At 53.2% G+C, this 56,483-nt stretch carries 59 protein-coding genes, 3 tRNA genes, 2 rRNA genes and 1 pseudogene (1 of these 65 running past the window's edge); 13 read left to right on the top strand and 52 right to left on the bottom strand.

Annotated elements, in window-relative coordinates:
- From BJ885_RS00320 to BJ885_RS00305, 4 genes are all read left to right on the top strand, one after another.
- Positions 1–143 carry the 3' portion of an MFS transporter gene (locus tag BJ885_RS00320; protein ID WP_183128598.1) on the top strand. 1,039 nt of this gene lie to the left of the window's left edge, so 143 of the gene's 1,182 nt are visible here — the last part of the coding sequence; its start codon lies beyond the left edge, outside the window; its stop codon occupies positions 141–143.
- Positions 133–1,248, top strand: coding sequence for a nucleotidyltransferase family protein (locus BJ885_RS00315; RefSeq protein ID WP_121930938.1), 1,116 nt, complete (start codon positions 133–135; stop codon positions 1,246–1,248). Before BJ885_RS00320 ends, BJ885_RS00315 begins: the two co-directional genes overlap by 11 nt.
- Before the next feature lie 187 nt (positions 1,249–1,435).
- Complete coding sequence (locus BJ885_RS00310) at positions 1,436–2,785, top strand: iron-containing redox enzyme family protein (RefSeq protein WP_121930937.1); 1,350 nt, start codon at positions 1,436–1,438, stop codon at positions 2,783–2,785.
- Positions 2,786–2,791: 6 nt separating this feature from the next.
- Entirely contained in the window at positions 2,792–3,418 is a 627-nt protein-coding gene (locus BJ885_RS00305; RefSeq protein ID WP_029739708.1) for a histidine phosphatase family protein, read from the top strand.
- Positions 3,419–4,099: 681 nt separating this feature from the next.
- On the opposite strand, the gene BJ885_RS00300 is transcribed toward BJ885_RS00305, so the two are convergent.
- The 22 genes and pseudogenes from BJ885_RS00300 to proB all read right to left on the bottom strand — a co-directional run bounded on the left by BJ885_RS00300 (position 4,100) and on the right by proB (position 19,537).
- Positions 4,100–5,020, bottom strand: a complete 921-nt coding sequence (locus BJ885_RS00300) for a hypothetical protein (RefSeq protein WP_121930936.1) — start codon at positions 5,018–5,020, stop codon at positions 4,100–4,102.
- Positions 5,021–5,133: 113 nt separating this feature from the next.
- Positions 5,134–5,442, bottom strand: a complete 309-nt coding sequence (locus BJ885_RS00295) for a hypothetical protein (RefSeq protein ID WP_121930935.1) — start codon at positions 5,440–5,442, stop codon at positions 5,134–5,136.
- Positions 5,435–6,070 carry a nucleotidyltransferase domain-containing protein gene (locus tag BJ885_RS00290; protein ID WP_121930934.1) on the bottom strand — a complete coding sequence of 212 codons (636 nt, stop codon included), beginning with the start codon at positions 6,068–6,070 and terminating at the stop codon, positions 5,435–5,437. The genes BJ885_RS00295 and BJ885_RS00290 overlap by 8 nt, the downstream gene beginning before the upstream one ends.
- 2 nt (positions 6,071–6,072) lie before the next feature.
- Positions 6,073–6,879, bottom strand: coding sequence for a pentapeptide repeat-containing protein (locus BJ885_RS00285; RefSeq protein ID WP_121930933.1), 807 nt, complete (start codon positions 6,877–6,879; stop codon positions 6,073–6,075).
- Positions 6,880–7,390: 511 nt separating this feature from the next.
- Positions 7,391–7,717 carry a hypothetical protein gene (locus BJ885_RS23400; RefSeq protein ID WP_121930932.1) on the bottom strand — a complete coding sequence of 109 codons (327 nt, stop codon included), beginning with the start codon at positions 7,715–7,717 and terminating at the stop codon, positions 7,391–7,393.
- Positions 7,714–7,848 (bottom strand): hypothetical protein, encoded by a 135-nt coding sequence (locus BJ885_RS23395; protein WP_259467182.1) that lies wholly within the window; start codon positions 7,846–7,848, stop codon positions 7,714–7,716. Before BJ885_RS23395 ends, BJ885_RS23400 begins: the two co-directional genes overlap by 4 nt.
- 141 nt (positions 7,849–7,989) lie before the next feature.
- Entirely contained in the window at positions 7,990–8,775 is a 786-nt protein-coding gene (locus BJ885_RS00275; RefSeq protein WP_048973615.1) for a hypothetical protein, read from the bottom strand.
- Positions 8,772–8,945 carry a hypothetical protein gene (locus tag BJ885_RS23220; RefSeq protein WP_183128596.1) on the bottom strand — a complete coding sequence of 58 codons (174 nt, stop codon included), beginning with the start codon at positions 8,943–8,945 and terminating at the stop codon, positions 8,772–8,774. Before BJ885_RS23220 ends, BJ885_RS00275 begins: the two co-directional genes overlap by 4 nt.
- Before the next feature lie 412 nt (positions 8,946–9,357).
- Entirely contained in the window at positions 9,358–11,121 is a 1,764-nt protein-coding gene (locus tag BJ885_RS00265) for a primase-like DNA-binding domain-containing protein (RefSeq protein ID WP_048973617.1), read from the bottom strand.
- Complete coding sequence (locus BJ885_RS00260; RefSeq protein WP_121930931.1) at positions 11,118–11,432, bottom strand: DUF4222 domain-containing protein; 315 nt, start codon at positions 11,430–11,432, stop codon at positions 11,118–11,120. The genes BJ885_RS00265 and BJ885_RS00260 overlap by 4 nt, the downstream gene beginning before the upstream one ends.
- A gap of 11 nt (positions 11,433–11,443) precedes the next feature.
- The gene (locus tag BJ885_RS00255) at positions 11,444–11,647 is read right to left on the bottom strand and encodes a hypothetical protein (protein ID WP_014830796.1); all 204 of its coding nucleotides are present in this window, start codon (positions 11,645–11,647) and stop codon (positions 11,444–11,446) included.
- 115 nt (positions 11,648–11,762) lie between these two features.
- A complete protein-coding gene (locus tag BJ885_RS00250) occupies positions 11,763–12,638 on the bottom strand; it encodes a tyrosine-type recombinase/integrase (protein WP_121931776.1) in 876 nt (291 codons plus the stop codon).
- The gene (locus tag BJ885_RS00245) at positions 12,631–12,876 is read right to left on the bottom strand and encodes a host cell division inhibitor Icd-like protein (RefSeq protein WP_089591343.1); all 246 of its coding nucleotides are present in this window, start codon (positions 12,874–12,876) and stop codon (positions 12,631–12,633) included. The genes BJ885_RS00250 and BJ885_RS00245 overlap by 8 nt, the downstream gene beginning before the upstream one ends.
- A 47-nt stretch (positions 12,877–12,923) precedes the next feature.
- Positions 12,924–13,112, bottom strand: a pseudogene (locus BJ885_RS23390) (ash family protein); the annotation flags it as partial.
- Positions 13,113–13,339: 227 nt separating this feature from the next.
- Positions 13,340–13,951 (bottom strand): BRO family protein, encoded by a 612-nt coding sequence (locus BJ885_RS00235; protein WP_121930930.1) that lies wholly within the window; start codon positions 13,949–13,951, stop codon positions 13,340–13,342.
- Positions 13,952–13,972: 21 nt separating this feature from the next.
- Entirely contained in the window at positions 13,973–14,185 is a 213-nt protein-coding gene (locus tag BJ885_RS00230) for an AlpA family transcriptional regulator (protein WP_074143186.1), read from the bottom strand.
- A gap of 209 nt (positions 14,186–14,394) precedes the next feature.
- Entirely contained in the window at positions 14,395–15,078 is a 684-nt protein-coding gene (locus BJ885_RS23385; RefSeq protein WP_224787900.1) for a hypothetical protein, read from the bottom strand.
- 9 nt (positions 15,079–15,087) lie between these two features.
- The gene (locus tag BJ885_RS00220; RefSeq protein WP_006809974.1) at positions 15,088–15,459 is read right to left on the bottom strand and encodes a hypothetical protein; all 372 of its coding nucleotides are present in this window, start codon (positions 15,457–15,459) and stop codon (positions 15,088–15,090) included.
- Between the two features lie 141 nt (positions 15,460–15,600).
- Positions 15,601–16,815, bottom strand: coding sequence for a phage integrase central domain-containing protein (locus tag BJ885_RS00215; protein WP_121930929.1), 1,215 nt, complete (start codon positions 16,813–16,815; stop codon positions 15,601–15,603).
- A gap of 166 nt (positions 16,816–16,981) precedes the next feature.
- Positions 16,982–17,057 (bottom strand) — tRNA-Thr (locus BJ885_RS00210).
- Positions 17,058–17,168: 111 nt separating this feature from the next.
- On the bottom strand, positions 17,169–18,422 hold the full coding sequence (proA, locus tag BJ885_RS00205) for a glutamate-5-semialdehyde dehydrogenase (protein WP_121930928.1): 1,254 nt from the start codon (positions 18,420–18,422) through the stop codon (positions 17,169–17,171).
- An 11-nt stretch (positions 18,423–18,433) separates the two neighbouring features.
- Positions 18,434–19,537 carry a glutamate 5-kinase gene (gene proB / locus BJ885_RS00200; RefSeq protein ID WP_008501877.1) on the bottom strand — a complete coding sequence of 368 codons (1,104 nt, stop codon included), beginning with the start codon at positions 19,535–19,537 and terminating at the stop codon, positions 18,434–18,436.
- Positions 19,538–19,841: 304 nt separating this feature from the next.
- Between proB and phoE the strand changes: the two genes are divergently transcribed.
- Positions 19,842–20,894: a phosphoporin PhoE gene (phoE, locus tag BJ885_RS00195; protein WP_121930927.1), complete on the top strand. Its 1,053-nt coding sequence runs from the start codon at positions 19,842–19,844 to the stop codon at positions 20,892–20,894.
- Positions 20,895–21,003: 109 nt separating this feature from the next.
- Here the strand turns inward: phoE and crl are convergent, their stop codons facing one another.
- From crl to gpt, 3 genes are all read right to left on the bottom strand, one after another.
- Complete coding sequence (gene crl, locus BJ885_RS00190) at positions 21,004–21,405, bottom strand: sigma factor-binding protein Crl (protein WP_023310506.1); 402 nt, start codon at positions 21,403–21,405, stop codon at positions 21,004–21,006.
- A gap of 57 nt (positions 21,406–21,462) precedes the next feature.
- Complete coding sequence (gene frsA / locus BJ885_RS00185; RefSeq protein ID WP_054829891.1) at positions 21,463–22,707, bottom strand: esterase FrsA; 1,245 nt, start codon at positions 22,705–22,707, stop codon at positions 21,463–21,465.
- 106 nt (positions 22,708–22,813) lie between these two features.
- Positions 22,814–23,272 (bottom strand): xanthine phosphoribosyltransferase, encoded by a 459-nt coding sequence (gpt, locus tag BJ885_RS00180; protein WP_010427903.1) that lies wholly within the window; start codon positions 23,270–23,272, stop codon positions 22,814–22,816.
- A gap of 260 nt (positions 23,273–23,532) precedes the next feature.
- Here gpt and pepD point away from each other — a divergent pair, with 260 nt between their 5' ends.
- Positions 23,533–24,990, top strand: a complete 1,458-nt coding sequence (gene pepD, locus BJ885_RS00175) for a cytosol nonspecific dipeptidase (protein WP_029739704.1) — start codon at positions 23,533–23,535, stop codon at positions 24,988–24,990.
- A 76-nt stretch (positions 24,991–25,066) separates the two neighbouring features.
- Here the strand turns inward: pepD and dinB are convergent, their stop codons facing one another.
- The 8 genes from dinB to BJ885_RS00135 form a co-directional block, all read right to left on the bottom strand.
- Entirely contained in the window at positions 25,067–26,125 is a 1,059-nt protein-coding gene (gene dinB / locus BJ885_RS00170; RefSeq protein WP_121930926.1) for a DNA polymerase IV, read from the bottom strand.
- A gap of 107 nt (positions 26,126–26,232) precedes the next feature.
- Positions 26,233–26,436 carry a (Na+)-NQR maturation NqrM gene (nqrM, locus tag BJ885_RS00165; protein ID WP_023615899.1) on the bottom strand — a complete coding sequence of 68 codons (204 nt, stop codon included), beginning with the start codon at positions 26,434–26,436 and terminating at the stop codon, positions 26,233–26,235.
- Entirely contained in the window at positions 26,436–27,659 is a 1,224-nt protein-coding gene (nqrF, locus tag BJ885_RS00160; RefSeq protein WP_121930925.1) for an NADH:ubiquinone reductase (Na(+)-transporting) subunit F, read from the bottom strand. The genes nqrM and nqrF overlap by 1 nt, the downstream gene beginning before the upstream one ends.
- A 10-nt stretch (positions 27,660–27,669) precedes the next feature.
- Positions 27,670–28,266, bottom strand: coding sequence for an NADH:ubiquinone reductase (Na(+)-transporting) subunit E (gene nqrE, locus BJ885_RS00155; RefSeq protein ID WP_008500255.1), 597 nt, complete (start codon positions 28,264–28,266; stop codon positions 27,670–27,672).
- 6 nt (positions 28,267–28,272) lie between these two features.
- Positions 28,273–28,911 (bottom strand): NADH:ubiquinone reductase (Na(+)-transporting) subunit D, encoded by a 639-nt coding sequence (locus tag BJ885_RS00150; protein WP_121930924.1) that lies wholly within the window; start codon positions 28,909–28,911, stop codon positions 28,273–28,275.
- Positions 28,904–29,698, bottom strand: coding sequence for a Na(+)-translocating NADH-quinone reductase subunit C (locus BJ885_RS00145; protein WP_023310500.1), 795 nt, complete (start codon positions 29,696–29,698; stop codon positions 28,904–28,906). The genes BJ885_RS00150 and BJ885_RS00145 overlap by 8 nt, the downstream gene beginning before the upstream one ends.
- On the bottom strand, positions 29,691–30,926 hold the full coding sequence (locus tag BJ885_RS00140; RefSeq protein WP_121930923.1) for an NADH:ubiquinone reductase (Na(+)-transporting) subunit B: 1,236 nt from the start codon (positions 30,924–30,926) through the stop codon (positions 29,691–29,693). Before BJ885_RS00140 ends, BJ885_RS00145 begins: the two co-directional genes overlap by 8 nt.
- A gap of 3 nt (positions 30,927–30,929) precedes the next feature.
- A complete protein-coding gene (locus tag BJ885_RS00135; RefSeq protein ID WP_121930922.1) occupies positions 30,930–32,273 on the bottom strand; it encodes a Na(+)-translocating NADH-quinone reductase subunit A in 1,344 nt (447 codons plus the stop codon).
- A 298-nt stretch (positions 32,274–32,571) separates the two neighbouring features.
- On the opposite strand from BJ885_RS00135, the gene dpaA reads away from it, so the two are divergent.
- Positions 32,572–33,312, top strand: coding sequence for a peptidoglycan meso-diaminopimelic acid protein amidase (dpaA, locus tag BJ885_RS00130; protein ID WP_029739699.1), 741 nt, complete (start codon positions 32,572–32,574; stop codon positions 33,310–33,312).
- On the opposite strand, the gene BJ885_RS00125 is transcribed toward dpaA, so the two are convergent.
- Both BJ885_RS00125 and lpcA read right to left on the bottom strand, forming a co-directional pair.
- Positions 33,283–34,050 (bottom strand): class II glutamine amidotransferase, encoded by a 768-nt coding sequence (locus BJ885_RS00125; protein ID WP_010427885.1) that lies wholly within the window; start codon positions 34,048–34,050, stop codon positions 33,283–33,285. The genes dpaA and BJ885_RS00125 overlap by 30 nt on opposite strands.
- A gap of 48 nt (positions 34,051–34,098) precedes the next feature.
- Positions 34,099–34,677 (bottom strand): D-sedoheptulose 7-phosphate isomerase, encoded by a 579-nt coding sequence (lpcA, locus tag BJ885_RS00120; RefSeq protein ID WP_010427884.1) that lies wholly within the window; start codon positions 34,675–34,677, stop codon positions 34,099–34,101.
- Positions 34,678–34,916: 239 nt separating this feature from the next.
- Between lpcA and fadE the strand changes: the two genes are divergently transcribed.
- Both fadE and BJ885_RS00110 read left to right on the top strand, forming a co-directional pair.
- Positions 34,917–37,361 (top strand): acyl-CoA dehydrogenase FadE, encoded by a 2,445-nt coding sequence (gene fadE / locus BJ885_RS00115; RefSeq protein WP_029739697.1) that lies wholly within the window; start codon positions 34,917–34,919, stop codon positions 37,359–37,361.
- Between the two features lie 108 nt (positions 37,362–37,469).
- Positions 37,470–38,240, top strand: a complete 771-nt coding sequence (locus BJ885_RS00110; protein ID WP_121930921.1) for an amidohydrolase — start codon at positions 37,470–37,472, stop codon at positions 38,238–38,240.
- A 51-nt stretch (positions 38,241–38,291) separates the two neighbouring features.
- On the opposite strand, the gene BJ885_RS00105 is transcribed toward BJ885_RS00110, so the two are convergent.
- From BJ885_RS00105 to dnaQ, 9 genes are all read right to left on the bottom strand, one after another.
- Complete coding sequence (locus BJ885_RS00105; RefSeq protein ID WP_121930920.1) at positions 38,292–39,893, bottom strand: gamma-glutamyltransferase family protein; 1,602 nt, start codon at positions 39,891–39,893, stop codon at positions 38,292–38,294.
- A gap of 9 nt (positions 39,894–39,902) precedes the next feature.
- On the bottom strand, positions 39,903–40,778 hold the full coding sequence (locus tag BJ885_RS00100) for an ABC transporter permease (RefSeq protein ID WP_121930919.1): 876 nt from the start codon (positions 40,776–40,778) through the stop codon (positions 39,903–39,905).
- A 2-nt stretch (positions 40,779–40,780) separates the two neighbouring features.
- Positions 40,781–41,722 carry an ABC transporter permease gene (locus BJ885_RS00095; protein WP_121930918.1) on the bottom strand — a complete coding sequence of 314 codons (942 nt, stop codon included), beginning with the start codon at positions 41,720–41,722 and terminating at the stop codon, positions 40,781–40,783.
- A gap of 18 nt (positions 41,723–41,740) precedes the next feature.
- Complete coding sequence (locus tag BJ885_RS00090) at positions 41,741–43,255, bottom strand: ABC transporter substrate-binding protein (protein ID WP_183128595.1); 1,515 nt, start codon at positions 43,253–43,255, stop codon at positions 41,741–41,743.
- A 2-nt stretch (positions 43,256–43,257) separates the two neighbouring features.
- Positions 43,258–44,340 (bottom strand): ABC transporter ATP-binding protein, encoded by a 1,083-nt coding sequence (locus BJ885_RS00085; RefSeq protein ID WP_059347781.1) that lies wholly within the window; start codon positions 44,338–44,340, stop codon positions 43,258–43,260.
- Positions 44,337–45,350 carry an ABC transporter ATP-binding protein gene (locus tag BJ885_RS00080; protein ID WP_121930916.1) on the bottom strand — a complete coding sequence of 338 codons (1,014 nt, stop codon included), beginning with the start codon at positions 45,348–45,350 and terminating at the stop codon, positions 44,337–44,339. The genes BJ885_RS00085 and BJ885_RS00080 overlap by 4 nt, the downstream gene beginning before the upstream one ends.
- Positions 45,347–46,066: a FadR/GntR family transcriptional regulator gene (locus BJ885_RS00075; RefSeq protein WP_121930915.1), complete on the bottom strand. Its 720-nt coding sequence runs from the start codon at positions 46,064–46,066 to the stop codon at positions 45,347–45,349. The genes BJ885_RS00080 and BJ885_RS00075 overlap by 4 nt, the downstream gene beginning before the upstream one ends.
- Positions 46,067–46,445: 379 nt before the next feature.
- Positions 46,446–46,522, bottom strand: a tRNA-Asp gene (locus BJ885_RS00070).
- A 132-nt stretch (positions 46,523–46,654) separates the two neighbouring features.
- Complete coding sequence (gene dnaQ, locus BJ885_RS00065) at positions 46,655–47,386, bottom strand: DNA polymerase III subunit epsilon (RefSeq protein WP_029739690.1); 732 nt, start codon at positions 47,384–47,386, stop codon at positions 46,655–46,657.
- Between the two features lie 64 nt (positions 47,387–47,450).
- Between dnaQ and rnhA the strand changes: the two genes are divergently transcribed.
- On the top strand, positions 47,451–47,918 hold the full coding sequence (rnhA, locus tag BJ885_RS00060; protein ID WP_023334599.1) for a ribonuclease HI: 468 nt from the start codon (positions 47,451–47,453) through the stop codon (positions 47,916–47,918).
- On the opposite strand, the gene BJ885_RS00055 is transcribed toward rnhA, so the two are convergent.
- Positions 47,915–48,634, bottom strand: coding sequence for a class I SAM-dependent methyltransferase (locus tag BJ885_RS00055; RefSeq protein ID WP_023310484.1), 720 nt, complete (start codon positions 48,632–48,634; stop codon positions 47,915–47,917). The genes rnhA and BJ885_RS00055 overlap by 4 nt on opposite strands.
- A gap of 32 nt (positions 48,635–48,666) precedes the next feature.
- On the opposite strand from BJ885_RS00055, the gene gloB reads away from it, so the two are divergent.
- Together gloB and mltD are read left to right on the top strand one after the other, a co-directional pair.
- A complete protein-coding gene (gloB, locus tag BJ885_RS00050; protein WP_121930914.1) occupies positions 48,667–49,425 on the top strand; it encodes a hydroxyacylglutathione hydrolase in 759 nt (252 codons plus the stop codon).
- A 68-nt stretch (positions 49,426–49,493) separates the two neighbouring features.
- Positions 49,494–50,858 carry a murein transglycosylase D gene (mltD, locus tag BJ885_RS00045; RefSeq protein ID WP_032661729.1) on the top strand — a complete coding sequence of 455 codons (1,365 nt, stop codon included), beginning with the start codon at positions 49,494–49,496 and terminating at the stop codon, positions 50,856–50,858.
- A gap of 52 nt (positions 50,859–50,910) precedes the next feature.
- Here the strand turns inward: mltD and BJ885_RS00040 are convergent, their stop codons facing one another.
- From BJ885_RS00040 to BJ885_RS00030, 3 genes are all read right to left on the bottom strand, one after another.
- Positions 50,911–51,684, bottom strand: a complete 774-nt coding sequence (locus BJ885_RS00040) for a class I SAM-dependent methyltransferase (protein ID WP_029739686.1) — start codon at positions 51,682–51,684, stop codon at positions 50,911–50,913.
- Between the two features lie 76 nt (positions 51,685–51,760).
- Positions 51,761–52,561 (bottom strand): endonuclease/exonuclease/phosphatase family protein, encoded by an 801-nt coding sequence (locus tag BJ885_RS00035; protein ID WP_024909448.1) that lies wholly within the window; start codon positions 52,559–52,561, stop codon positions 51,761–51,763.
- 136 nt (positions 52,562–52,697) lie between these two features.
- Positions 52,698–53,873 carry an MFS transporter gene (locus BJ885_RS00030; protein WP_121930913.1) on the bottom strand — a complete coding sequence of 392 codons (1,176 nt, stop codon included), beginning with the start codon at positions 53,871–53,873 and terminating at the stop codon, positions 52,698–52,700.
- Positions 53,874–53,977: 104 nt separating this feature from the next.
- On the opposite strand from BJ885_RS00030, the gene yafC reads away from it, so the two are divergent.
- Complete coding sequence (gene yafC / locus BJ885_RS00025; RefSeq protein ID WP_029739684.1) at positions 53,978–54,883, top strand: DNA-binding transcriptional regulator YafC; 906 nt, start codon at positions 53,978–53,980, stop codon at positions 54,881–54,883.
- Positions 54,884–54,912: 29 nt separating this feature from the next.
- On the opposite strand, the gene dkgB is transcribed toward yafC, so the two are convergent.
- The 4 genes from dkgB to BJ885_RS00005 form a co-directional block, all read right to left on the bottom strand.
- Complete coding sequence (gene dkgB, locus BJ885_RS00020) at positions 54,913–55,716, bottom strand: 2,5-didehydrogluconate reductase DkgB (RefSeq protein WP_029739683.1); 804 nt, start codon at positions 55,714–55,716, stop codon at positions 54,913–54,915.
- 160 nt (positions 55,717–55,876) lie between these two features.
- A tRNA-Asp gene (locus BJ885_RS00015) sits at positions 55,877–55,953 on the bottom strand.
- A gap of 55 nt (positions 55,954–56,008) precedes the next feature.
- A 5S ribosomal RNA gene (gene rrf, locus BJ885_RS00010) occupies positions 56,009–56,124 on the bottom strand.
- Positions 56,125–56,195: 71 nt separating this feature from the next.
- Positions 56,196–56,483, bottom strand: a 23S ribosomal RNA gene (locus BJ885_RS00005); the annotation flags it as partial.

The raw sequence follows: 56,483 nt of genomic DNA, 5'->3' as shown, positions 1-56,483 counted from the left end.
CGACCTTGATTGGTGGGTATATAGCCTGGCGGATGGGGGTACGGCAGGTCTATCTACTCACAGCAGTCGTTGAGTTAGTGTTAACTGTTCCCGTTACCTTATGGGCACTGAAATCACACAGGGAGTCTGTCTATGAAATTTAATAAAGAATTATTGAGCTTCTACGATTATTTCAGTCAGTATCTTATTTCTGGTCGCGATGCTGTATTACCGTCTATCGGTGAAGAACACTGGGAAGAGCTGTATCGAAATAAATTACTTTATGCCTGGCTTGAATTTTGGTGCAAAGAAAATACACTTTCTTCATGGGCACAAAAAAGACTGGATATTTATCGTAAAAAAAGCTTGCTGCATGAGAAATTACTTGCAAGACTAACACAGAAATGTAAGTCTGATTCTTTGATAACCCTTAAAGGGGAAAGCTTTAAGCATTTTTATCCTCAAGGATTTCAGCGTGAATCTCGCGATGTTGATATCTTATATAAAAATGAAAAAGATTTTATCGAGGCACATGATTATCTATTGTCTCTTGGCTTCAAAGAAATGTTTGTCTGGGTGCGGAAAACGAATAACAGCATTGCAAGTTCTGCCAAGTTTCGACTGAGGAATAATGCTGGCGAACGTGCTCTTGATGATGTATATGTTGAGATTCATTTTAATGCATTTCCTGTGTCAAATTTTTCAAATTTATATTTTAATCAATTATACGTCTTGACAGAAGCAATGAGATTAGTTGTATTATTGATTGCTGAATTTACTTTCCGTGATGGTGTGACTAAAAAATTCACATTGCGTGACATGATGGATGTAAAGCTGACGTTTAATCTGATAAAAAGAGAGGAATGGGATTCTTTAAGCAACTTATTAAAACAGGCTAAACTTGAAGCGCCGTTATTATTGCTGGCTGATTTTTGGCAACAGGAAATCCATGAGTTAATGCCTCCTCTTCTGGCATGGCTGCATGAGCAATACCACGCGGTACGCTGGGATGGGCATTATTCTATTATTGAACATCAATCATGGCCTTATCAGCAACAGTCTGGGATGGCTCGTCAGGATTTCGATGAACTGGTACAGCTTCACGGCTTGCTTTACGATTCACCGAGGCAGACGACAAGAAAATACTCCACCGAAGAAATGACGCAGTGGATGGAAAAAGGAATGCCTGTTGTTGCTAAATATGAGCCAGCGAATGCAGGTTTCACGTTTCTGGAACGTTATAAAATTTGTGACCGTTTTATTTATTAGTTTTGGGTATTTAACCCGAAAATCGGTGTATGAAAACAGGCCCTCTTCGAGGATTATTAACCTTCAACAAGGAGACTAACATGAAAGTTACTCGTCGTGTTATTCCAGTAATGAACGCTCGTCTGTAATAGATCAAACCAGGCACTCTGTTTCGATAGAGTGCCTTTACTTTTTTGAGGGTTTCTTTATGATTTATCAAAACAATCCATGCCTCGCAAAAGATATCACCTTTCGACTCGATCGCCAGCAAGTTATTTTTATTACTCCCAGCGAGAGTTTTACCATTGATTTTGAGAATGAAATAATGGCCCAGGCCGCCGGAGATATTCTTAAACATTTGACGGATGCTGATATTAATGTTCCAGCGCTGAATGAAAGGCTGGGTTCGGCAATGCAGCCATATACGGTTAATGATTTTCTCTCTATGCTCGATGAGCAACATCTACTTTCTGACGCTCAATCTGTAAATGACGTCATTTCAGGCAAGGCGTTTATCTGTGAGATTGAGAATTATTATTACAATATTGTTTTACCTGCTTTTGAACAGGATGAATTTAGCCGCAAAGTATTCACCAAAACTATAGACGACGCGGCGTTAAAGCGCTGGTCCGTTGAATATTACCATGTCACTCGGGCTGCAGAACGGGTACTTACCGCATCTTTGCGCGACTATGGTAATGACGACCTGACGATGGCGATCCGTGACTTCTTCTTTGATGAAGTCGGTCATGAAAAATTACTGCGCCGGTCGTTACTGGGTTTTGGGATGAGCGACGAGGAAATTGAATCTACCAGTCCTCATCTCTGCACTGAGGCTACAATGGCCATGTTACTCAAAGCGGCTCATTTTCATTTGCCGACCTTCGTCACGCTGGTGGCACTGATGGAAGGAACCAGTGAGGAAAGTCAGGCCTATATTGACGTACTGGAGAACTCCGGTCTCGCTCCAGAAGCAATACGTAGCCAGATAGTCCATGAGAAGATTAATATTGAAGGTGAGCATGGTAATGAAGGGCGCGAAATTTTCTCGCATATTAATGCTCTTAGCGTAAATGATTTAGTTATTGCCAAGAAAGCTGTCCGTGAATTTTATGCTATACGCCGGGCTATTACACCCTGGCTCTTAGGCGGCATTAGCTTTGCCGGCGTGGATAAGGTGCTTTTCCTGGAAACACTGAGTGAAATGCTTCCTCAGTTGAAAATGAGCACATTACCGATTGCAATCCCCAGAGCCACGCTGTCACAAAGTGATAAGCTGGTGAAGACGCTGTGCACGCTTAAGCAACTTCCAGTGGTTGAATTTGATATCAATAAAGACGAAGAGTTGTTAATGCTAATGCTGGAGAATGTTCTCTGGAAAACCGCCTGTACAGATCTTGCTCGTTATACGAATACGCTTGAATGGCTTGAACAGCTCGTTCAGGGTACCGTTTCGGACTACCGTGAAGAGGATATCATTGGGTCAATCTGGAATGCATGGCATGCCTTGCCATCATTGCCTCTTGTGGATGCAGGCCAGCTACTGGAGCAATTGTAATTTCTGATGAAAGTGATTTTAGTGCGGCATGCAGAAACAGAATGGAATCAGCACGGTGTTATCCAGGGACACAAGGATAGCCCGTTGACTGCCCGCGGCACGCTGGAAACATCGGCATTACTGACGGCTTTAACGGATGCTGCTTATCCGGTGGAATGTGTCTTTACTTCACCTCTTGGACGCGCGTGGAAAATGGGTCAGGCACTGGCGGGCCATTTTCAGTGCCCGCTGGTGATCGAAGAGGCCCTAAAAGAACAGTCATTTGGTCAATATGAAGGTATGACGAAGGCACAATTAGAGCAGGAATATCCGAGTCAGTTTCTCGCGTTATTTTCACAGAATGCCGCGTTTTGTCCTCCTGGCGGCGAGTCGCTTGCCCACGCTTCTCAGCGTATTATCCATTTTTTGCACGAGAAGATGGCAACCACAACGCATCAGACGTTCTGTGTTGTCACTCACGGACATGTCATGCAGGGTATGCTTGCGTTGCTTAAAGAGGGCAACATCGATCATTTCAACCGCTACGCACAACCGAACGCGAGTTATACCGTGCTGGAGGCGGGCGGAGAGGAGGATATGACCCTCCGTTGGGGGATCGCTTCCCATTTGCTTAAGCTGTCCAGTGCTGAGTGAGCAAATGGGGAAAGACAAGCGCGGTGCGCCAGTATCTGAGAGACGGTTAAGCGTCACCGAATCCTGCTCTCTGGCTGCTTGTAAAAGATAAGCGTGTACGACAGCAATATCAGCAACGCGCGTTGCCCGGTTTCCTGGCCCATTCCGCAGCACAACGCGGCAGGCTCCGCCAGAACATCACCCAGGGTATGGCTTATTGAATGCCTGCAGTGTGCTGACGCGGGGCAGTGCCCGCTTGCGCCAGCTATCGGCATAGACTCCCTCGCCGATCATGGTCTCAAATATCGCCGGAATCACCCGGTCCTCATTCAGGATGATCGTTACGATGTCGTGATTGCGCGTGGCGGCAAGTTCATATCAGGAGATAAGATGCGGCCAGAAAGCGCAGTATACGGGCTTTTAGTTGATTTCGGTAGATTTGGGAAAAGTTTGAAATGGTGCGATAATAGGAGTCAATAAAACAACCCAACCAATTGAATATCAACAAAAATGACAGTTATGAATTACAAAGATACCCCCAAAAGTACCCCCTATCGACTATGTTTTATTGATACCAGTAAAACTATTTCATAGCCATTTAAATATTAATTTATAATCTATTCTAAATTCAAAAAATAAAATCGATGCAGAAATTAATTGAAATTCTGCATCGCTGTACATTAATGAAAAGTTTAAACAAATCTATCTTCTTTTTCGTTCACTCCGCTTTGCAAGCTCTGGCACAGATTCTGCGGGGCTAGCTATAGTCGCTATTGATACACCAGAGTCATTTTTTAGAACAACCGAGAAACAATAAGCTAAAGTTTTCCCGGTTTCTCTTGCCATTGTTAGAGCCTTGTCAATCTGCTCGCCAGAAATCCCCCCTTCTGGCGCTGTAATAATAGATTGCATATGAATTTGTCCATCATCCGGATCAGTTGCGACCAATGAGCTCTCAAGAAATTCTTCATAATTATATTGAAGCTGATCCATTCTTTCTTGCATTCCTATCCCACCGGGGCCGTAAGAATGAACAAAACCTGAATCAGAATCTGATTCTAAATCTATTTTTAATTGGTCATTCTCGGAAAAAGGGATATGAAAGTCATTGAAGTTAATAAATTGCCTTCCATCAATTCTCATTTGAAAATGCCAATGGGGAAAATCTGTCTTCGTACCTTCATGACCACGGAAATCGTTTTTTGAACAATCCAAGGTCCATTCTATATTGAGCCACTTTATTGTTATTTCGAAGATTTTACGCTTATCACTCTCTTCTTTTAAGTTATTTATATTTTTGCTGCCGGCTTCTGCAAAAGCAACCCATCTCAAATAAGCAGATATGGAGTAAAAATCATAGTTTTCATATATTTTAGGAAAGTCATTTTTTTTAAACTTACAGCGCCTTAATAACCAGTGAAGACATGGTGAGTTTGAACTTATCGTTGCGAAAGGTTTTTTGCAGAGATAACACATTTGATTTTCATAGTGCTCTATGAAATCACTATACTCATGCTCATATTGTTCCAACTGATGTTTAGTATGTGCTAATGACTCATCCTCTGTAAGTCTCTTAATTGAGGACTTAATGCCCTCAATTTTTTGTTTGTAATCTTCACTCATTTTAACCCCCTTAATTATTTATTTAATTTTATGATGACTCCCATATTTTTTTGAAAATATCTAGCAAAGAATATAAATCCAATCGATTTTGTCATCTAAATATATTAACGCTTTCATTTCGAACTTCCTCTTTCATTGATATGAAATTGCAAATCAAATATTAGACCATCAACTTTTTTTGAAAGAGATTTATAATCCTCAGTAATTTGCTCTTGACTTTTGTTTGCCAAAAAGAAAAGAGTTGATGATAAGTGTTTTAGCAAGACTGCAATTTCATTATCAGAACTAATGTTATTGGCTCTTGACCATCTTTCAATTGCTTTTTCGGTTAAACTTAACAATGGCTCCTCAAAAAAACTCGAACCATTAATTTCTTTCAAGACAATCCTCTGCGCTTTTATTCTATTATTGAATTCACTCACAATTGTCACCTTCAATATTTTTAATTAAATCATTCATCCATAACTCAACATCATTCAACTGACTCTTGGCTTGAATTATTTCCTTTTCATTTAAAATAATGCCCACGCCTCTTGTAGAAAGCACTCTAGCTCTTTCAAGTATCCTGTATGAAGATTCACTCATCTTCAGACTTTTTTCACCTAAATTTTTTGCTGAATTACGAGAAAAATCAGCACATTCACAGGAACTTAACGAATAACATGTTGCAAAATTTCGCACCGACAAGAAAATCGTCGATAAATCAAACACTTCTGTCAATCTTGAGGATTGAATTGACTCTTTAGCTGATAAAAAGATGTTAAGGAATTTACGGCAATCATCTAATCCTGATTTATATGTACTGGGACATCCGATATCACGCAGAAAATTTTTACCATCAGATGAAAAAACCATCTTTGCCTCTAAAAATAGATGCCAAGCAAAAGGATTACCTTCATTCCAAAGTTTTTTTATCCGGTCGTAAGAATATATTGAGTAGTCATTAGGATTAAACCTTGTATCTTTTCCATTAACAATTGCCAGCATATCAACATCTGAGTGAACGTCAATTTCCCCTCGACATACAGAACCAAAAGCATATATGTGCATTGTTATCGCCTATTAAATCTCTTAATTATTATTGACATGAAAAAACCAAACATCACTAATCTTACAAAGGTTATTAAAGTAATATAAGATGTTGCGTAACCAGAAGGAGTTAAAGTGCCTAATAAAATTTGGGGGGATATCTCGAGCGCATCTAAATAAGATTTCACTAACCATACATCACCATAACACCAAACATGATTTAAAGACATAAGTAATATAATTATCATTACAGCTCTAATCAGCTTTATAGTGGATTCTCCATTCCCCCAAACGATATCCAAAGCTTTAAACTGTATCCATTCAAGATACATATAGAATCTTTCACGCCCTTTATATTTCTGTCGATAATATGATTCATTCGAATCCCATGCTTTATGAAGGTGTGCTTCAGTTGCTTGGAGTTCAATTGCAATTGCTTTATTAGCCGATTTAGAATCACCAATTTGCTGATAATTCACCCGCAAGGAACGTGCAAACTTAAGCTTTAAATTTTCTGGACCAGGGCAACCGACATCGAGAATATCATTATCGATGTGAGTCTTATCAAAGCTAGCATAATCAAATTTACACCCATTAAAACTAGTACCTGTGAAATTACAATTTATGAATCGGCATCCAGTGAAATTGCAATTATCAAAGCTACACTTCCTAATATACGCAGCATCAAAAATACAATAACGAAAATCTATATTTTTGAACTCTATATTTAATGCAACCAAACGTTCAAATAATTTATTAATATAAGTTTCATTACTAATTGATGAGTCAAACTTTTTGTCAGAAATCTTTTCCCTTCCACTGTCAATCATTAACTTTTTCCTTAGTTAGAAATTGTTTTGAAGAAAGCACACTTTCTTATAAAGAATTTTCAGTCTAGCACCTTGATATTAATAATAAAAATCATATTTTTTTATACAAGGGTTCTAGTAGTTACTGTCTTAGTAAAACATGACAAATACCAAATTGTCTTTATCACGCAACTGTAACCTAGAGCGCGCACAGCCAAAAACCCCCGCTAGCGGTGCCTGTGGATGACATGTTTTGACAGGTGCATCCAACGATGCTGTACCTGAAGTTTTCTAAAGGGGGAACTGTCAACCGCTCCCCCTAGTAAGGCATAACAAACCATAACAGGCTGACACCTGCCCTGCTTCGCATCAGGATTAACAAAAGTTAACAGCCAAGGCTCAACAAATCTCAACGCCAGCCCTTTACACTTCTGCTGTAGCTGCTGTTCGTAGGCGTCAGGATCCGTTAGGTTGGGTTGACACTTTTCCCAGTTTCTCGCGAAAAAGTGTCAAGTTTGAGGGGCTGGGGGGTTTACAGTTTTTCGCCGTCCAGCAGGCAGAGCGCCCTTAATCTTGTTTTGCTCCAGTCATCCGGCGTATCGGGGTGCATTGTGGCAACGTAGGCCAGCTCAGAACGAAGAAACCGTAAAGCTCCCGCGGCACGGTCTTTGCCATAGAAGCTGTGGGTTTCTTCATCCGGCCGGAAGAGAATCAGCAATTGTTCATCGGGCTCGTGCTGAACATCAAAACCCAGCTCAGCGGCTGCTGCCTCTATTCGCTGGCCAGCATTAATATCAGCCGGCAGCTCTTTCCCGCCGTCATGCACCCATACCCACGCGGCGGCCTGCGCCCACGTCATTGCATTGTGATGATCACCAGCACCAGCACCAGAACCAGCACCAGCACCAGCACCAGCACCAGCACCAGCACCAGCACCAGCACCAGCACCAGCACCAGCAGAATTTTGTTTAGCCTGCGATGCTTCGACATCCACTTTATCGCCTGAAATTACAATTTCACCGCGGGCTATCCAGCCGTAAACAGTTTGCCGGCTGACGCCCATATGCCTGGCGTAGGCTGATTTACTTAATAGCATCGTGATGTTTCCCTCCGGGCAGAAAAAAGCCGCCCTCAGGCGGCCTGCTTCTCTTCTGAATGTGTCTGCCGCTGGCTGCCTTTGAGCATCGCGCTGACATGTTCGCTTAACTGGTCAAGGCCGGTCATGCGTGGCTGTACGTCTGATGGATCGTCGTTCTTCCCGTACACGAGATTGTTATACCAGGTTCGGACAGCTGTAATTTGTGCGACGTCTTTCCTTACCGCGTCGACCAGATCGGCAACCGCGTTAATCACCTGCCCGTTCTCTGATGCAATACGGGAGAAGCCGAGACGTTTTAGCTGTTCCGTATCGAGTCCCGAACACACTGCGTGCGCCCTTAGTAAGGCGTCCGCCAGCTCCTGATGCTTTCCACTGTGCATCGACAGCAGCATTTTTTCCTGGCTGCGGCGATCCAGTCGGGCGAATGCCTGGCGCATTTCACTGTCACGCATGAATCCCTGAACATCATCAGATGCCAGTGGATTAACCGGAGCGAGCTTGTTCTTCAGGTAATCGAGAATATTTGCGGCCTGCTCGCTTACGGCTGCCACCCCGCGGGTAAAGTCTTTGAGCGTGTCCGGGTTCCGGGCTTCACCTGCCCTGCGATTTTTTGCCTGTTCGTTCAGATCGGGATCGTTGCGGATAACGTCCAGCAAATCCGCCTCAGCTTCGGCCTGCTGCGCCGTTGTCCTCAGGCTGGTGAGTTCGCCCGCCATACCACGGAATAAAGCGGCCATCTGAGTATTTGGCGCAACAACCTTACCGGCATAACCTGCCAGCTCGATGCTGTGTTTCCCAATTTTGATTGAGTAGCTCATTGCCCTGCCTCCATTTTTGACAGCCCCGTATCAAATACCTTGCGCGCAACAGCATGGATTGACGGCGCGATCCCCATGCCCGACTTCTGGCGCTCCCTCTCCTGAATGGTTTTCAGAGCCTGAATCTGTTCCCCGTTCAGCAGAACGGGCTTAACGTTAACCTTGCTCATGATGCCCCCTGTAATAGCAATCGTTAAAGTTTCATTAATCGCAACAATCAAATAATCAATTGCGATTTATGAAACGATATTAATGAAATAGCAGGGGTTCACAACGTGAAAAGAGTGGATGCGTTTTAAAGAATTTGCCCTCAAGGTATACATGGTGTTCACAAAGGCAAAAAAAATACTTATAAAACAATATATTAACCCATGAATACCAGCCTACATTTTGGGATTTCAGGTCTACACGGTATACATCATTCTGTTTAATAAACCATCAGATGATTAATGTGAGAATGAACACCATGTACACCCTGTGTATACCTGAAAACAAGGTATACATGGCTTATTTCACTGATTTATATATAAATTATTCTCTCGATGTATACCATGTATACCTTTCTCCATATTTATCTGAACTTCATTCTTTATGACCGGCTACAGGATGCGTCTGAGGTAACCAGTCTTCCGCACTTTCCGAAAGTTCGACGTTAGTCACCATGCCACGGGCTCTGCGTTCCTTACGGTACTCGTGATTAAACTCCCTCATCGCGCTTTCCATCCCCTCTGCGAATTTATTCAGCGTCAGAGGTTTGTCGAAACCGTTGGCCTCAAGGAATGCCAGATAAGCGTGATAGAGATAAATTCGCGGATAGTGAGGCGGATTACGGTTTCCTACCATCATTCCCGCACAATCAGCCAGCCGCTCAAGGTGAGCGCAGAAGGCATATAGCGGATCTGTTTTCTGCTTCACCTCCAGTGCTTCTTCGCTGTTCCGTTGCTCCAGCAGCAGCGCCCGCGCTTTTTCCGGGTTCGCAAAGTTCGCCAGCAGCCGGCGAACAACCACCGGAATTTCAGCGGATATCTTTTCTGCCAGGTCGGGATCCTTATCCTCTTCGCTGACGCGCCGGTTAAACTGGAAAATTACGCGGCGCCGGGAAACGCCGCCGGCACGTTCGGTGAAAATCATCGGCGTATTGTTTGTGGCCACAACCACCGCCCGCAGAACGGCGGTGTACTGGTGCTCGTGTTTCGGGTCGATCTCCACGGCATCCCCGCCGGTTATCGCTTTTATCCCGGTGCCCTCTCCTGAATATTTGGGCTGATCAGGAAGCGTTATCATGCTTTTCCCGACGAACTGCGCCCGCCCACGCGCGCTGTCGAGCGCCGCCATGTTCCCGCTGGCGGTGTTATGCGCGCCGGCCAGCATCGTGGCGATATGGGTAAAGACACTTTTCCCGCTGCCGCCCTCACCGGTTATCTCGAGGAACAACTGCCAGTCGTACCGGTTCGCCAGCACCATAAAGAGCGCTGCAGCGATACGCTGCATCTTAATTGCGTCTCTATCTGATGCGTAACTTAGCCACTTATGGAAGTTCGGCGCGTGGTCGCGGAGGTTTTCGCCCGGCACCGCCGGCGTGTAGGTCACGCCGTTATGGTTGGTCAGCCAGTTATCCTGGCTGTGTTCGGAGAAAACGCCGGTTTCCATATCGTAAACACCGTTTGCAAAGGGGATCAGGCTGCGCCGCGGCTCCCCCATTACCGGGATAACAATTTTCAGGGCGTCGATAACGTTGTTGATCGCGCGCTTGCTGAAGTTGGTTTTGTTCTCGTTGTAGATAGCCACCATTTCGCGGCTCAGCTCGAGCAGTGACGTTTTCTCCCAGATGCCGGCGCGGTAGACGTACACGCTTTCGCTGTTTTCATTAATCGCAATGCCGGTGTAACGCGCCGCCAGTATGAGCGCCTTTTCGTTATCAGCCAGGTCGCGGAGGTTTACATCCGTCAGCGGTTTGCCGATCACCATGCTTTTGCCGGCTTCCGCATCGGCTTTGAGGCGCGGCAGCTGCGGCGTCCAGTCCTCCAGAAGCTGATAACCTTCAGAGTAGAATTGCGCGCGCTCCACGCCGGCCACCGCCAGCTTTGTAGCGAGAATGGTTATCTGCCTTTCGGTCAGATGCCCACCGCGGCAAACCCGGGCATAGAGCCGGCCATCATCAACAATGCGGATATTCTCCAGCTCCGCCAGCTGCTTTTTATCCAGCACAACCGGCGGCACCGTGTCGCCAATCGGGTTCATTTCCTGCCATGCTTTGGCGAACGTCCAGGCATCAGCGCCGGCAAAGATAATTGACTCCTCCATGAGATCCGCCGGCTGCTTTTTAAGGTTTGGTGCATTCTTCATTTTCTGTTCCCTCGCTCCCTGATGATTTCACGCATAACCCGAATTCGTTCGATGCCCAGCACCCGCATAATCCGATCGATATTTTTTTCGCCGGCGACCGGCGCGGAAGAAACAAATTCAAATTCCCGCACCAGTCTTTCTGGCGTGCAAAAACACGGTGAGCTGTACCCCTCGCGGCAATATGTCACTCTGTCGAATCGGTAACTTTCGATAATTACGATGTTGCCCCGCCCGTCCTTCCATTTATCGCCCGGCCTGATTTCAGGGTGAGCGCGGCCACCAGCAGCTAAGCCGGAATTTTTAATCGTCATAATTTTTTACCTCACGCCGCTGGCGGGATTACCTGATAACCAATTTTCTTCAGAAAGCGCGCGGCACTCTCCACCGTAAAAATGATCTCGTCGTCCATAAGGGGGCGCATCGACTGAAGACCGTTTGACGTGTCCACCAGATAGCGGCCGCCGGCCGGGAAACTGAAAACGTTTTTGCCGTCGGCCCGGCGAACCAGATCGTAAACAGGAGTCATAATTTCTCCTCCCCGTCCCTTAATGACTGGCGGGCAAAACAATATCGCGCGCTATTTAATTGCTCAGATACGTGATCGAGAAAAGCACCGAGACGGCAAAATTGGATAACCATTTTCATACAGATACCTCCATGGCCAGACGGGATTGAATGGCGGAGGCCTTACTGCCTAACTGGAGGTAAGTTCGGGTGATTGCCGGGTTACTGTGCCCGAGCATTTCAGAGGCGACCAGCAAGCCCTGTTCGCCGCCGGCGGACATGAGATTAAAGGCGGCAATCTTGCGGCTGGAATAGGCACTCAGGCGCAGACGCGTGTTTACCACGCGGGTAAACCACAGCATTACGTTGTGCAGTTTCTTCCAGATCGTCTGGCGGCTCACGCTACCTTCCAGAGACTGGCAACGGTTACTTTCAATCTGGCTGCGGGAAAATACCAGGTCGTCACCGATAAGATTGCGCTCCATGCGTTCCCGCAGTCGTTTGATGATGCCCGGCGGCAGCTGTTTGGTGTCGTGCTTCACTTCAGCCTTTGCCACCAGCTCAAACACGATCGCCTGTTCTTCTTCCGTCATGCCGGCGGCCAGCTCGTCGCAGCTCACGCTATCCCAGTGCATGTACCCAATGTGATCGCCAGCAAGCCGGGCAGCGTCCTTGCGCTGCTGGCGAACAATCTCGATCCCCTTCCGGGTCGCTCTGGCTTCCGCTGCTTTGGTCTGCTTCGCCACGATGATTGTTGCTATGCCGGTTTCCCAGTTGATGCAGGAGTAACGGAAGTTGCACACGTCGCTGGTACGCCAGCCGGTAACGGTAGCAATATCCCACCAGAGTAAAACCCATTCTGGCTGGGTCTGCTGGATGCGTTCGCGCAGTTTGCGCTGCTCTTCCCGTTCGTAAACGGGGGTCATGGTGCGGGTACCTTTCGTGGTAGTAGCTCTTACCACGTTGCCGCGCAGCTCGCGGGCTTTAGCTGTCAAGGTCTGGAGGTTAAACATGGCTACCTCCCAGTTTCGCAACATCCAGTTCAAACGCGCCGCTGCTGTACTGATAAAGCGAACATTCAGAGCGAATTTTGGCGGCAAAGATAAGATCCCAGCGGGAATAAAACTCGCGGGCTTCTTGCTCACTGTCGGCAACGATGCGGATAACAACGGGAGTGCAGGTCCGGTCTTTCGGCGTACCGAGGAAAAGCCAGGTGAACTTGGGCAGTTTTTGGGTTGGGGTAGTAGCCATGTGGCAGCCTCCATACAGTGGTCTAGATAACCACCACCGGAAACGCCAATTTCACTGGTGGTGGACTGAGCAGGGTTGGCGTAACCGGACTGTATGGACTCCGGCGCGGATTTCTCCGCCCCCACCCAGCCCACCATAATTTTGCTAGCAGAGCGGTTTTGAACCACAACGCGTGAAAATAGGTGAGACGGATCAACGGCACAAAAAAAGACGCTTGGCGCGTCATGTGTCGCCATACAGTCATTCAGGACGCCAATCCTGGCACCAGATTTTGCCGGTGCTTTTAAAGCATACCCTTCAGCGGAATAACAAGGCAAGGAGTTTTTGGGGTGAGCGAAGCCCTGCCCCAGATGGGCATAAATGTTCTTCATGGCATTAACCTTTTCGAATTGTTTAGTGAGCTGTCGCGACAAACTTATTTTGAGTGCTCAACATCGCAAGAGCACGCAAGTTATTCACGAACTCAATTTTTTTCATCCGTTAAAGGGCGAACTTCAGTAAACGGCTCATGACAATCTTCGCCTAACAGCTCGGGCTGATACTTACGCCATAGCTGGCTCTCCTCCCGCACAAGAGCCTCTTTTACTGCCTTACACTGCTGCAACTTATACCCGCGTTTGCTGGCCTCCTGCTGATAAGCAGCCATGCGCCGGCTGTAGTCATTCAGGAACACGAACGGCACACCATAAGAGCCAGTTTTGCGGATAGAAGGGATAACCTCGCGAAATACCCAATTACTGAAACGATGGGCGAATGTGCCCGGCGTAATAGCTTTACGGCTGCGGGCGATCAGCTTGTAGAAACCAGATTCAGAGACAGCGCTATGATTTGGGTTCCCGCGAATACCGTAAGTTAAAGTTACGGTATTTCTCTCGTCATCATCCAGAGCCTGCAACGCCATGCGCGAATTGGATAGTTCCAGCGCCGCGCAAACATCTTTTGCAACGAACCACGGTTCACCGTTGATCTTAACAATACGGACTTTCGCGGCCTCAAATTTAATGACCGAAATATCATCACTGCTGTTTTCTGGGTGAGCAAGACCCTGCCCGGCACGGGCATTTTTGATAGTCATATTAGTTTTCCCCGGGCTAAGTTACAGTTGTGGCTTTGTGGAAATTAACGCATCACGCTCTTCGATCCTCTGGCTTATCCATTCGTCAATTTCACTTTCAACAAATGCGATAGATCGGGCTCCAATTTTAACTGATTGTGGAAAGCGATTTTCTTTAAGGAGACGATAGATCCACGCTTTGCTATAGCCTGTTCGTTTCTGTACTTCTGCAAATCTAATTAATGAATAAGACATATATACCTCGTGTCGTCTAATGAAGTTCACGAGAATAATTTAATCAGAACTAGAACTATGATTGTGGAAACCGATATAAGATTGTTGGAAGGGATGACAGATAGCCTACAGGCCATAAAATCGTTTTTTTAAGTGCGTTTGGAAATGACTAAAGCATGAACGCGAGACTTTGGAAGTTGAGACCCGCGTTCACATTAACTTTGGAAATGCTAACCATCGCTTTCTGGAAATGTGACTTCCAAAGCCTCCTTTATGAGGTTTGTCATCTGTTTTTCCGTCACTACCATCCCTTGATATCCCAGAGTAGCCAGGTTCTGTGCAACCGCACGAGCAATTGCCAGTTTGTTCAGGCGCTCACCATTTCGATAGCTCTTACTTGATTTTTCGAGGGCGATAGCCATACCTGCAATCATCATCAATGCAGTGTTTTTACCGGGGAACTCCCCCCATTGATCTAGATAGACCTGATTTGTTTGTTCATTTACAGTTGGTTGCTGTAAGGGTAAAGGCCAGTTGAAATTATGTTCTGTAACCCATTTTTCAACCTCACTACGCACGAGCATACAATCACGCCGATCATGATCCATGTTATCGTAGTGGGAAATATCCCTTGCGGTTAGTTTTGAATTATCAATCGCATCCCAGAGAGATTCTTTATAAGCTTCATATTCGTGAGATTTTTCACCTGTAATATTTTCTCTTGGATTTGCGCCAACAATTAAACGTGCAGAGTCACTAAGAGAGATGCTATCTCTTGAAAGATATGGAACAAGCCAACTTGGTAAATTTTTCTTTAACCCAATGTTATATTCCAATAAATTATCATGCAGATTAAGGCCTAACGTTTTCTCAATCTCTGAACGATTAAATCCTATAAAATCAAATGAATTCATAGCATCACCTTAAAATGGAATATCATCATGAAAATTGAGATCTGAAGAGCTAGAGGTTTGCTCTTGGCCTTCTTGTGTCATAGATGGAGTCCATCCCTCGTAAGGAGGTTCATCCATAGTAGGGTTTGCCATAACACTGCTAAGCATTTCATAAGCACTAAAAGAAGGATCACCGAAGGTTGGTCGTCTGGTGATTCCACGAGAGTCTTGTATTAATAGACTCGGCGCGTATTCTTGTTCTTCATCAAGTTTAATGATTATCCAATTTGCGATTTGATCCCTTGTCATATCAGGGAATTTTGCCTCAATTCGAGCAATCAATTCCCTAATGCTTATAAACTGCTGTTTTTTTGCTTTGAGCTCTACTGCTGGATTAAGCATACGCCACCTCGCGTCCTCTATCTGGTGGCATTGCCAGCCCGCAGAGGTGCGCGGGTTTTCGGTGATCAGCCTAGACAATGCCTAATTATTGTTCGTCTACTGAAGTCTACTACTGTCAATTAGCACTGTCTATACATACAGTTAAGCGCTTTTTCCAAACGTTCCATGTACTACATTTTCGCTGTTTTCCAACGCCTCCATATAGTCGGCATACCACTGGAGCATTTCGCGGCGGCCATCCAGATACTGGGCGTGGTTGTACGTTCCTCGAATAGAGTTTTTGTCGACGTGTGCCAGCTGCGTTTCTATCCACGCGGTGTTGTAGCCCTGTTCGTGCAGGATGGTACTCATGGTGTGCCGGAAACCGTGCCCGGTGACTTTTCCGTTATAGCCAATCCGCTTAAAGACTTGGTTTATGCTGGCTTCACTCATTGTTTTTCGCGGATCGTTACGGCCTGGGAACACAAGCGGGTAATTGCCTGTTAGCTCTTGGATCTGACTAATAAGCGTAAGGGCTTGCCTGGACAACGGCACCACATGAGGGCGACGCATTTTCATGCGTGAGGCGGGTATTTCCCAGACCGCCTTACTGATATCGATTTCATGCCAAAATGCCCCACGGAGTTCGCCGGGACGCAATCCGGTGAGAATCAGCAAACGAGCAGCCAAAACTACTAACTCGCTTCCTGAATATCCTGACAACGCATTGAAGAAATCAGGCAATTCTTTAGGTGTGAGGAAAGGAAAATGATTGGACTCGTGCCCTTGCATCGCGCTGGTGAGATCCGGGGCGGGGTTATACTCAGCTCGACCGGTGACTATTGCGTAACGGAAAACTTCCCCACAGCGCTGCCTAACTTTTCTTGCCTTTTCGGTAGCGCCGCGCCCCTCAATGCGCCGCAGCACATTCAACAGTTCAAGCGGTTTGATTTCGGCTATTGGTTTTTTGCCAATGTATGGGAATACATCTTTATTGAAAGCTTCGAGAATGTCTGAAGCATAACCAGCAGACCATTTTTTTAGTTTGCTGCTGTGCCATTCAAGGGCAATATCTTTGAAGGTGTTGTTTAACTGAATTTCACGGGCAATCTTCTCCTCCCGTTTCGCTTCCATAGGATCGATACCCCCAGCGATACCCCTTTTGGCTTCTTCACGTTTTGCCCTAGCATCGGCCAATGTGACTTCAGGATACACGCCAAGCGCTAACAGCTTCTCTTTGCCGGCTACACGATACTTGAGCCGCCAGTATTTGCCGCCATTAGGTTTAATCAGGAGATACAAACCACCACCATCAGCCAGCTTGTAAGGCTTATCTTTAGGTTTGGCGGCATCCACCTGCCGGGCGTTTAGTTTCACTTGGGGGTACCTCCTCTAGACCGAACAGCATATACCCCCATAAGTACCCCCAAACAACCGTAGATTTCAGGGAACTTTAGTAGACGTAAAAATACTAAAAGGGGCTGTAAAGCGCAGAGTATAAGGGGTTTCAGTGAACTTTAGTAGACTTGGGGAGACGTTAGAATGGTGCCGATAATAGGAGTCGAACCTACGACCTTCGCATTACGAATGCGCTGCTCTACCAACTGAGCTATATCGGCCCTGAGAGGCCGGTTACGAGTGTAACCACGGGGCAAAAGGTTAGATCTATCCGGGTGATGCGTCAATGCCCTTTTGAATCAAACGGCTACTTTTGCATCACCCGTGATTATTTACGCACGAATCGTATCGTCGCCGAAGCCGATCCACTTGTACGTGGTCAGCGCTTCAAGCCCCATCGGACCGCGCGCGTGCAGTTTCTGCGTGCTGACCGCCACCTCGGCCCCGAGGCCGAACTGGCCGCCGTCGGTGAAGCGGGTGGAAGCATTCACATACACCGCAGAGGAATCCACTTCGTTCACGAAGCGATCGGCATTGCGCAGGGTGCGCGTCAGGATCGCGTCAGAATGCTGCGTGCCATGTTCACGAATGTGCGCAATGGCGTCGTCGAGATCGGCAACAATTTTCACGTTCAGATCCAGTGACAGGAACTCATCGTCGTACTGCTCCGCTTTTACTGGAACAACGTTAGCCGGGCCATCCTTCAGCAGTGCGAGCGCACTGGCGTCAGCATGCAGCGTCACGCCGCTCTCTGCCATCTGTTTGCTCAAGGCAGGCAGGAAGATGTTCGCAATATCCTGATGCACCAGCAGCGTTTCTACGGTGTTACAGGTGCTTGGACGCTGGGTTTTCGCGTTAAGGATAATCTTCAGCGCTGGTTCAATCTCAGCGCTGTCGTCGACCACGATATGGCACACGCCGATACCGCCGGTGATCACCGGAATCGTCGACTGCTCGCGGCACAGCTTGTGCAGGCCCGCGCCGCCGCGTGGGATCAGCATGTCGATGTATTTGTCCATGCGCAGCATTTCGTTGACCAGAGCGCGGTCTGGGCTCTCGATCGCCTGTACGGCCCCCGCCGGTAAGCCACACTCTTCCAGCGCCTGCTGAATGACTTTCACCGTCGCGGCGTTGGTGCGCCATGTCTCTTTCCCACCGCGCAGAATAGCGGCGTTACCGGTTTTCAGGCACAGAGACGCAACATCCACCGTCACGTTTGGACGGGCTTCATAAATAACGCCGATAACGCCGAGCGGCACGCGGCGGCGCTCAAGGCGCAAACCGCTGTCGAGCAGCCCGCCGTCGATCACCTGCCCTACCGGGTCAGCCAGATTGCAGACCTGACGCACATCGTCGGCGATGCCTTTCAGGCGTGCCGGATTCAGCGCCAGACGGTCGAGCATCGCTTCGCTCAAGCCGTTTCGACGCGCTTCCAGCAGATCCTGCTCGTTGGCGAGCAAAATTTCCTGAGACTGGGATTCCAGATAATCAGCGATTTTTTCCAGCACGCGGTTTTTCTCGCGGCTGGAAAGGAGCGCCAGTTTGTAAGAGGCAGCCTTCGCGGCAGCGCCCATTTGTTCCAGCATGTTCTGGCTCCTTAACGAATAATCATGTCATCGCGATGCACGGCAACCGGACCATATTCATAGCCCAGAATGGCGTCGATCTGCTGCGAGTGGTGACCCGCGATGCGGCGCAGGGCATCGCTGTTATAGCGGCTTACGCCGTGGGCGATGTCGCGGCCTTCGAGGTTACGGATACGGATCACTTCACCACGGGAGAAGTTGCCTGTCACGCTTTTAATTCCTTTAGGAAGTAATGAACTTCCTCGTTCCAGAATCGCGGCGGTTGCCCCTTCATCAACGACGAGTTCGCCAGCAGGAGGCGCGCCAAAAATCCAGCGCTTGCGGTTTTCCAGCGGGGATTCCTGGGCGTGGAAGCGGGTGCCGACGGAGATGCCTTCCATCACGTCACCAATCACGCCAGGGCGGCTGCCCGCCGCAATGATGGTGTCGATACCGGCGCGGCACGCTACGTCAGCGGCCTGCAGCTTAGTTCCCATCCCGCCCGTTCCGAGGCCTGAAACGCTGTCACCGGCGATGGCGCGCAGCGCATCGTCGATGCCGTGAACGTCGGTAATCAGCTCGGCTTCCGGGTTAGAGCGCGGATCGGCGGTGAACAGCCCCTGCTGATCGGTCAGAAGCAGTAATTTATCGGCACCGGCCAGAATCGCGGCCAGCGCCGAGAGGTTATCGTTATCACCCACTTTGATTTCAGCGGTAGCAACGGCATCGTTCTCGTTAATGACCGGAACAATATTGTTGTCCAGCAGCGCGCGAAGGGTATCGCGGGCGTTCAGGAAGCGCTCTCTGTCTTCCATATCCGCACGCGTCAGCAGCATCTGCCCGACGTGGATACCATAGATGGAGAACAGCTGTTCCCAGAGTTGAATGAGTCGGCTTTGGCCCACGGCGGCCAGCAGCTGTTTGGAAGCGATCGTCGCGGGGAGTTCGGGGTAACCCAGGTGTTCACGCCCGGCGGCAATCGCCCCGGAGGTCACAATCACAATACGATGCCCTGCGGCATGTAACTGAGCGCACTGACGTACAAGCTCAACAATATGGGCGCGATTTAGGCGGCGCGATCCGCCTGTTAAAACACTGGTACCGAGTTTTACCACCAGCGTCTGGCTGTCACTCATGATTCTCTGCCGTTCAACGATAAGGGAAAGTAATGTCGAACGAACGTTTTAACAGGAGTCAGCCCCGTTGCCAACTGCCTTAGCACATCGCGAAACACTTTGTTGCGCGGGATCAGGAAGCCTAGCGGGAAAGTTTGACACTTTTATTACCGAAATAATAAATCACAGTTTTTTAAAATTATTCTTAGTTTGTCATAAAAGTTTCATTCCAGAACGATAAAACCCTTTCTGTTTTTTCACGGGACTTAAGCATGAGCTTATCGTCCAGCGAATTTTTTAGCGCGTTTATAAGACAGGATCGAAAATGAAAAAGAGCACTCTGGCATTAATGGTTATGGGCGTAGTGGCTTCTGCATCCGTTCACGCAGCTGAAGTTTATAATAAAGATGGTAATAAACTGGACGTGTACGGCAAAGTGAAAGCCATGCACTACATCAGTGATGATGCCACCAAAGATGGCGATCAGACTTACGTTCGTTTCGGTTTTAAAGGCGAAACGCAGATTAACGATCAGCTGACGGGCTATGGCCGTTGGGAATCTGAATTTGCAGGTAACAAAGCTGAGAGCGACTCCTCTCAGAAGACGCGTCTGGCGTTCGCTGGCCTGAAGCTGAAAAACTTTGGTTCACTGGATTACGGCCGTAACCTGGGTGCCCTGTATGACGTCGAAGCATGGACCGATATGTTCCCTGAATTCGGCGGCGATTCTTCCGCGCAGACCGATAACTTCATGACCAAGCGTGCTACCGGCCTGGCCACCTACCGTAACACCGACTTCTTCGGCGCGGTTGACGGTCTGGACATGACGCTGCAGTACCAGGGGAAAAACGAAAACCGTGACGCCAAGAAACAGAACGGTGACGGTTTTGGTACCTCTCTGACCTATGACTTCGGCGGCAGCGATTTCGCCGTCAGCGGTGCCTACACCAACTCTGACCGCACCAACGCTCAGAACCTGCTGGCGCGTGGCCAGGGCCAGAAAGCAGAAGCCTGGGCAACCGGTCTGAAATATGATGCGAACGATATTTATCTGGCTGCAATGTATTCTGAAACCCGCAATATGACGCCAATTTCCGGCGGTTTTGCAAATAAAGCGCAGAACTTTGAAGTTGTCGCGCAATATCAGTTCGACTTTGGTCTGCGCCCTTCCCTGGGCTATGTCCAGTCTAAAGGCAAAGATATCGAAGGTATTGGTGACGAAGATCTGGTGAAATATATTGACGTTGGCGCGATCTATTACTTCAACAAAAATATGTCCACCTTTGTTGATTATAAAATCAACCAGATTGACGACAAAAATAAACTGGGCGTGAGCAGCGATGACATCGTTGCACTGGGTATGACCTACCAGTTCTGATGATGCGGAATAAAAAAACCGGCTTGAGGCCGGTTTTTTTGTCGGGGATTAATGCGGTCTGGTGCCCTCACCCCGGCCCTCTCCCACAGGGAGAGGGAGGAGAAGACTATCAGGCAGTCAGCTTCACCGCTTCGCTGGAAAAGTCATCCGCGGGTTCGAACTTGAGATCCAGGGTAGCCAGCAGCGCGCGTGCCTTATCGTGGAACTCTTTTAGCGTATATTCCAGGCGGTCAATCACTTCCTGATCTTTAATGGTGGTCGCCTGCCAGTTGCCGTCTTTATTAAACAGGCCAAACTGGTAGCTATACGTAAAGCGTTTTTCCTCTGCTTCCATTTCCATCCACCAGCCCCAGAATTCACGTTTTTCGGGTGCAGGCTTCACGTTGACGCATACAGCCAGGCAGTCGAAAAAAAAGCGATTCTCTTCACACTGCTCTTCTCGAATATACGGGCCGAGAGCCATAAACTTCTTAATCAGTCTACTTTTCGGGTGTCCACTCGGTAACGTCATTGCGATCTCCTTTTGTGAAGCCACTGTTTTACCAAACCAGCGAAATTTAGCAATCTATTAACACAATCTCTGAGCGATCCAGCGCGTAATCTCTTTCAGTGATTTGTCGAAATTCTGATAGACCGGGCTGAACGGCACCTCAAGCAATTTGCCATCCGCAGATGACGAAGTGATTAATCGCGACTCTTCTTCCGGGCTGAACGGATCGTTTTTCCAGAAGCCAGAGAGCATCGGCGTTGGGCAGCGACGTCCCAGCAATCCCTGCGTTTTTAACGAGTAGCGATTGAGCTCAACGCGCAGCGCTTCGTCTGATGCATCATGCATGCCAAGGCGGCTGGCCAGCACATCAAGGTACATTTCAGGTACGCTCCCCTGGCGTGCAGGATCGCTGAGCAGGGCGTGAACGACCGGGCCGAGGCAGGCGACGGCTTTCAGACGAGAAGATTCAAGATAAGCCAGACGCACCGCGACGTTCGCGCCGAAACGGAAGCCGAATGCCGCCACGCGGGTGTGGTCAACCCACGGAATGTTCTCCAGCGCTTTGAGCGCATGCTGGTGCAGCAGGCTGGAATCCTGAGTCAGTTTCCATTTGGATGAAAAACCAATTGATGGCATATCAAGCGTCAGCATCGCGATCCCTTTTGGTGCGAAGTAACGCTCATACAGGCTGTAATAATCAATTTGCAGCGAATCCAGCCCGCCGCACATGAGGACGGTCGGGAACGGACCTTCACCTTCAGGCATATGCAGGAACCCGGTAACGGACGCGCCCCCTGAAATGGTGAACTCAAGTTCACGCATCCGGCCCGGCAGACGTTGAGCCGCCTCCTGATAGGCGCGATTGGCCAGCGCCTGAGCCTGCTCTGCCAGTTCATCCCCTTTTAAATGAGGGTATGCGGCAATGCCGTAAAGGTTAGCGGCGTGCAGCCATTGCTTGCCGCTGCGCGTGGCATCCTCTTCCTGGCTGGCTTTTTGCTGCCAGAGCATCGCCTGTTTAGACCACTCGTAGATCCAGTTTCCGCCGCGGTAGCCCACCACCGTGTCGTAGAGTTCGCTGTCGGTACGTTCGGCTTCACTCATCACGATACGTGCCTGCACATCAAGGATTTCACGGGGGTCAATACCGCGCCAGATCCACATCAGGCGGTTAATCATGCGATACCAGTGAGGCACGTTTTTACCGTCTAACGCGGACTGGACGGCAGGCTGGGTACCCGGATTAAAGCGACGCACCAGCGTCGACGTTTCAGGGTGTTTGAAACGTGGTTTGAAGAGAGTCTCGGTGAGATTCGCCTGCGTCATTGCGTTGCCTCCATGAATACGTCGTATAGAGACTATTGTAACGCGCGTCAGACTAAAAAAAACAACGCCCGGCATCACCGGGCGTTAAAATAATTGCGGAACGTGATTAACGACCAGAGATTGGCGGTACGAAGACCACGCCCATATCCCATGGCTGTTCAATCCAGGTGTCCTGCGGGATATCAATCACGTAATCGTCTACCAGCGGGCGGCCAGCAGGCTTCGCGAAGATAGTGACGAAATGTGCTTTCGGATACATTTCGCGGATAGCAACCGCAGTACCGCCGGTATCCACCAGGTCATCAATAACGATGAAACCTTCGCCGTCGCCTTCCGCACGTTTCAGCACGGTCAGCTCGCGCTGGTTGTCATGGTCATAGCTGGAGATGCAAACGGTATCGACATGACGAATACCCAGCTCACGTGCCAGCAGCGCCCCCGGTACCAGACCGCCACGGCTGACGGCAATAATGCCTTTCCACTGTTCGGAAGGCATCAGACGCGCAGCCAGTTTGCGTGCGTGAATCTGCAACATGTCCCAGGTGACGACGTATTTTTCGCTCATGTGAAGTGTCCCAGCCTGTTTTTATACGGCTTAAAAAGTGTTCGAGGGGGAAATAGGTTGCGCGAGATTATAGAGATCTGACGCACTAAAAACCAGTGTTTAGCGCCCTCTGCCTGAGTTTTTACATGCTTTATGCTACCAGCCAGCAGAGAAAGTGGTATTCTCAGTTTCATCTCGCAAGCCTGACTTGTGGTAACTATTAACCTGCTAACCCTGTGACCTGCAACCCTGTTTGCAGCGCCTCGACAAGGAGACTTATCGTGTCTGAACTGTCTCAATTATCTCCGCAGCCGCTGTGGGATATTTTTGCGAAAATCTGCTCCATTCCACACCCTTCCTACCATGAAGAACAGCTTGCCGAACATATTATGGGCTGGGCGAAGGAAAAAGGTCTGCATGCTGAACGTGACCAGGTTGGCAACATTCTGATCCGCAAACCGGCTACCGCAGGCATGGAAAACCGCAAACCGGTTGTGCTGCAGGCGCACCTGGACATGGTGCCACAGAAGAATAACGACACCGTTCACGACTTCACCAAAGACCCGATTCAACCGTACATCGACGGCGACTGGGTGAAAGCACGCGGCACCACGCTGGGCGCGGATAACGGCATCGGTATGGCCTCTGCGCTGGCCGTGCTGGCCGACGACAGCGTTGAGCACGGTCCGCTGGAAGTGCTGCTGACCATGACCGAAGAAGCAGGCATGGACGGCGCGTTCGGTCTGCAGGCGAACTGGCTGCAGGCGGACATCCTGATCAACACCGACTCTGAAGAAGAAGGCGAGATCTACATGGGCTGCGCGGGCGGGATTGATTTTATCTCTACCCTGCCGCTGTCGCGCGAAGCGATTCCTGCTGGCTTCCAGACCTTCAAGCTGACGCTGAAAGGGCTGAAAGGCGGCCACTCCGGCGGCGATATTCACCTGGGTCTGGGTAACGCCAACAAGCTCCTGGCGCGCTTCCTGGCAGGCCATGCGGCCGAGCTGGATTTGCGTCTGGTGGACTTCAACGGCGGTACCCTGCGTAACGCGATCCCGCGTGAAGCCTTCGCCACCGTAGCGGTTCCAGCGGCAAAAGCGGACGAGCTGAAAAAACTCTCCACCGTATATCTGGATATCCTGAAAAACGAACTGTCGGCGAAAGAGAAAAACCTGACCGTGGTGCTGGAATCTGTTTCTACAGATAAAGCCGCGCTGACCGCGCAGTCTCGTGACACCTTCGTTCAGCTGCTGAACGCGACGCCAAACGGCGTGATCCGCAACTCTGACGTGGCGAAAGGCGTAGTGGAAACCTCACTGAACGTGGGCGTAGTGACCATGAGCGACGACAGCGCGGAAATCATCTGCCTGATCCGCTCGCTTATAGACAGCGGTAAAGAGTACGTGGTGAGCATGCTGGAATCTCTGGGCACGCTGGCGGGCGCGAAAACGTCTGCAAAAGGCAGCTACCCGGGCTGGCAGCCGGATGCAAGTTCTCCGGTGATGGCGCTGGTGCGTGAAACCTATCAGCGTCTGTTCAACAGCACCCCGAACATTCAGGTGATCCACGCCGGTCTGGAATGTGGCCTGTTCAAGAAACCGTATCCGGACATGGATATGGTGTCCATCGGGCCAACCATTACCGGCCCGCACTCGCCGGATGAGCAGGTTCATATCGAAAGCGTCGGTCACTACTGGACGCTGCTGACTGAGCTGCTGAAAGCGATCCCCGTTAAGTAATACCCTCACCCCAGCCATCTCCCACAGGGAGAGGGTGAAAAACGTAGGCCCGGTAAGCGTAGCGCACCGGGCTTTTTTACAATCCCAGAACCAGCTGGCGCTCTAACTGCGGATCCAGCAGCGTGACGTGTAAACCCACCAGCCTGACCCCTCGCCCGCCCCGGCGCTCTTCCCATGCCTTTTTCGCCGTCGCGAGAAGATCGTCTTTATTCAGACGCGGCCAGACGTGTTCCTGCGTGGTCTGCTGGAAGTCATTGAATTTTAATTTGATACCCTGACGGGCAATGAGCAGGTCCGGCTTCACCTTGCTTAAGCGTCGTTCCAGCTCAGGGTAAAGCTGTTCCGTGATAATGGTTTCGCATTCGGACCAGTCATGAATATCTTCAATGAGGGTGCGCTCAACGCCGACGGATTTCCGCAGCCGCTCGCTGTTCACATCGCGATCGTCAATTCCCTGGCTGCGCTCCCACAGCACGCGGCCAAACTTTCCAAAGCGCTTGAGCAGCATGGCGAGATCGCTTCGCTGCACATCTTCGCAGGTGCGTAGCCCCATGCTTTCCAGCTTTGCGGCGGAGACTTTTCCCACGCCGGGTATTTTGCCAAGCGGCAGCGTTTTCAAAAACGCCGGCACCTCGTCAGGCGTGATGACGTACTGACCGTTGGGCTTATTTAAATCGGAGGCGATTTTGGCAAGGAATTTAACGGGCGCGACGCCCGCCGAAGCCGTCAGATTCAGCTCGTTGAAAATCGTCTGGCGGATCTCCTGCGCCATCAGCGTGGCGGAGCCGTGACAGTGCACGCTGTCGGTCACATTCAGATAGGCTTCGTCCAGCGACAGCGGCTCTATCAGAGAGGTATAGCGGGAGAAGATTTCCCGAATATGAAGGGAAGCCTCTTTATAGGCTTCAAAACGGCCTGGCAGAAGCGTGAGATGAGGGCAAAGCTTTAAGGCCATCGCCGTCGGCATGGCGCTGCGCACGCCAAATTTGCGCGCAGGATAGTTGGCGGTGCTGATGACACCACGCTGAACGCGGCTGCCGCCAATGGCGATGGGAATATCCCGCAGCGCCGGGTTGTCACGCATCTCCACTGCGGCAAAAAAGCAGTCCATATCGACATGGATTATTTTGCGCATAGTAAGCCCTCACTTATCACTGGATAAGTATACAGTAAACAAATGAGGGTTGAGAAGTGTGGGTGGGAATTGTCGGGAGACGGCTTCGCCTTACCCGACCGACAAGACTAAATAATGCGCTGCTGTTCGCGGGCCATCCTTTTCTTCCGCGCATCGCACGGTTCCGGGCAGTCGCAAACCTTTTCCATCCCAATAGAGGAAATACCGCCGCAGCTGCCCTGAATGCTTTTCCGCTTAACGATCCAGCCTAACGACATGCCGAAGATGACAAGCACAAAAACCACAAAGGTTGCCAGAAACGTCAGCATCATCAGCCTCCAAAGTCATCGAGCAAGATGTTCTCATCTTCGACACCGAGATCTTTCAGCATCTTAATCACGGCGGCGTTCATCATCGGCGGACCACACATATAGAACTCGCAGTCCTCAGGCGCCGGGTGCTGTTTGAGGTAGTTTTCATACAGCACGTTGTGGATGAACCCCGTAAAGCCCGTCCAGTTATCTTCCGGCTGCGGATCGGAAAGCGCCACATGGAAGGTGAAGTTCGGGTTTTCACGCGCCAGCTGTTCAAACTCATCTTCATAGAACATCTCGCGCAGCGAGCGCGCGCCGTACCAGAAGCTGATCTTACGCTGGCTACCCAGCCGCTTGAGCTGGTCAAAGATGTGCGAGCGCATCGGGGCCATTCCGGCACCGCCGCCGATAAAGACCATTTCCGCATCGGTATCTTTCGCGAAGAACTCCCCGAACGGGCCGGAGATCGTCACCTTATCGCCAGGCTTCAGGGACCAGATGTATGACGACATGACGCCCGGCGGTGCATCCGGCACATTCGGTGGCGGCGTGGCGATACGCACGTTGAGCATGATGATGCCCTTCTCTTCCGGGTAGTTGGCCATTGAGTAGGCGCGCAGCGTCGGCTCTTTCACCTCAGATACAAAGCGGAAGAGATTGAATTTGTCCCAGTCGGCGCGGTACTCATGCGGCACGTCAAAGTCCGCATAGGCCACAGCGTGCTCAGGGCATTCAATCTGAATGTATCCTCCGGCGCGGAACGGGACATGCTCGCCTTCCGGCACCCGCAGCTTCAGCTCTTTAATAAAGGTGGCTTTGTTATCATTAGAGATAACCTCGCACTCCCACTTTTTGACGCCGAAGATCTCTTCCGGCAGCTCAATCTTCATGTTCTGACGCACCGCGACCTGGCAGGCCAGACGACAGCCCTCTTTTGCCTCACGCTTTGTGATATGCGCCAGCTCGGTTGGCAGAATATCGCCACCGCCCTCTTTTACCGTCACGCGGCACTGCCCGCAGGAACCGCCGCCGCCGCAGGCTGAGGAGACAAAAATGCCGTTACCGGAGAGCGTGTTGAGCAGCTTGTCTCCCGCCGACGTGCGGATCTGATTCTGCGGCTCGTCGTTAATATCAATGACCACGTCGCCGGAATTTACCAGCTTCGCGCGCGCCGCCAGAATAAGCCCTGACAGCACCAGTACAATCAGCGTGAACATCACCACGCCAAGGATAATTTCCATCTGTTTGCCCTTATAGCTGCACACCGGAGAAGGACATAAAGCCCAGCGCCATCAGCCCGGTGGTGATAAAGGTGATCCCCAAGCCACGCAGACCCGCAGGCACGTTGGCATATTTCATTTTCTCGCGGATCCCCGCCATGGTGACGATCGCCAGCATCCAGCCGATGCCGGAACCAAAACCGTACACTACGGATTCGCTGAAGTTGTAATCACGCTGCACCATAAACGAGACGCCACCAAAGATGGCGCAGTTCACCGCGATCAGCGGCAGAAAGATCCCCAGCGCGTTGTAGAGCGACGGGAAGTACTTATCGAGGATCATCTCGAGGATTTGCACCAGCGCCGCGATCACCCCGATAAAGGTGATGAAGTTCAGGAAGCTGAGATCAACCCCTTCCACCAGCGCGCCGTCCCGCAGCACAAAGTTGTACACCAGATTGTTGATCGGTACAGACAAGCCGAGCACCACGGTGACCGCGATACCGAGACCAAATGCCGTCGACACTTTTTTGGAAACCGCAAGGAACGTACACATGCCGAGGAAAAACGCGAGCGCCATGTTTTCAACAAACACCGCCCGCACAAACAAACTCAGGTAATGAGCCATCGTCGGTTACTCCTTTTCCTGCTGTTCTGGCTTCAGCGTACGAATCAGCCAGATCAACAAACCGATAATGAAAAACGCGCTAGGGGCCAGCAGGAACAGGCCGTTTGGCAGATACCAGCCGCCGTTCTGCACCGTGTCCAGCACCGTGATGCCAAACAGCTTGCCGCTGCCAATCAGCTCACGCAGGAACCCCACGGTCAGCAGGACCACGCCGTAGCCCAGGCCGTTGCCGATACCGTCCATAAAGCTCGCCAGCGGCGGCATTTTCATGGCGTAGGCTTCCGCACGCCCCATGACGATACAGTTGGTGATAATCAGCCCGACAAACACCGAGAGCTGTTTGGAGGTTTCATAGGCGAAAGCGCGCAGCAGCTGATCGACCACGATCACCAGCGAGGCGATGATCGCCATCTGCACGATGATCCTCACGCTGTTGGGGATATGGTGGCGGATCATCGAGATAAACATGCTGGAGAACGCCGTGACCAGCGTTACCGCCAGCGTCATCACAACCGCCGTTTCCAGCTTGGTCGTCACCGCCAGAGCAGAACAGACACCCAGCACCTGGAGCGTGATCGGGTTATTGGCGAGCAGTGGGCCAATGAGCACTTTTTTAACTTCTTTCAGTTCACCGGTATCAGCCATTGTTCAGCGCTCCTTCACGTACGTTTTTCAGGAAAGGACCAAAGCCCAGCTCGCCCATCCAGAAATCAAAACTGTGCTGCACGCCTTTTGAGGTGAGCGTAGCGCCGGAAAGCCCGTCAACGGCGTAGTCGTCACCGGGACGTGCCGCCCCTTTCATCACCTTCAGCGCAGGCAGGCCGTTATCGTCGAGCACTTTCTTGCCGACAAACTGTGCCCGCCAGTTAGGGTTTTCAACTTCGCCACCCAGCCCCGGCGTTTCGCCCTGGTCGTAATACGTAATGCCTTTGACCGTGCGGCCATCGGTATCAAGGGCCACAAAGGCATACATCATTGACCACAGACCGTTACCGTAAATAGGCAGTACCACTTCCTGAATACGTTTTTGGGGGTCGCGGACCAGATAGATTTCGGCCAGGTTGCTGCGACGCTTAATCCCGGCGGGATCTTGCGATGCCTCCAGCGTCAGGCTCATCTGCGGATCTTTTAGCGCCAGCGCCTGGTTGAATTTTGCCGGGTCTTTATCCAGCAGTTCACCCGTTTTTAAATCCACCAGACGCGCCGAAATACGTTCAGCAAAGACGGCCGAAACGTCGTCTGCGCTCATTCCTTCCTGCATCAGCCCGGCGACGGCCAGGATGTTGCGCTGTTTATCCAGCGCACGTTGCTCCTGCTGCAGGGGTTTTAACCCCACGGCAGAACCGGCCACGACAATAGAACAGACCAGACAGAGCACCAGCACCACCAGCAGCGTTTTGCTGATGCTGTCGTTATTTTTAACTTCAGCCACGCGCCTTCCTCCGCTTAATGTTGGCCCGCACCACCAGGTAATCGAAGAGTGGCGCAAACAGGTTGGCAAACAGAATGGCCAACATCATCCCTTCCGGATACGCCGGGTTGACCACGCGGATCAGGACACACATCGCGCCAATGAGCACGCCATAGCTCCATTTACCTTTGTCTGTAAACGAGGCAGAGACGGGATCCGTCGCCATGAACATCATGCCGAACGCGAAGCCACCCAGCACCAGATGCCAGTACCACGGCATGGAGAACATCGGATTGGTGGTCGAACCGATAACGTTAAACAGGGTGGCGGTCAGCACCATGCCGATCATCACGCCCGCAACGATCCGCCAGGAGGCCACGCGACCAAAAAGAATGATCGCGCCGCCAAGCAAAATCATCAGCGTAGAGACTTCTCCGATGGAGCCCGGAATGTTGCCCATAAAGGCATCAAACCAGGTGACTGGCTGACCTGTCGCGTTGTTAACCAGCGTTTCGCCGCCGTGTGCCGCCCACTGCGAAAGCGGCGTCGCGCCGGAAAAACCGTCTGCCGCCGTCCACACGAGGTCGCCCGAGATTTGCGCCGGATAAGCAAAGAACAGAAACGCGCGTCCCGCCAGCGCCGGGTTGAGGAAGTTCCGCCCGGTGCCGCCGAAGATCTCTTTGGCAATCACCACGCCGAAACTGATGCCAAGCGCCGCCTGCCAGAGCGGTAGCGTCGGGGGAACAATCAGGGCAAACAGAATAGAGGTCACGAAGAAGCCTTCGTTGATCTCATGTTTACGGATAATGGCAAACAGCACTTCCCAGAAGCCGCCCACGACAAATACCGTGATGTAAATTGGCAGGAAGAACACCGCGCCCAGCGTCATCATGCTCAGCCAGCCCGCGTCTGCGGCGAAGCTCACCCCTAACGACTGGGCCAGACGGTAGTGCCAGTCGGACTGGATCACCTGCGCCAGCTGCTGGGCATCGTACATGTGGTGCAGCGCCGGAATGGTCTGCAGGCCGACGTTGTACATTCCCCAGAACATCGCGGGGAAGACTGCAAACCACACCAGGATCATCATGCGTTTCAGGTCGATAGCATCGCGAACGTGCGCCGCCCCTTTCGTCACCAGGCCCGGCGTGTAGAAAATGGTCGTCGTTGCTTCATATAACGGGTAGTACTTTTTGAGCTTCCCTTCGGTAAAGTGCGGCTCAATTTTTTCAAAGAGGTGTTTTAAGCCCATCGGTTATCCTTCCTGCTCAATGCGGGTTAACACCTCGCGCAATACCGGTCCATATTCGTATTTGCCCGGACAGACATAGGTACAGAGCGCCAGATCTTCTTCGTCAAGCTCCAGACAGCCCAGCGCCTGCGCGCCGTCGGTATCACCGGCAAGCAGATCGCGCAACAGCACGGTGGGCAGAATATCCAGCGGCATGACGCGCTCGTAGTTGCCAATCGGGACCATGGCGCGCTCGCCGCCGTGCGTGCTGGTTGAGAAGCTGAACAGCTTATTACGCAGGAAGTGGCCCAGCGTGGTTCGGGTGACGGAGTATTTTTCTGCGCCTGGCAGAACCCAGCCAAACAGCTCTTTCTCACGCCCTTCCTGCACAATGCTGACCTGCAAATGGAAGCGTCCCAGGTACGCGTGCGCATTGGCAGCATGGCGTCCGCTGAGGACCGAACCGGAAATCAGGCGGTTTTCGCCCTCTTTCGTTTCCCCCACCAGCAGTTCGTTGATATCTGCCCCCAGCAGCGTCTTCACCAGGCGCGGGTTTGCGGCCTGCGGTCCGCCGATGGCGATTATCCGTTCAGCGCAGAGTTCACCCGTAGTAAAGAGCTTACCGATGGCGATGACGTCCTGATAATTAAGATGCCAGACCCGCTTCGTCAGGCTTACTGGCTCAAGGAAATGGATGTGCGTCCCGACCAGACCCGCCGGATGCGGGCCAGCAAACTCATTAAACGTGACCTGCCCCTGCGGATGCCCGCCGAGCTTGCCGCCGCCAGCCTGGCAAACGTGGACTTTTCCGGACGTGAGGCGGGTTAAAACGGTCAGTCCGGCATCGAAGGCTTTTCGCTGCGCCAGGATAACCGGTTCCGGGTCCAGGCTGAGCGGATTGGTGTCGATGGCCGTGACGAAAATCGCGGCCGGCTCCGTGCCCGGAACAGGGGTTTTGCTGAAGGGACGCGTACGAAGCGCGGTCCATAAACCGGACGCCAGGAGCTGATCCTGAACGGCGTCACGGTTCAGCGACGCGATTTCTGCGGTGTCGTAATGGGCAAATTCACGCTTGTCATCGCCCTCAATGCGGATAACCACCGACTGCAGAACGCGCCGTTCGCCACGGTTGATGGCCACAACGGTGCCGCTCGCGGGGGCCGTGAACATCACGCCGGGATTTTTTTTGTCCTCAAAGAGCGCCTGTCCTTTGATAACGCGATCGCCCTCCTGTACCAGCATTGAAGGACGCATACCCAGGTAGTCTTCGCCCAAAATGGCGACATGACGGACACTTGCGCCTGTCGAAACGTGCTGCGCTGGCACGCCTGCAATCGGCAGATCAAGTCCTTTTTTAATTTTAAACATGTGGTTAGCAGGTTTCCATGAACAACAATCCAGTGGGCGCAAAGTGTAACATTTTCCCCTTCCCGCGGGCAGGGAATCCGCCGTCGCGCGCGCCAAATTGCGACGTAATGCGCAAAGTTCCTGGAGCCATCGCAATTTTGATGGTTTATAAAGTAAAACTAATTTGTAAACTCACCGCCCGGCTCTTGCGAAAATCTATAGCGGTGCTAATGTGAGCGCTCCTAACAGAATAATCTGATTTCGGGTCTCTTTTGCCGTCCTGGCAAGTTGGTCATGGTTTTATCAAGGAACTAGTAGTATGCGTAAAATCGCATTGTTCATTGCGATGCTTCTGATACCGTGCATGTCGTTTGCCGGGCTGCTCAGCAGTAATAGCTCAACGACGCCGATCAGCAAAGAATATAAACAGCAGTTAATGGGATCGCCGGTTTATATTCAGATCTTCAAGGAAGAGCGCACTCTCGATCTGTTTGTCAAAATGGGCGAGACATATCAGCTGCTTGATAGTTACAAAATTTGTAACTACTCCGGCGGACTGGGGCCAAAACAGCGTCAGGGCGATTTCAAAAGTCCGGAAGGGTTCTACAACGTTCAGCGCAGCCAGCTCAAGCCTGACAGCCGCTTCTATAAAGCCATTAACATCGGCTTCCCGAATGCCTATGACCGTGCACACGGTTATGAAGGTAAATATCTGATGATCCACGGTGCCTGCGTGTCTATCGGCTGTTATGCGATGACCGACTCCGGCATTGACGAGATTTTCCAGTTCGTGACGGGCGCGCTGGTCTTTGGGCAGCCTAACGTACAGGTTAGCATCTATCCGTTCCGCATGACGGACGCCAACATGGCGCGTCACAAGTACTCATACTACGCGGATTTCTGGAAACAGCTGAAGCCTGGTTACGACTACTTTGAGCAGACCCACAAGCCACCTGTGGTCTCTATCGTCGATGGCCGTTACGTGGTCAGCAAACCGCTGAGCCACGAAGTCGTCCACCCGCAGCTGGCGTCAAATTACACGGTCCCCGAGACAAAATAGCACCCACTCGCCTGGCATAATCTTTTGCCAGGTTTCGTTGCCCGTCAGCGGCTGCGTTGCGATAACAGTGACCACATCGTTCGGTGTGGTCTCCTTCTGAAAGTCTATCTCCACATCCTGATCGAGCAGCGTTGCAACGCCAAACGGCGCACGGCGGGTGATCCAGAACAGATTCGTCGAGCAGAACGCCATCACATAGCGGCCGTCAGAGAGCAGCATGTTGAACACGCCTTTTTCACGCAGTTCAGAGGCCAGCGTCGCGATGTATTTGAATACGGCGGCCATGTTGCCGGGCGTGCGGGGATAGCGCTCCGTCAGCTTGTGCAGCAGCCAGCAGAAGGCTTTTTCGCTGTCCGTCTCGCCGACCGGGCGGAAATTGCCCGTCTCAAGCGACTTATAGCCCGTGAGCTGCCCGTTGTGAGCATAGGTCCAGTTACGGCCCCACAGTTCACGGGTAAACGGATGGGTATTTTCCAGCGCCACTTCGCCGCGGTTTGCCTGACGGATGTGGGCGATCACCGAGCGGGACTTGATGGGGTAGTCCTGCACCAGTTTGGCAATCGGTGAGTTAAAGCTGGGCTGTGGATCTTTGAACGTGCGACACCCTTTGCCTTCGTAGAAGGTGATGCCCCAGCCGTCTTTATGCGGCCCGGTTCCTCCACCGCGCTGAACCAGCCCGGTGAAACTAAAGCAGATATCGGTTGGCACATTAGCGCTCATCCCGAGCAGTTCGCACATACAACACCTCCACAACAGCGGGGGGCACCGGAGCCCCCCAGCGAAGTATTACTTAACCATCTCTTTTTCGATCAGCTGGATCAGGATGTGGATCACTTTGATGTGAATTTCCTGAATACGGTCAGCATAACCGAAGTGCGGAACGCGAATTTCGACATCCGCCGTACCGTCCATCTTACCGCCATCTTTACCGGTCAGGGTGATGACTTTCATCCCTTTTTCACGCGCGGCGGCGATCGCTTTGATCACGTTGCCGGAGTTGCCAGAGGTAGAGATCCCCAGCAGCACGTCGCCTTCACGGCCTACCGCTTCAACGTAGCGGGAGAAGATGTGGTCGTAACCGAAGTCGTTGCCTACGCAGGAGATGTGGCTCACGTCTGAAATCGCAATCGCCGGGTAGCCCGGGCGGTTTTCGCGATAGCGTCCGGTCAGCTCTTCTGCGAAGTGCATAGCGTCGCAGTGGGAACCGCCGTTACCGCAGGAGAGCACTTTGCCACCGGCTTTGAAGCTGTCGGCCAGCAGGACCGCTGCGCGCTGAATAGCGTGAATATTGGCATCATCTTTCAGAAAGTTCGCCAGCGTTTCCGCCGCTTCGTTCAGTTCGTTACGAATAAGATCCTGGTACATGAGGATAATCCTTCAGTATTGATGAAATAACACAGTGGAGTGTACCGGATAGCGGGAAAAGCGAGAAGCTAAAGCCTTGCGAATCGTCTGGCGTTTTGATTTTTTGTGCCGGCTAAAACGCGAACAATGTGAACCAGGTTGTAATTATTTTGTAAACACATTGCTAAAGGAAATAACATCAACTACAACCATATCATCACAAGTGGTCAGACCTCCTACAAGCAAGGGAGCTTTTCTTTATGATGATTTTGAGCATTCTCGCAACCGTTGTTCTGCTCGGTGTGTTGTTCTATCACCGCGTAAGTTTATTCCTGAGCAGCCTGATTCTTCTGGCCTGGACGGCTGCGCTTGGCGTCGCAGGCCTCTGGAATATCTGGCTTTTAGTTCCTCTTGCCATCATTCTTCTGCCGTTTAACCTGGCGCCGATGCGTAAATCAATGATCTCTGCGCCGGTGTTCAAAGGCTTCCGCAAAGTGATGCCGCCAATGTCGCGTACCGAGAAAGAAGCGATTGATGCGGGCACCACCTGGTGGGAAGGCGACCTGTTCCAGGGCAACCCGGACTGGAAAAAGCTGCATAACTATCCGCAGCCGCGCCTGACCGCTGAAGAACAGGCCTTTATTGACGGCCCGGTGGAAGAAGCGTGCCGCATGGCAAACGACTTTGCCATCACCCATGAAATGGCCGATCTGCCGCCAGAGCTATGGGCGTATCTGAAAGAACATCGCTTCTTCGCGATGATCATCAAGAAAGAGTACGGCGGACTGGAATTCTCCGCTTACGCTCAGGCTCGCGTCCTGCAAAAGCTGGCAGGCGTCTCCGGGATCCTGGCGATTACCGTTGGCGTGCCTAACTCCTTAGGCCCGGGCGAACTGCTGCAGCATTACGGTACCGAAGAACAGAAAGATCACTACCTGCCGCGTCTGGCACGCGGTCAGGAGATCCCTTGCTTCGCGCTGACCAGCCCGGAAGCAGGCTCCGATGCGGGTGCGATCCCGGATACCGGCGTAGTCTGCATGGGCGAGTGGCAGGGCGAGCAGGTGCTGGGCATGCGCCTGACCTGGAACAAGCGTTATATCACCCTGGCGCCAATCGCCACCGTGCTGGGTCTGGCCTTTAAGCTCTCTGACCCGGAAAAACTGCTGGGCGGCGAAGAAGATCTGGGCATTACCTGTGCGCTGATCCCAACCTCTACCCCAGGCGTTGAAATTGGTCGCCGTCACTTCCCGCTGAACGTGCCGTTCCAGAACGGTCCGACCCGCGGTCAGGACATCTTTGTGCCGATTGACTACATCATCGGCGGTCCGAAAATGGCCGGTCAGGGCTGGCGTATGCTGGTGGAATGTCTGTCCGTGGGCCGCGGCATTACCCTGCCGTCGAACTCAACCGGCGGTCTGAAGTCGGTCGCGATGGGGATTGGCGCTTATGCTCATATCCGCCGTCAGTTCAAAATCTCCATCGGCAAGATGGAAGGTATCGAAGAGCCGCTGGCGCGTATCGCGGGCAATGCCTACGTGATGGATGCCGCTGCCTCTCTGATTACCTACGGCATTATGCTGGGCGAAAAACCGGCCGTGCTGTCCGCGATTGTGAAGTACCACTGTACCCACCGCGCGCAGCAGTCGATCATTGACGCAATGGATATCGCAGGCGGTAAAGGCATTATGCTCGGCGAAGGCAACTTCCTGGCGCGCGGCTATCAGGGCGCACCGATTGCCATCACCGTGGAAGGGGCAAACATCCTGACCCGCAGCATGATGATCTTCGGTCAGGGCGCAATTCGCTGCCATCCGTACGTGCTGGAAGAGATGGCCGCCGCGCAGAACAACGACGTGGATGCCTTCGATAAGCTGCTGTTCAAACATATCGGTCACGTGGGCAGCAACAAGGTGCGCAGCTTCTGGCTGGGCCTGACGCGCGGTCTTACCAGCGCGACGCCGACCGGCGATGCGACCAAACGTTACTACCAGCATCTGAACCGTCTGAGCGCCAACCTGGCTCTGCTGTCTGACGTCTCCATGGCGGTGCTGGGCGGCAGCCTGAAGCGTCGCGAGCGTATCTCTGCCCGTCTGGGGGATGTGCTGAGCCAGATCTTCCTGGCCTCTGCGGTCCTGAAGCGCTACGACGATGAAGGCCGTCAGGAAGCGGATCTGCCGCTGGTGCACTGGGGCGTTCAGGATGCGATGTATCAGGCTGAACAGGCGATTGACGACCTGCTGGCGAACTTCCCGAACCGCTTCGTGGCGGGAGCCCTGCGCGCGGTGATCTTCCCGACCGGTCGTCACCATCTGGCGCCGTCCGACAAGCTGGACCACAAGGTGGCGAAGATCCTGCAGGTACCGAGCGCAACCCGCTCCCGCATCGGTCGCGGTCAGTATCTGACGCCGACGCCGCATAACCCGGTAGGCCTGCTGGAAGAGGCGCTGCTGGACGTGATGGCTGCCGATCCGATTCACCAGAAAATCTGTAAGCAGCTGGGCAAAAACCTGCCGTTTACCCGTCTGGACGAACTGGCAAAACAGGCGCTCGCCGGCGGCATTATCAATAAAGATGAAGCTGCTCTGCTGGTGAAAGCCGAAGAGAGCCGTCTGCGCAGCATTAACGTGGATGATTTCGAGCCGGACGAGCTGGCGACACAGCCGGTAAAGCTGCCGGAGAAGCACCGCAAACCTGAAGCGGCATAACGCGTTTCGCTTATACAAACCCCGCCTCGCGCGGGGTTTTTTATTGCCACATTTTCTCGTTATGTCGTGCTACAGTGTCAAAAAGTGGTCGTTTGAGGAGTCTGAATTGTGCCTGGTCTGAAGATTTCTATTTTGCAGCAACCTTTAGTGTGGATGGATGGCCCCGCCAACCTGCGCCACTTTGATCGTCAACTGGAAGGCATTACCGGGCGCGATGTGATTGTGTTGCCGGAGATGTTTACGACCGGCTTCGCCATGGAAGCGGCACAACAGTCAATGCCGCAGGATGAGGTGGTCGCCTGGATGCATGTCAAAGCGCAGCAGACCAACGCGCTGATCGCGGGTAGTGCTGCGCTGCAAACGGATCGCGGGCCGGTGAACCGCTTCCTGCTGGTGGAGCCGGAAGGGAAAGTGCATTTTTACGATAAACGCCACCTGTTCCGCATGGCGGATGAGCATCATCACTATGAAGCGGGTAACGAGCGCGTGGTGTTCGAGTGGCGCGGCTGGCGTATTTTGCCGCTGGTCTGCTACGACCTGCGCTTCCCGGTATGGTCGCGCAACCGCAACGATTACGACCTGGCGCTGTATGTTGCCAACTGGCCTGCACCGCGCTCCCTGCACTGGCAGTCGCTGCTGGTAGCGCGTGCAATTGAGAACCAGGCGTACGTGGTGGGCTGTAACCGCGTGGGAACCGACGGCAACGGGCATCACTACCGCGGCGACAGCCGGGTGGTGAATCCGCAGGGCGAGATCATTGCCACCGCCGAGCCGCATCAGGCGACGCGCATTGATGCCGAGCTGTCGCTGACGGCGCTGCAGGAGTACCGCGAGAAGTTTCCGGCGTGGCAGGATGCGGATCCGTTTAGCATTGGGTGAAATTTTCCCCTCACCCCGCCCCTCTCCCAACGGGAGAGGGGGGATAAAACATTAACTCACCAGCGCCTGCCCGTCTTTGCGGCTTTCCGTCGCGGCGACGTAGTGGCCTTCCGGCAGGCGGTAAATTACCTGCGCACCGCCGAAGTTGTAATCCTGAAGCGGATCTTCCACCACGATCTGATGCCCGCGCTCGCGCAGCGCAGCGATGGTATTGCGATCGAAGGTCGATTCAACGATCACCTCCCTGCCCTGCACCACGCGCCAGCGCGGGGCGTCGATTGCCGCCTGCGGGTTTTGTCCGTGCAGTATAATGCGCAGCGCCATCTGCATGTGCCCCTGCGCCTGCATCGGGCCGCCCATCACGCCGAAGGACATCAGCGGCTGGCCGTTGCCGTCCATCGCAAAGCCCGGAATGATGGTGTGGAACGGACGCTTGCTGCCCGCCAGCGCGTTCGGGTGATTGGGATCCAGCACAAACCCGCAGCCCCGGTTTTGCAGGCTAATCCCCGTATCCGGCACCACGATGCCTGAACCGAAGCCCATATAGTTGGACTGAATAAACGAGACCATCATCCCGCTGGCGTCGGCGGTGCTGATGTAGACCGTGCCGCTCTGCGTCGGGGAACCGTAGACAAAATCTGAGGCCTTATCGTGATCGATAAGCGCCGCACGCGACTCCAGATAGTGGTCGCTCAGCAGCTCTTTCGCCGCGAACGCCATGTGTTCTTCATCCGCCACGTAGCGGTCGAGATCCGCCAGCGCCAGCTTCATCGCCTCAATGGACAGGTGCAGGGACTGCACGGAATCCGGATGATGCTTCTCAATGCCGCACTGCTCCAGAATGCCGAGCGCAATCAGCGTGGCGATCCCCTGGCCGTTTGGCGGCAGCTCCTGCACCGAACCGCCCGCGAAGTCTCGCGACAGCAGCTCTACCCAGTCCACGCGATGGTTTGCCAGGTCCTCAGCCGTCAGGTGCGCGCCGTGTTCTTTGGCGAAAGCGGCAATTTTCTGCGCCAGCTCGCCGCGGTAAAAGGCTTCACCGTTGGTGCGGGCAATCAGCTCCAGCGAGTTCGCCTGCGCCGGGTTACGGAAGATTTCCCCCACGCGCGGGGCGCGGCCTTCCGGCGCGAAGCAGGCGCTAAAGCCCGGCTGATCTTTCAGCTTGCTATAGCCGCGCTGCCAGAGATGACCAATCAGCGGGGAGACAGGGAAACCGTTGCGCGCGTAGTCAATGGCAGGCTGCGCCAGGGTGGTCAGCGGCAGCGTGCCGAAGCGTTCCGCCAGCGCGACCCAGCCGGATACCGCGCCCGGCACGGTCACCGCGTCCCAGCCAACTTCCGGCACCGCCGTTTTACCGGCAAACAGATCCGCATGCCAGCTCGCAGGCGAACGGCCGGACGCGTTCAGTCCGTGCAGCTTTTCACCGTCCCAGACGATGGCAAAGGCGTCGCTGCCGATCCCGTTGCCGGTCGGCTCAACCACCGTCAGCGCCATCGCGGTGGCAATGGCCGCATCAACGGCGTTGCCGCCCAGCTGCAGCATCTTCATTCCCGCCTGCGCCGCCAGCGGCTGCGACGTGGCAACCGCGTTATGGCCCATCATTGGCGGGCGGCGTGAGGCGTAACTGGACGTAAAATCAAGCGCTTTGGTCATCATGACTCCTTAGTCGTGGCGCGGATCGAGCGCGTCGCGCAGCCCGTCGCCGAGTAAATTAAAGCCCTGCACGGCGAGGAAAATCGCCACGCCGGGGAAAACGGACATCCACGGCGCCTGCTCCAGAAATCCTTTCGCGGTGTTGAGCATGGAGCCCCAGGACGGATTTGGCGGCTGCTGCCCCAGCCCTAAAAACGACAGGCTGGCTTCGGCGATAATCGCCGAGGCAATTGCCAGCGTGGCCTGCACCAGGATCGGCGACATCACGTTCGGCAGGATGTATTTAATGATGATCCAGCGGTCCGGCAGGCCAATCGCCCGCGCGCCGTCGATGTACTCTTCGTTGCGAATGGCGATCACCTGGCCGCGCGTCAGGCGGGCGAAGATCGGCATCGCCGAAAGACCGATGGCGATCATCGCGTTGGTCAGGCTCGGGCCCAAAAATGCCCCCAGCGCGATCGCCATGATCAGGAACGGACAGGCCAGCAGCGCCTCGATAAACCGCGAGATCACCCCGTCCCACATCTTCTGGAAGTAACCCGCCACCAGCCCCAGCGGCACGCCGATGACCACCGCGATAACGACCGACATACAGCCCGCCATCAGCGAGGTGCGAGCCCCCCAGATAATGCGGGATAAAATGTCGCGCCCCAGCTCGTCGGTGCCGAACCAGTACATCGCCGACGGCGCTTTGCGCACCGCCAGGAAGTTGGCTTTGACCGGGTCGAACGGGGCAATCCACGGCGCCAGCAGCGCCACCAGCACAAAGAATCCCACCACCACCGCGCCAATCACCGCACTTTTGTTGGCAAGGAATTTCTTCAGCACCCGGTTCTGCGCGCGCGGCAGCGCGGGCGTAACGGTTTGCGTCGTCAGTTCCGCCATGGTTAACCTCGCATTTTCGGGTTGATAAGGACGTAGAGCACGTCGGCCAGCAGGTTGAGCATCAGGAAGCCGATCGCCACGATCAGCACCACGCCCTGCACCACCGCGTAGTCACGGTTAAATACCGAGTCGACGATCATCTTGCCGAATCCCGGAATGGTGAAGACCTGCTCGGTCAGCACCGCGCCGCCCAGCAGCTCGCCGAACAGCAGCGTGGTGAGGGTGATGACCGGCACCAGCGCGTTGCGAAACGCGTGCTTCAGAATCACCGCCTTCGGCAGCAGCCCCTTAGCGCGTGCGGTGCGGATGTAATCCGCCTTCAGGACCGCAATCATCGAGGCGCGGGTATGGCGCATCAGCGTCGCCGCGAGGCCGGTTCCGAGCACGGACGCGGGCAGCAGCAGCATGCGCAGGTTCTGGAGCGGATCTTCACTGAACGGCACGTAGCCGGACGCGGGCAGCCACTGCAGGTTCACCGAAAAGACCAGAATCAGCAGGATCCCCAGCCAGAAGTGCGGGATCGAGATCCCCGAGATCGCCACGAAGTTCGCCCCGTGATCGACCCAGCTGTTTTTGTTCACCGCCGCGAGGATCCCCATGCTGATGCCAAACACCAGCGCGATAATCATCGCCAGCAGCGACAGCTCCAGCGTGACCGGCAGCTTGCTGGCAATCAGCTGCGTCACCGGTTCGTGCGTGCGTAAGGAGACGCCCAGATCGCCCTGCAGCGCCCGCGTCAGCCAGTGGAAATACTGCACGGGGATCGGCGCATCGAGGTTCAGCTCCGCGCGCAGCTGGGCGATGACCGCCGGATCGCGCTCCTCCCCGGCCATGGCGATCAGCGGGTCGCCGGGCAGCAGCTTTTGCAGCCCGAAGACCATCATGCTCACCAGCAGCAGGGTTGGTATAGCCAGCAGCAGACGTTTGCAAATCAGTTCCAGCATGGGCTCTCCTCAGGACCTTTATTTCGCCAGCGTCAAACCCGCCAGACGCACGATGCCGTCCGGGTACGGCTTAAAGCCCTGCACGCTTTTGTTCAGACCGAAAATGCGCGGCTCAAAATAGAGGTAGGCAATCGGCATGTCGGTTTGCAGCTGTTTCACCACCTTGTCGTACAGCGGCTGGCGTGCGGCCTGATCGGTGCTCTGGCGCGCCTGGGTCAGCCAATCATCGACCTGCGCGTTGCTGTAGCGGCCGTCGTTAAGCGTGCCTTTGCTGTTGATAAAGCCGTAGATGCTGCCGTCCGGATCCGGGCGTCCCGACCAGCCGGAGAAGCTCAGCTGATAGTCACCGCTCTGCTGGCGATCGAGCAGCGTGGCGAATTCGGTCATCTGCAGGTTCAGGTTAAATCCGGCCTCGGCGACCATCGCCTGCAATACCTGGCCCACCTGCTGCGAGGTTGGGTTGTTCGGCACCAGCAGGTTGACGGTCAGCGGCGCGGTAACGCCTGCCGCCTTCAGCAGTGCTTTGGCTTTGTCGACGTCACGCGGCGGGACCGGCAGGTTGACGTGATACGGGCTGACCGGGGAAAACGCCTGGTTTGCCGGGGTGTAAAGCCCTTCAAAGACCACCTGGTTTAACGCATCGCGGTCGATGGCCTGAGAAAATGCCTCGCGCACGCGAGCGTCCTTGAACGGATCGTTCGCCGGCACCTTGCCGTTGTTGATGTTGAAGGTGATGCCCTGATAGCCCAGGCCGGTTACCTTCGCCAGCGCCAGCTTGCTGTCGGCTTCGACGGTTTTAACGTCGCTGGCGGCGATGCCTTCGGTCAGGTCGAGATCGCCCGCGCGCAGGTTCGCGAGGCGCACGGAGGCATCCGGGATCGGCAGATAGATGATTTTGTCGAAGTGGTAGGCGTCTTTGTTCCAGTAGTTGTCGAAGCGGGTCAGAACGATGCGGTCCTGGGACACGCGGCTGTCGAACTTGTACGGGCCAGAGCAGACCGGGTGGGCGGCAAAGTCAGGCTTTTTCGCAGCCTCGGGGGCCATCATCGCGCCCGCGCGGTCGGTAAGCTGCATCAGCAGCGCGGCATCGGGGGTCTTCAGGTGCAGCGCAATCTGCATCGGGCCGGTGACCTCGACCGATTCAACGGAGGAGATCTCGCTCTTACGCAGGGAGCCTTTCAGGGTCAGGGCGCGGTCGAGGTTGTATTTTGCCGCGGCGGCATCGAATTTCTCACCGTCGTGGAAGGTAACGCCTTCCCGCAGATTGAGCGTCAGGGTTTTACCGTCCTCACTCCACGCCCAGTCTTTAGCCAGGCCGGGGACGACCTTCAGGTTTTCATCCACGTCCACCAGCCTGTCGCACAGGGAGGCAAAGACGAAGCGGCCATAGTATGTGCGCGCCAGATGCGGGTCGAGCATGTCCGGGTCAGCGCCCAGACCGATTCGCAGCACGCTTTCAGAATGCGCGGGCAGCGCCGCGCCAAGCAACATAACACTTCCCAGTACGGTCAAAAGAGAATTACGCATTGTCATTATCATGAGTTCCTTGAAGGAAGGGACGAGTGAGTGGCCGCGTGTTCAAACAGCGCGCGGCGGCGCAGAAAGGCGGCGGATGGCGGTGCGATCTGAATAACGCTGCGATCGCGGTTGATCTCCTGCCAGCGATGACAGGCAACCTGACGCCCGCCGTCGAGCACCTGATTGATCGGCTCAACCTGGCGGCATTCATCGGTAACGTACGGGCAGCGGGTGTGGAAACGGCAGCCGGACGGCGGGCTGGCCGGGTTGGGCAGATCCCCCTGCAGCAGCGGCGCGTCGCGTTCAACGCCCGGCTGCATCTGCGGTGCCGAGGCGATCAGCGCCTGGGTGTAGGGGTGCAGCGGCGCGTCAAAAATCTCGTCGACGGTGGCAAGCTCGACGATTTGCCCGAGATACATGACCGCCACGCGGTCGCTCATATGGCGGATCACCGCCAGGCCGTGGGCGACAATCACCATCGTCAGCCCCAGCTGGTGCTTCAGGCTTTCCAGCAGGTTGACCACCTGCGCCTGAACGGAGACGTCCAGCGCGGACACCGGCTCATCGCCCAGCAGCAGCTTCGGTCCCGAGGCCAGCGCGCGCGCAATGCCGATACGCTGGCGCTGCCCGCCGGAAAACTCGTGCGGATAGCGTCCGGCCCAGGCGGCAGGCAGGCCAACGGTTTTAAGCAGCTCGGCAACGCGGTACTGGCGATCCGCTTTTTTCATGTTCTGATGCAGCCACAGCGGCTCCCCGACGATCTGCTCCACCGTCATGCGCGGGTTGAGCGAGGCGAAGGGATCCTGAAAGATGATTTGCAGCTCGCGCCGGAGCTGGTTCAGGCGGACACCGGAGGCGTCGGTGATCTCCTCCCCCTGATAAAACACGCGCCCTTCGCTGGCGGCCAGCAGGCGCAGCAGCAGACGACCGAGCGTAGATTTCCCGGAGCCGGACTCGCCGACGATCGCCAGCGTTTCGCCCGGCATCACGGCAAGCGAAACGCGATCGACCGCCGTGACAAACCGTGCCGGGGTAAAGAGCTTTTTGGGGCCGGGGAAAAGCTTGCTGAGGTCACGGGCTTCAAGAATGGGCGTGGTCATGCGATTTCTCCCAGGGCGATGTGCTGTTCGAGCGGCACGCGGAAGCAGGCGACCTGATGGCCCGCGCCGAGCGTGGAGAGCTGCGGTTTTTCAGCATGGCAGCGCGTCTGCGCAAAGGGGCAGCGCGTCGCGAAACGGCAGCCTTTCGGCATGGATTCCGGGAGCGGGACTGCGCCGGGAATGGTGGAGAGCTGGCCCTTGCGTGCGCCAAGAGAAGGAATCGAGCCCATCAGGCCGATGGTGTACGGGTGCTGCGGATCGGCAAAGATGGCCTCCACGCTCCCCTGCTCCACTACCTGTCCGGCATACATCACCGCTACCTGCTGGGCGACTTCTGCCACCACGCCCAAATCGTGGGTGATCATCAGCACCGCCGTGCCGGTTTCCTCTTTTAAGGCGTTGAGCAAGGCGAGGATTTGCGCCTGGATGGTGACGTCGAGCGCGGTGGTGGGCTCGTCGGCAATCAGCAGTTTGGGATGGTTAATCAGCGCCATCGCAATCATCACGCGCTGGCGCATGCCGCCGGAAAGCTGGTGGGGATATGCTTTCAGGCGCATCTCTGCCGCCGGGATCTGTACCTTCACGAGGATCTGCAGCGCGACCTTCATCGCCTCTGCGCGCGAGACGCTCTGGTGGCGCATCACCGCTTCGCTAAGCTGATCGCCCAGCGTAAACGCCGGATTGAGCGAGGTCATCGGCTCCTGGAAAATCATCGCCAACTCGCTGCCGCGCAGGTCGGCATATTCCCGCGGCGAGAGCTTTCGCAGATCGTGGCGGCGAAACTGCATCTCACCGCTGACAATCTGCGCGCTGGCGGGCAGTAACCCCATCAGCGCCAGTGAGGTGATACTTTTCCCGCAGCCGGACTCTCCCACCAGCGCCAGCGTTTCGCCCGCCCTGACGGTCAGCGAGATACCATCAAGCACGCTAACCGGCGAGCCAGCAAACGTAACGTTGAGGTTTTGCACCCGCAATACGGGCGTGGCGTCCTTAAAGGGTATTGTCGTCATGGCGTGAAGTCGTCCTCAAGGTGGATCGCCTGAATCAGGGCGGTTTGCAGGCTGAGCAGGTGTTCGCGCATGGCGGCCGCGGCTTCATTAGGCTGGCGATGGATAATCGCAGACATGATCTTATGGTGGTGGTCGTTATAGCTGTCGACACGTTCGGGAGTGCGTGCCAGCTCGCGCAGATGCTGCCAGCCCGGTTCACGCCGCACGGCATCAATGGCATCAAACAGGCCGAGCATCAGACGGTTGCCCGCCGCCTCGGCAATCGCCCGATGAAAGGCGCTGTCCCAGAGTTCGTTGAGATCGCGGTCGTCCGGGCTGACCTTGTCGATGCGTTCCAGCATGCGCTGCATGAGCGCGAGGTTTTCCCTGGTGGCACGCAGTGCCGCAAGCCGGGCTAAGCCGGGTTCGAGCTGTAGACGAGCTTCCATCACTTCCAGAAGGTTGGTCTGCTGAACCAATCCCTGAAGGGCCAGCGGTTCAACAGGTGCCGCCGGGCCTATAAAGGTCCCTTTGCCCTGCTTACGCCAGATGCGCCCCTCTTCTTCCAGCACGTCCAGCGCGCGACGCACTTCACGTCGTCCTACGCCGAGAGTGTCCGACAGCTCACGTTCCGTGGGCAGCGGTATGCCTGGTGTTGACTCATGCTGGTTGATAAGCCCGCGCAGCTGCTCAAGCGCGGTGCTGGAATTTGCCAGAGACCGTGACGGTTTTTCCATATTGGTTCGCTCGCTTTCATCATTGCTTTATTTTTATTAACGATAAGTTATTGATATGGAATGAAGCTTATCGTGCTAATGATTAAGCAATAACCAAACCAATACGCAATTGGTTCGGTGTTTTTTTGGAAAGCGGGAGATAACCAAATGATTCTGCGTGAATTATTTTTACAGAAAGAAACATTCTGAATGAGGTATCAAGAGAGGAGCGGCGATGAAATGCACAACCATAGTGCAAATAATGCACTACATGCGTGCAATTGTTAATTAATTGCACCATGTTTATTAACTTTTTGTTAACGCTAAGAAAGGGGATAAGATTACAGAAGGCTGAAACGACGAAGGCCTGAATCATTTCTGATTCAGGCCTTCTGAATAGTGGCGGAACGGACGGGACTCGAACCCGCGACCCCCTGCGTGACAGGCAGGTATTCTAACCGACTGAACTACCGCTCCACTGTTCCCGTTTGGGGAACGAGGCGCATATTACGGTGCGCCTCCGATCTCGTCAACGCTTTTTCTCACGTTTTGAATCGTTTGCTGCAAAAATCGCCCAAACGATGATTTTACAGGCATTCCGGAGTTTTTTCAGGCGCGCCACATGCAGCTGCCGCCCTTCTTCTGGACCAGATCAAGTCGGGATTCGTGGTTAAGAAGCTCTTCATCGCTGGCTAAAACAACCCGCAAGCGGCTTGCCTGGCGGACAACACGCTGAATGCCCGCTTCGCCTTGCGTCTGCTGGGATTCATTTTCCATACTGAACTTCATTGACGTCTGCCCGCCGGTCATCGTCAGATAGACATCGGCCAGGATCTGGGCATCGAGCAACGCCCCGTGAAGCGTTCGCTTGGTGTTGTCTATCTCGTAGCGCGAGCAAAGTGCATCCAGGCTGTTACGCTTGCCGGGGAACATCTTCCTTGCCAGCGCCAGGCTGTCCGTCACCTTACAGAAGGTGTTCGTCTTCGGAATATCACGATTAAGCTTGCTGAATTCATAATCCATAAAGCCGATATCGAACGATGCGTTATGGATGACAAGCTCGGCGCCCTTGATATATTCCAGGAACTCGTCAGCGACATCCGCAAAAGTCGGCTTATCCAGCAAGAACTCATCGGCAATACCGTGAACGCCGAACGCTTCCGGATCCACCAGCCGATCGGGTTTGAGGTAGACGTGGAAGTTGTTCCCCGTAAGACGACGGTTCACCACTTCAACGGCGCCGATCTCGATGATCTTATGCCCTTCGTAGTGCGCGCCGATCTGGTTCATACCGGTGGTTTCGGTATCGAGGACAATCTGGCGAGTAATTGCAGTGCTCATAGCGGTCATTTATGTCAGACTTATCGTTTAACTGAACGTTTCGAATACAGGAAGTCTACCAGAGATGCGTAAACAGGTAGAAATTTTCACCGATGGATCTTGTCTCGGTAACCCAGGACCCGGCGGCTACGGCGCGATTATGCGCTATCGCCAGCACGAAAAAACCTTTAGCGAAGGCTATTTTCTGACCACCAACAACCGGATGGAGTTGATGGCGGCCATCGTGGCGCTGGAGGCGTTAAAAGAACATTGTGACGTGGTGCTAAGCACCGACAGTCAGTACGTGCGTCAGGGGATCACCCAGTGGATCCATAACTGGAAAAAACGCGGCTGGAAAACCGCCGATAAGAAGCCGGTCAAGAACGTCGATCTCTGGAAACGTCTTGATGCTGCGCTGGGCCAGCACCAGATTAAGTGGGAGTGGGTTAAAGGCCACGCAGGCCATCCGGAAAACGAACGCTGCGACGAACTGGCGCGTGCTGCGGCATCCAATCCCGCACATGAAGATGCGGGCTATCAGCCCGACGTCTAATCGGTTTTTTTGTACTGCCGCGTGGCGCCGACGGTCTGGCGGATGGGCGTTTTCGACTTGCTCTGCTTCATAGGGTTAAGCGTAAGGGGAATGGTTCGCTTACGCGCAACGATAAACTGCAAACAGCCCAATGCGGGGAGATGGGTGCTCAGTACCACGCCCCCTTGCCTCGCCCAGGGCAGCACCTGAAAACCTCCGTAGCAGAGCACCTCAAAGTTCAGCAGCGAAAGCCAGTCGAGCTGGCGCATCATGGTGAACATCCGGCTGTTGTAAGGTGGAGTCCGGCGTAGCACCGGTACCAGCTTACGCAGGCCCATCAGGCTTAGCGGATTGAATCCGCTAAGTACCAGCCAGCCGTCATCAATCAGCACGCGATCGGCTTCGCGAAGCAGACGATGCGGATCGCTGCACCAGGGTAGCGTATGTGCGAGCAAACACGCATCGACGGATTTTTCCGCAAACGGCAAATGCAACGGGTCTGCCTTCACCTGAACCGGCGATCCGCCGAGAGAGACGTTAACCTGATGCGAGATAGCGCAGCTTTCGGTATTGATTTCCGCGCTGAGATTGCCAATCTTAAGCAGGTGAAAGCCATACATTTTCGCGAGCCAGGGCTTCAGCTGCTGTTCTAACGCTTCGCGATAGTATTCACCCCAGGGCAATTCCGCCCAACGTTCCGGTGCTGCGACAGTCTGAGGTATCCTTGCCGGTTTCATCAAAACACCCGCCACGCTCTAAGAGGTAATGTATGAATCTTATCAGTATTCCAGCGTTTCAGGACAATTACATCTGGGTTTTGGTTGACGACGATCGCCGATGCGTCATTGTCGATCCCGGAGAGTCCGCCCCTGTACTGCACGCCATAAAAGAGAACGTCTGGCAGCCAGAAGCCATTCTGTTGACGCATCATCATAACGATCACACTGGCGGCGTGCCTGAACTGCGCGCCCATTTTCCGCATCTTGTGGTTTACGGACCGGCAGAGGCACAAGATAAGGGAATCACGCATGTAGTCGAAGAAGGCGAAAATATCCTCATACGCGAGTGGGAGTTTTCCGTATTTGCCACACCAGGTCACACTTTGGGACATCTGTGTTTCTACAGTAAACCTTATCTTTTTTGCGGCGACACGCTGTTCTCCGGAGGCTGCGGAAGACTGTTTGAAGGCACGCCAGCTCAAATGTATCAGTCTTTACAGAAGATTAACGCACTACCCGATGAGACGCTCGTTTGTTGCGCCCATGAGTATACATTAGGAAATATGAAGTTTTCCGTGAGCCTCTTACCCGAGGATCGAGCGATTCAGGATTATTATCACAAAGTGAAGGAGTTACGTGCAAAAAACCAAAAAACACTCCCCGTAATTCTGAAAAACGAGCGCCAAATTAATTTATTTTTACGAACAGATGATATTGATTTAATTAATAAAATCAACCAAGAAACAAATTTGCAACAACCAGAACAACGATTTGCATGGTTAAGGTCAAAGAAAGATAACTTCAGATAATTGCGGGTTGCCTTTTCAAAATTTCGCCGTTATCATCGCTCGTCTTTTAAGCAACTATTGACACACACATGAAGGCAAAAGCGATATTACTCGCCTCTGTCCTGCTTGTAGGTTGCCAGTCGCAAAACGGCAGCAACGTACAACAGCACGCACAGAGCCTTTCTGCGGCTGGTCAAGGGGAAGCAGGGAAGTTTGCAAGTTCGGCGCGATGGATGGACGATGGAACATCTTACGCGCAGGATCAAGACTTGTGGACCTCTATTGGCGACGAGCTAAAGATGGGAATTCCGGAAAATCCCCGGATTCGCGAACAGAAACAGAAGTATTTAAGTAATAAGAGCTATCTCCACGATGTAACGTTACGGGCAGAGCCGTATATGTACTGGATAGCCGGGCAAGTTAAGAAACGTAACATGCCTATGGAGCTGGTACTCCTACCCATAGTGGAGAGCGCTTTTGACCCACACGCGACGTCTGGCGCCAATGCCGCAGGCATTTGGCAGATCATTCCGAGCACCGGGCGAAACTATGGTCTGAAACAGACCCGCAACTATGATGCGCGTCGCGATGTTGTCGCTTCAACGACAGCCGCTCTCGACATGATGCAACGTCTGAACAAGATGTTTGACGGCGACTGGCTGTTAACTGTCGCAGCGTATAATAGTGGCGAAGGTCGTGTACTGAAGGCAATGAAAGCGAATAAAGCACGGGGTAAATCCACCGATTTTTGGTCGCTCTCACTGCCACAGGAAACAAAGATTTACGTACCGAAAATGCTGGCATTGAGCGATATTCTCAAGAACAGCAAGCGTTACGGTGTACAACTGCCAACACCAGACGAAAGTCGTGCACTGGCGCGTGTTCGCCTCAGCAATCCGGTTGATATTCAACAGGTTGCTGATATGACGGGTATGTCGGTAAGTAAATTGAAAACCTTTAATGCTGGCGTTAAAGGCTCAACTCTGGGGGCAAGTGGCCCGCAGTATGTAATGGTTCCGCAGAAACATGCCGAGCAGTTACGCGAGTCTTTAGCTTCTGGTGAAATCGCCGCCGTTCAGTCAACGCTGATCGCGGATGCATCATCAGTTAACAGCCGCAGCTATAAGGTTCGTTCAGGTGATACGCTTTCGGGCATTGCGTCACGTCTTGGCGTGAATGCGAAAGATCTGCAGCAGTGGAATAATCTGCGCAGCTCCGGCCTGAAAGTGGGTCAGACTCTGACTGTAGGTGCAGGTAGCAGCGCACAGCGTCTCGCCAGCAACAGTGATAGCATTACCTATCGCGTGCGCAAGGGTGATTCACTGTCCAGTATCGCAAAACGACACGGCGTAAACATCAAGGATGTGATGCGCTGGAACAATGATACTGACAACCTGAAACCAGGCGACCAGTTGACGCTGTTTGTGAAGAACAGCGCGACGCCAGACTCCTGATAACACGCTCGAAAGATAAAAAGGCACCGATTCCCCTCGGTGCCTTTTTTGTTTATCCCGCTTTTTGCGCTTCGGCCATGATGGTATCGCTGGTAAACGATCCATCTTCCTGCAGTTCAAAGTACGCTTTTACCTCCGCGGACGCACTCTCCTGATAGAGCCTGATCGCCTGGCTTAATGCTTCCGGGGTGCGCATACGCGCGATCCAGGAGCTGAACTCCAGCGGTAAGCGGTCTGTAATCAACGCGCGCGCGATCAGCCCTGCTTCAGTGATAAACGACAACCACTCTCCGCTGGCATAGTTTTGCACGTGTGAGGTATCGCGCAGCGCTTCGACCGTCTGCAGCCAGATATTGCGCACCGGATGTCCAGGGGACATCACATCCATAATAATGAAGATGCCACCCGGCTTCAGAACACGTTTGACCTCGCGCAATGCCTGGCCGACATCGTGCCAGTGGTGAGCAGAATAACGGCTGATAACCACCTCAAACGACGCATCGTCAAAAGGTAAAGATTCGGCATAGCCCTGGCGCGTATCAATGTTGTCCAGCCCCTTTGTTCTCGCCGCCTCGGCAACAACGTCCAGCATCTGGCTGGATAAGTCATACGCGGTAACGTGCGCGACCTGCTGTGCAGCGGCAAAGCTGGCGTGCCCTGCCCCGCAGCCTAAATCAAGCACGTGCGCCTGCGGGAACGCCGCCAGACGCTCACCGAGACGCACCAGATCGCGGCCAGAAGCATGCACGGCGCTGCTCAGATAGGCACTTGCCTGAGAACCAAACTGTTTTTCTACGTTGTCATGATGGGAGCGTGTTGTTGTCATCGTACTGTCCTTTGTTGGTTAAAAATAAAAGGGCAGCACCCGCGCAGGCCTGCCCCACGGCAGACCTGACACACCATTATTTATCAGGTTTGCCGGGACTGAATTCAACTAGTAGAGGATTGTGATCGGAGGCGCGCGTTACCAGGACAGAGGCGTCATGCACGCTCAAACCACGATAGAAGACAAAATCGAGAGGACGACCAAAGGCTTTTTTGCGCTGGTCATCGCTAAAGCGAACTTCACGCAGCGACATTTCACGCGCAAAGCGATACAGCGCATTCATGCGCGGACGGCTCCAGGCGTTGAAATCGCCTGCCATAATGATGGGGCCGCTGTGATGGGCAATCTGATCGCCAATCGGAAGTAGCTGTTTACTGTAGACATCCACGCCCAGGCTGAAATTGACCGCATGGATGTTCACGACCATCAGCATTCGGGTATCCGGCAGCGGATAGACCGTCACCAGCGCCGATTTCGCCAGACGCAGGATAGGCTCACGTTCACGCAGAGGACAGCAATAGACCGGATGTGCTGCTGAAAGTGTCATCACACCCGAGGGGTGTTGTGGCAGGACAAATGCAGGCACCTGGTCGGCGGCAAGATAGTTCGTGGTGGCAAACCGTACCAGCTCAGGAGTAGTTTGCGCCTCCTGAAGCAGAACCAGATGGGCATCTTTTCCAAAATTCTTGAGCACCGATAACCATTCGGCACGCTGCTGCTTAAAGATATTCCACACCAGTACACGGATTTTCTCATCGCTGCTTAACGGTGTGCCGGCGGGTAATGCCTGGCTTATGCTCGCAAATGACCCCGGAGGCAAGATCCTCTCCGCGGGCATTCCGGCAACATAACGCATGGCATAAGTATTTTTTCGCACTTTTGGAAACAGCCTCTGTAACATGAACCAGCCCGGAAAACGGACTGGTTCTAATGTTATAGGGACTTTAGGTCATACTTTCAACGCAATTTCTGAGAAACCGCTTTCCAGTTTTGTAAGCAAGCACTTACTGATGTTAACCCAGTGCGACCCTGGCTGGCTTATCGAGACGTCCACTCAGGCCAATCAGCAGGAAGGCCACCAGGACAATCACCGCGCCAATCCATGGGGTCTGGGCTAATCCAATATGCGCTACGGTTTGTCCGCCAATGATGGAGCCCAGCGCAATGCCGATATTAAATGCGGCAATGTTCAGCCCGGACGCCACATCCACCGCATTTGGCGTATAGAGCTCGGCTTTCTGGACAACGTAAACCTGAAGCCCCGGCACATTACCAAAGGCAAAGATCCCCATGACCAGCACCGTGACCAGCGCGACGTAGTGTACCGAAGCCGTGAACTGGAAAATCATCAGCAGAACAACCAGGGCGGCGAAGATGAATTTCAGTGCCGGTACCGCACCATGCTTATCCGCAAGCTTGCCGCCCCAGATATTGCCAATGGCAACGGAAATACCGTATCCCAGCAAAATCCAGCTCACGGCATTGGGCGAAAAGCCCGCCAGGTCCTGCATCATCGGCGCCAGGAAGGTAAAGGCGGTGAATACGCCACCATAGCCCAGCGCAGTTACCGCGTAAATAATCAGCAAACGCGGATGCGTGAGCACCTTCAGCTGATCGCGCAGGCTGGCGCTTGCCCGGCCTGGAATATTCGACGGTACCAGCAGCAGGCTGGTCACCAGAGCGATGACGCCCAGCAAGGAGACGGCCAGGAACGTTTCACGCCAGCCGAAGTGTTGTCCGATAAACGTTCCCAACGGTACGCCCGTAACGAGTGCGACGGTCAGTCCACCAAACATGATCGCAATGGCTGAAGCCGCTTTCTCTTTGGGCACCAGGCTTGTTGCTATGGTGGAACCAATCGAGAAGAACACGCCGTGTGCAAGGCCGGTCAACAGACGGGCAATCACCAGCGTGGTGTAGTCCGGCGCCTGCCAGGCCAGAACGTTGCCGGCGGTGAACAGCACCATCAGCGCGACTAACAGCTGCTTACGCGGAAAACGTCCGGTCAGGGCCGTCAGCACTGGCGCACCGACGGCGACGCCCAGGGCGTAGATTGATACCAGCAACCCCGCAGAGGGCAACGAGATCGTTAGCTGGTTAGCAATAGTGGGAACCAGACCCACGATAACAAATTCGGTCGTGCCAATTGCGAAGGCACTGATCGTCAGGGCAAGTAGCGCCAGTGGCATAAAATACTCCGTATCATCAGGATTAAGATGACAGGCAGTATGCGCCAGTGCTTAAATAACAAAAATGGTCAAAATCTCAATAGAATTTTGCAGGTGGTGCAAAAATGAAAGCAACATCGGAAGAGCTGACAATCTTTGTCGCCGTCGTTGAAAGCGGCAGCTTTAGCCGCGCGGCCGAACAGCTGGGACAGGCTAATTCGGCCATCAGCCGTTCGGTAAAAAAACTGGAGATGAAGCTTGGAGTGAGTCTGCTCAACCGAACGACGCGGCAGCTGAGCCTGACGGAAGAAGGAGAGCGTTACTTCCGCCGCGTGCAGTCGGTATTGCAGGAGATGGCTGCAGCGGAGACGGAGATTATGGAGACCCGCAGCACGCCGCGTGGATTGCTGCGTATTGATGCGGCCACGCCGGTGGTGCTTCACTTTCTGATGCCGCTGATCAAACCTTTCCGCGAACGCTATCCGGAGATGACGCTTTCTCTGGTCTCCTCAGAGACGTTTATCAACCTCATCGAGCGTAAAGTAGATGTGGCGATCCGGGCGGGAACCCTGACAGATTCAAGTTTGCGTGCCCGCCCTCTGTTTGCCAGCTACCGCAAAATTATCGCATCACCAGAGTATATTGCCGAACATGGTAAACCGGAGACGGTTGAAGAACTGAAGCAGCATCTGTGCCTGGGCTTTACGGAGCCGGTGTCGTTAAACACCTGGCCTGTCGCCTGTCATGATGGTCAACTTTATGAAATTACCTGCGGGTTATCCTCAAACAGCGGGGAAACGCTGAAGCAGCTTTGTCTTGAAGGAAACGGGATCGCCTGCTTGTCCGACTATATGATTGATAAGGAAATAGCGCGGGGTGAACTGGTGGAGCTGATGGCCGACAAACGTCTGCCGGTCGAAATGCCCTTTAGCGCAGTGTATTACAGTGACAGAGCGGTAAGCACGCGCATTCGCGCCTTTATTGACTTCCTGAGTGAACATATAAAAACAGCTCCCGGAGGAGCTGTGTGAGGGTTCAGGTTACAGAGGGCGGGTCAAACTTAATCCCAGTCAGGAGCTAAACCTTCCGGGCTTACCAGGCGATCGTTGCACTCCAGTGCTGCGATCGCTTTTTTATCGTCAGCATCCAGATGAAGATCCGCTGCTAACAGGTTGCTGGCCAGGTTTTCACGCTTAGTTGATGATGGGATCACTGCATAACCTTCACCCATTGCCCATGCCAGAATGACCTGCGCAGCAGTGGCGTTATGTTTCTCTGCGATACGCGTAATCACTTCATCTTTCAGCGCTTTACCGTAGGCCAGCGTCATGTATGAAGTGATGTGGATCCCGTGCTGTTTTGCCCAGTCCACGACTTTGCGGTTTTGCAGGTATGGAGACAGCTCAATCTGGTTGGTCGCAATATTTTCTGCGCCAACAGCAGCAATGGCTTTTTCCATCAGCGGAATCGTGAAGTTGGAGATCCCTATTTCGCGGGTTAGGCCCTGCTTTTTCGCTTCCAGCAGCGCCTGCATGAACTCTTCTACTGAGACGGCATCATTCGGTGATGGCCAGTGGATCAGCGTCAGATCTACGTAGTCAGTACGCAGTTTTTTCAGGCTCTCTTTCAGGCTAGGGATCAGCTTATCTTTGCTGAGATTCTCAATCCAGATTTTCGTGGTGATAAACAGTTCGTTACGTGGAACACCACTCTCTTCGAGAGCTTGTCCAACGGCTGCTTCATTTTCATAGATCTGTGCCGTATCAACTGCACGATAACCCAGTTCGAGTGCGGTTTTAACCGATGCGATAACAACGTCGTCTTTCAGGCGGAAAGTGCCAAGACCAAATGCAGGGAGAGTCATACTATTCCTCAATCATTATGTTCGTAAACTGAGGAAGATTATCGCTGGCGTTGTTATAGAGAAAAAGATCGCAAAACGCAGAGGATTTTTGCTAATTTCGCAATAATTAAACGTCAGATAAGAAAAAAGCCCTGAGCGTGAGCTCAGGGCTTTTAATAAGTGGCGGAACGGACGGGACTCGAACCCGCGACCCCCTGCGTGACAGGCAGGTATTCTAACCGACTGAACTACCGCTCCACCGAAGACTGCTGTAACCACCGGATTTATGCACCGGCTTACTACTTAATTTGATGCCTGGCAGTTCCCTACTCTCACATGGGGAGACCCCACACTACCATCGGCGCTACGGCGTTTCACTTCTGAGTTCGGCATGGGGTCAGGTGGGACCACCGCGCTAAAGCCGCCAGGCAAATTCTGTTAATCTGTATCAAAGCTGAAAATCTTCTGTCTCTCGTCCGCCGAAACAGCTTCGGCGTTGTAAGGTTAAGCCTCACGGTTCATTAGTATCGGTTAGCTCAACGCATCGCTGCGCTTACACACCCGACCTATCAACGTCGTAGTCTTCAACGTTCCTTCAGGACTCTCAGGGAGTCAGGGAGAACTCATCTCGGGGCAAGTTTCGTGCTTAGATGCTTTCAGCACTTATCTTTTCCGCATTTAGCTACCGGGCAATGCCATTGGCATGACAACCCGAACACCAGTGATGCGTCCACTCCGGTCCTCTCGTACTAGGAGCAGCCCCCCTCAATTCTCCAGCGCCCACGGCA

The organism is Enterobacter sp. WP_7_1 (assembly GCF_003688535.1).
GTDB lineage: Bacteria > Pseudomonadota > Gammaproteobacteria > Enterobacterales > Enterobacteriaceae > Enterobacter > Enterobacter asburiae.
This window is presented reverse-complemented; position numbering and strand designations above follow the sequence as displayed.

Coding starts and splice junctions, on each gene's coding strand:
- BJ885_RS00315 (WP_121930938.1), top strand. CDS start 133: ATGAAATTTAATAAAGAATTATTGAGCTTCTACGATTATTTCAGTCAG.
- BJ885_RS00310 (WP_121930937.1), top strand. CDS start 1,436: ATGATTTATCAAAACAATCCATGCCTCGCAAAAGATATCACCTTTCGA.
- BJ885_RS00305 (WP_029739708.1), top strand. CDS start 2,792: ATGAAAGTGATTTTAGTGCGGCATGCAGAAACAGAATGGAATCAGCAC.
- BJ885_RS00300 (WP_121930936.1), bottom strand. CDS start 5,020: ATGAGTGAAGATTACAAACAAAAAATTGAGGGCATTAAGTCCTCAATT.
- BJ885_RS00290 (WP_121930934.1), bottom strand. CDS start 6,070: ATGCACATATATGCTTTTGGTTCTGTATGTCGAGGGGAAATTGACGTT.
- BJ885_RS00285 (WP_121930933.1), bottom strand. CDS start 6,879: ATGATTGACAGTGGAAGGGAAAAGATTTCTGACAAAAAGTTTGACTCA.
- BJ885_RS23400 (WP_121930932.1), bottom strand. CDS start 7,717: ATGACGTGGGCGCAGGCCGCCGCGTGGGTATGGGTGCATGACGGCGGG.
- BJ885_RS23395 (WP_259467182.1), bottom strand. CDS start 7,848: ATGTCGAAGCATCGCAGGCTAAACAAAATTCTGCTGGTGCTGGTGCTG.
- BJ885_RS00275 (WP_048973615.1), bottom strand. CDS start 8,775: ATGAGCTACTCAATCAAAATTGGGAAACACAGCATCGAGCTGGCAGGT.
- BJ885_RS23220 (WP_183128596.1), bottom strand. CDS start 8,945: ATGAGCAAGGTTAACGTTAAGCCCGTTCTGCTGAACGGGGAACAGATT.
- BJ885_RS00265 (WP_048973617.1), bottom strand. CDS start 11,121: ATGAAGAATGCACCAAACCTTAAAAAGCAGCCGGCGGATCTCATGGAG.
- BJ885_RS00260 (WP_121930931.1), bottom strand. CDS start 11,432: ATGACGATTAAAAATTCCGGCTTAGCTGCTGGTGGCCGCGCTCACCCT.
- BJ885_RS00255 (WP_014830796.1), bottom strand. CDS start 11,647: ATGACTCCTGTTTACGATCTGGTTCGCCGGGCCGACGGCAAAAACGTT.
- BJ885_RS00250 (WP_121931776.1), bottom strand. CDS start 12,638: ATGTTTAACCTCCAGACCTTGACAGCTAAAGCCCGCGAGCTGCGCGGC.
- BJ885_RS00245 (WP_089591343.1), bottom strand. CDS start 12,876: ATGGCTACTACCCCAACCCAAAAACTGCCCAAGTTCACCTGGCTTTTC.
- BJ885_RS00235 (WP_121930930.1), bottom strand. CDS start 13,951: ATGACTATCAAAAATGCCCGTGCCGGGCAGGGTCTTGCTCACCCAGAA.
- BJ885_RS00230 (WP_074143186.1), bottom strand. CDS start 14,185: ATGTCTTATTCATTAATTAGATTTGCAGAAGTACAGAAACGAACAGGC.
- BJ885_RS23385 (WP_224787900.1), bottom strand. CDS start 15,078: ATGAATTCATTTGATTTTATAGGATTTAATCGTTCAGAGATTGAGAAA.
- BJ885_RS00220 (WP_006809974.1), bottom strand. CDS start 15,459: ATGCTTAATCCAGCAGTAGAGCTCAAAGCAAAAAAACAGCAGTTTATA.
- proA (WP_121930928.1), bottom strand. CDS start 18,422: ATGCTGGAACAAATGGGCGCTGCCGCGAAGGCTGCCTCTTACAAACTG.
- proB (WP_008501877.1), bottom strand. CDS start 19,537: ATGAGTGACAGCCAGACGCTGGTGGTAAAACTCGGTACCAGTGTTTTA.
- phoE (WP_121930927.1), top strand. CDS start 19,842: ATGAAAAAGAGCACTCTGGCATTAATGGTTATGGGCGTAGTGGCTTCT.
- crl (WP_023310506.1), bottom strand. CDS start 21,405: ATGACGTTACCGAGTGGACACCCGAAAAGTAGACTGATTAAGAAGTTT.
- frsA (WP_054829891.1), bottom strand. CDS start 22,707: ATGACGCAGGCGAATCTCACCGAGACTCTCTTCAAACCACGTTTCAAA.
- gpt (WP_010427903.1), bottom strand. CDS start 23,272: ATGAGCGAAAAATACGTCGTCACCTGGGACATGTTGCAGATTCACGCA.
- dinB (WP_121930926.1), bottom strand. CDS start 26,125: ATGCGCAAAATAATCCATGTCGATATGGACTGCTTTTTTGCCGCAGTG.
- nqrM (WP_023615899.1), bottom strand. CDS start 26,436: ATGATGCTGACGTTTCTGGCAACCTTTGTGGTTTTTGTGCTTGTCATC.
- nqrF (WP_121930925.1), bottom strand. CDS start 27,659: ATGGAAATTATCCTTGGCGTGGTGATGTTCACGCTGATTGTACTGGTG.
- nqrE (WP_008500255.1), bottom strand. CDS start 28,266: ATGGCTCATTACCTGAGTTTGTTTGTGCGGGCGGTGTTTGTTGAAAAC.
- BJ885_RS00150 (WP_121930924.1), bottom strand. CDS start 28,911: ATGGCTGATACCGGTGAACTGAAAGAAGTTAAAAAAGTGCTCATTGGC.
- BJ885_RS00140 (WP_121930923.1), bottom strand. CDS start 30,926: ATGGGCTTAAAACACCTCTTTGAAAAAATTGAGCCGCACTTTACCGAA.
- BJ885_RS00135 (WP_121930922.1), bottom strand. CDS start 32,273: ATGTTTAAAATTAAAAAAGGACTTGATCTGCCGATTGCAGGCGTGCCA.
- dpaA (WP_029739699.1), top strand. CDS start 32,572: ATGCGTAAAATCGCATTGTTCATTGCGATGCTTCTGATACCGTGCATG.
- BJ885_RS00125 (WP_010427885.1), bottom strand. CDS start 34,050: ATGTGCGAACTGCTCGGGATGAGCGCTAATGTGCCAACCGATATCTGC.
- lpcA (WP_010427884.1), bottom strand. CDS start 34,677: ATGTACCAGGATCTTATTCGTAACGAACTGAACGAAGCGGCGGAAACG.
- fadE (WP_029739697.1), top strand. CDS start 34,917: ATGATGATTTTGAGCATTCTCGCAACCGTTGTTCTGCTCGGTGTGTTG.
- BJ885_RS00105 (WP_121930920.1), bottom strand. CDS start 39,893: ATGACCAAAGCGCTTGATTTTACGTCCAGTTACGCCTCACGCCGCCCG.
- BJ885_RS00100 (WP_121930919.1), bottom strand. CDS start 40,778: ATGGCGGAACTGACGACGCAAACCGTTACGCCCGCGCTGCCGCGCGCG.
- BJ885_RS00095 (WP_121930918.1), bottom strand. CDS start 41,722: ATGCTGGAACTGATTTGCAAACGTCTGCTGCTGGCTATACCAACCCTG.
- BJ885_RS00090 (WP_183128595.1), bottom strand. CDS start 43,255: ATGACAATGCGTAATTCTCTTTTGACCGTACTGGGAAGTGTTATGTTG.
- BJ885_RS00085 (WP_059347781.1), bottom strand. CDS start 44,340: ATGACCACGCCCATTCTTGAAGCCCGTGACCTCAGCAAGCTTTTCCCC.
- BJ885_RS00080 (WP_121930916.1), bottom strand. CDS start 45,350: ATGACGACAATACCCTTTAAGGACGCCACGCCCGTATTGCGGGTGCAA.
- BJ885_RS00075 (WP_121930915.1), bottom strand. CDS start 46,066: ATGGAAAAACCGTCACGGTCTCTGGCAAATTCCAGCACCGCGCTTGAG.
- dnaQ (WP_029739690.1), bottom strand. CDS start 47,386: ATGAGCACTGCAATTACTCGCCAGATTGTCCTCGATACCGAAACCACC.
- rnhA (WP_023334599.1), top strand. CDS start 47,451: ATGCGTAAACAGGTAGAAATTTTCACCGATGGATCTTGTCTCGGTAAC.
- BJ885_RS00055 (WP_023310484.1), bottom strand. CDS start 48,634: ATGAAACCGGCAAGGATACCTCAGACTGTCGCAGCACCGGAACGTTGG.
- gloB (WP_121930914.1), top strand. CDS start 48,667: ATGAATCTTATCAGTATTCCAGCGTTTCAGGACAATTACATCTGGGTT.
- mltD (WP_032661729.1), top strand. CDS start 49,494: ATGAAGGCAAAAGCGATATTACTCGCCTCTGTCCTGCTTGTAGGTTGC.
- BJ885_RS00040 (WP_029739686.1), bottom strand. CDS start 51,684: ATGACAACAACACGCTCCCATCATGACAACGTAGAAAAACAGTTTGGT.
- BJ885_RS00030 (WP_121930913.1), bottom strand. CDS start 53,873: ATGCCACTGGCGCTACTTGCCCTGACGATCAGTGCCTTCGCAATTGGC.
- yafC (WP_029739684.1), top strand. CDS start 53,978: ATGAAAGCAACATCGGAAGAGCTGACAATCTTTGTCGCCGTCGTTGAA.
- dkgB (WP_029739683.1), bottom strand. CDS start 55,716: ATGACTCTCCCTGCATTTGGTCTTGGCACTTTCCGCCTGAAAGACGAC.